Genomic DNA, 57671 nt, shown 5'->3' with positions numbered 1-57671 from the left:
GCAGCCGGTGCCGCCGGGCGTCAGCGGCGAGCTGCATATCGGCGGCGTTCAGGTCGCCCGAGGCTACCTCAATCGCCCCGAACTGAGCCGCGAACGCTTTATCCCCGATCCCTTCAGCGCCGATAGCAAAGCCAGACTTTATAAAACTGGCGATCTGGCGCGCTGGCTGGACGACGGCAGCATTGAGTATTTGGGCCGCAACGATTATCAGGTGAAAATTCACGGCCTGCGTATCGAGCTGGGCGAAATCGAACAGCAGCTTGGCGGCTGCGACGGCATCGAGGGCGCGCTGGTGCAGGCGTGCGATGACGGCGCGGGCGATAAGCGGCTGGTGGCCTGGGTGGTTGCAAAACAGGAAGCCGATCTTGCGCAACGACTTCGTAATCAGCTGAAAGAGGCGCTGCCCGACTATATGATCCCGGCTACGATAGTGCAGCTGGACGCCTTCCCGCTGTCGCCCAATGGCAAACTGGATCGGAAAGCGCTGCCGCAACCCGATTTGCAGGCGCGACAGGAGAAAAGCTTTCTGCCGCCGGTTAACGACGAGGAGCACCTGCTGGCCGCCTGCTGGGCCGATCTGCTGGGCGCGACGCAAATTGGCCGCGATGATGATTTTTTCGAGCTGGGCGGCCATTCCATTCATGCCATCCAGCTGATGATGCGGCTGAAAAAACGGGGAGTAGCCGTTGATATTAAAACGCTCTTTTCTCACTCTACGCTACGCGAACAGGCTGAAGCCATCCGTACCGGTTATCGTCCCGATGCACAGGCCGCTTCGCCGGAACCCTTGCAAAAACTGCTGCTGCAGCTGAACAAACCGCAGGAAGGCTTTCAACTGCTACGACCGCTGAACGTGCATACCGCCAGTCGCGATTTATGGATGGTGCATCCCGCCATCGTAGGCTGTGAAATCTATCAGGATTTGGCGATGAGTCTCGAAGGCAAAATGAACGTCATCGGCATTAATAACTACAACCTTTTTAATCAGCCTGTGGTATCCGCCCTGCCCGCACTGGCCGGTTACTATTTGCAGCATATGCAGCGCCGCGGCCTGCCGGAAGATCGACCGATTTATCTGCTTGGCTGGTCAATGGGCGGACTTATCGCGCTGGAGATCGCCGCACAGCTTGAACGTGCAGGTTATCAACATATTCACGTTTACGTGCTGGACAGCCTTTATCAAACCGATGTACAGCAGCGTATCGTGCCGGGCATGCTGAGATCGCTGCTAACCGCTATCGGCTTGCATGGCGAGGCGGCGGAACGCGCTATCCGTATCGAAGAGACTGAGCTGAGGTTAAATAATCAGCCGATAAGCGCCCCGCTTCAGCGCACCAGGGTAACGCTGTTCAAAGCCATGAAGTTTGTCGATCTGAGCATCACCAATGAGGATGACGGGCGAGAAGTGCTGGCGCTGGCCGATAACGGCTTAGGCAAGATCTGTCCGCATCTTAGCGTCGTGCCGCTGGCGGCAGATCATCACTCCATTATCGCCTGCCATCAGGAAATTATCGCCGCGATGACCGGCAGCAGCGCGCTGAAAATCCCTACCGCGTAACCCTCGCTTCCTCTGCCGCAAACGCTGTCGTTTGCGGCGCTTTCCCGATACGGGTAAGATAGCCTCTCCGCCTGATTCCTGGTGCAACTCGTTAAAATAACGGAACTTTATGCCAGAAGACGGTTTCCGATATTCTTATGCAGGAACAATCCGTTATGGAAAGCCGTAGCAGCGAGCGGGTAAAAAGACTGGCGCATGCGCTGAAGCGTACCGACAAGATCCATCTGAAAGAGGCGGCGGCGCTGCTGGGCGTCTCCGAAATGACTATTCGCCGCGATCTTGGCGAACAGCCCTCTTCCGTGGTGCTGCTTGGCGGCTATATCGTCAGCGACCCTAAAGCGACCCAGCGCCACTACTTTGTCTCCGATCAGCAGACGCATAACGTAGAGAAAAAGCGTCGGCTGGGCCAGCTGGCGGCCACGCTTATCCAGCCCGGCGAAACGGTGTTTTTCGACTGCGGCACCACCATGCCCTGGATTATCGAGGCTATCGACAACGAGCTGGAATTTATCGCCGTCTGCTGCGCGGTCAACACCTTTCTGGCGCTGAAGGAGAAGCCAGGCTGTAAAGTGATCCTTAACGGCGGCGAATTTCACGCCGATAACGCGATATTCACGCCGCTCGGCCAGGGATCGGCCATCGATAATCTTTGTCCCGCCAAAGCCTTTATTTCGGCGGCCGGTATCGATGTGGATCAGGGCGTGACCTGCTTTAATCTCAACGAGTTGCCGATGAAGCATCAGGCTTTGCAGCGCGCCAGCCATAAATTTCTGGTGGCGGACAGCAGCAAATTTGGCAAAGTGCTGCCGGCCCGCATTGGCGATCTTTCTTTATTTGATACGCTGATCAGCGACGACGTAGCACCGCCAAAGCTGGCCCGGCAGCTGGAACTGGCGGGCGTGACGCAATATCGCACCTCGCTCCCGGGATAATCTGCCGCCTGCGGCTGTGATTGCCGGGTGAAACCAGCTAAACTTCGCTATCTGAGCGGGCAGCGACTGCCCCGATTATTACACAGACACCAAGAGGCTCATCCTACGTGGCTCAATTCGTCTATAGCATGCATCGCGTCGGCAAAGTGGTACCGCCGAAGCGTCATATTCTGAAAAACATCTCCCTGAGCTTTTTCCCCGGCGCCAAAATCGGCGTGCTGGGCCTGAACGGCGCGGGTAAATCAACGCTGCTGCGCATTATGGCCGGCATCGATAAAGATATCGAAGGGGAAGCTCGTCCGCAGCCCGGCATTAAGATCGGCTATCTGCCGCAGGAGCCGCAGCTCAATCTGGAGCATACCGTTCGCGAATCGGTGGAAGAGGCGCTGGCCGAGGTCGTTGGCGCGCTGAAGCGTCTGGACGAAGTCTACGCGCTCTACGCGGAAGAAGACGCGGACTTCGACAAGCTGGCCGCAGAACAGGGCCGTCTGGAAGAGATTATCCAGGCGCACGATGGCCACAACCTGAACACCCAGCTGGAACGCGCCGCCGATGCGCTGCGCCTGCCGGACTGGGATGCGAAAATCGCTAATCTTTCCGGTGGTGAGCGTCGTCGCGTCGCGCTATGCCGTCTGCTGCTGGAAAAGCCGGACATGCTGCTGCTGGACGAACCGACCAACCACCTGGACGCCGAATCCGTGGCCTGGCTGGAACGCTTCCTGCACGACTTCGAAGGCACCGTGGTTGCAATTACCCACGACCGCTACTTCCTGGACAACGTAGCTGGCTGGATCCTGGAGCTGGACCGCGGCGAGGGTATTCCGTGGGAAGGCAACTACTCGTCATGGCTGGAGCAGAAAGATGCCCGCCTGGCGCAGGAAGCCTCAAGCGAAGCGGCCCGCCGTAAATCGATCGAGAAAGAGCTGGAGTGGGTGCGCGCTGGCACTAAAGGTCGTCAGTCCAAAGGCAAGGCCCGTCTGGCCCGCTTTGAAGAGCTGAACAGCACCGAATACCAGAAGCGTAATGAAACCAACGAACTCTTTATTCCGCCAGGCGCTCGCCTGGGCGATAAAGTGTTGGAAGTCAGCAACCTGCGTAAATCCTACGGCGATCGCGTACTGATTGACGACCTCTCCTTCTCCGTGCCGAAAGGCGCGATTGTCGGCATCATCGGTCCGAACGGCGCGGGTAAATCGACGCTGTTCCGCATGATGTCCGGTCAGGAGCAGCCGGATTCCGGCAGCATCGTACTGGGCGATACCGTGAAGCTGGCCTCGGTGGATCAGTTCCGCGACAGCATGGACAATTCGAAAACCGTCTGGGAAGAAGTTTCCGGCGGCCAGGATATCATGCGCATCGGTAACATTGAGATGCCAAGCCGCGCCTACGTCGGCCGTTTTAACTTTAAGGGCGTCGACCAGGGTAAACGCGTGGGCGAACTCTCCGGCGGCGAACGCGGTCGCCTGCATCTGGCCAAGCTGCTGCAGGTTGGCGGCAACATGCTGCTGCTCGATGAGCCAACCAACGACCTGGATATCGAAACCCTGCGCGCGCTGGAAAACGCCCTGCTGGAGTTCCCGGGCTGCGCGATGGTAATCTCGCATGACCGTTGGTTCCTGGACCGTATCGCCACCCATATCCTGGACTATCAGGACGAGGGCAAAATCGAATTCTTCGAAGGTAACTTCACCGAATACGAAGAGTACAAGAAGCGTACCCTGGGCGCCGAAGCGCTGGAGCCTAAGCGCATCAAGTACAAGCGTATGACCAAGTAAACCGGCTATATCGCCGCGTCCGGCTGTTTGCGGACGCGGCGTTTTTTCTAGCGATAAAACTCCTGAAAAATTTCTGACTCCAGCGCGAAATCCACAAAGCGCACCAGCGCGGGCGAATTCAGCTTGCGGCTTTGATAAACCAGCCACAGCTCGCTGCCTAACGCTTTCCACTCCTGCAACACCTCCACCAGCTTTCCTGCGGCCAGCATCTCTTTTGCCAGCATTTCCGGCAGCAGCGTAATACCGGCGCCCGCCAGCGCGCACTCTCGTGCGTAGAGCAGGTTATCGGTGGTATGTACCGGCGGCAGCTGCCAGCGGTAATACTCGTCCCCTTTTCTTAGCGCCCACTCGTTCCATACCTGATGTGCGATGCAGCGGTGTTCCGCCAGCTGCAGAGGGTGCGTTAACGCTTCATAACCCGCCAGATAACCAGGCGAAGCGACCAGCAAGCGCTGAGTGTAGCCAACCCGGCGGCCAATCAGCGAAGAGTCCTGCGGCTGTCCGGTACGCAGCGCGATATCGTAGCCTTCCTGCACAATATCGCGGACTTCATCCGACACTGATACCTCCAGCATTACATCCGGCCAGGCCTTCTGGAAGGCGGCGTTAAAGCGAGCCAGCAGCGTGGCGCCAATGCCCGCTGGCGAAGTGATACGCAGCCGTCCGCTGGGATTGTCCCGCAGGCGATCGATGGTCATGGCGGCCCTTTCGCTGGCCTGCAGCATCTCCCGGCAGTGCACCAGATAACGCTCGCCGGCGAAAGTCAGGTTGAGCTGACGCGTAGTCCGATTGATCAGACGCAGCCCCAGCGCCTGTTCAAGCTGGCTGATACGCTGGCTGACGCTTGATTTGGGCAACCCCGCGCGCTTCGCCGCCCCGGTAAAACTGCCGCACTCGGCCACCATTGCAAAGAGAGCCATATCCTGCAGCTGTTTAAACATTATTGTTCACCTGAAACGAACACTGAGTTCTTGATTGTACGACTTATCATTAGTCTGCTTAGCTTCTACACTCAATAACACAACTTAAAGGAGATGCGCTATGACAATCAGAGCAATTGCTGTTAATCCAGAAAAAACGGATCAATTTATTGAAATACAAACAGATAAGCGTGGCCCTGAAGGCTACGATCTGCTGGTTGAGGTGAAAGCCGCCTCGGTCAATCCGGTCGATACCAAGGTGCATAAAGGCGCGCAGAAAAACGGCCTTGCCGAACCTCGCATTCTGGGTTGGGACGCCAGCGGCGTCGTGCTGGAAGTGGGCGACAAGGTGAGCAACCTGAAACCAGGAGACGAAGTTTACTATGCGGGCGACCTCACTCGTCCGGGCAGCAACGCGACGCAGCAGCTGGTCGACTCCCGGATCGTCGGCCGCAAGCCCGCTTCGCTAAACTGGGCCGAAGCCGCCGCTATTCCGCTGACCGCGCTGACCGCGTGGGAAGGTCTGTTCGATCGTCTGCTGATCGATAAAGCCAAAGAAGGTAAAACGCTGCTGATTGTCGGCGGCGCGGGCGGCGTGGGCTCGCTGGCGATTCCATTCGCGAAGCTGCACAGCAAAGTCAAAATCATCGCCACCGCTTCGCGTCCCGATTCGGCGCAGTGGTGTAAAGATCGCGGCGCGGATCTGGTGATTGATTATAAAGATATGCCAGCCGAACTGGAAAAACAGGGCCTGAAGCAGGTGGATTATATTTTCTGCCTGAACGACACCGACGGCCACTGGGACACGCTGGCGCAGCTGATTGCGCCGCAGGGCCAGATCTGCACCATTGTGGAAAACGAAAAACCGCTGAATATGGATCAGCTCAAGCTGAAAAGCGCCGCGCTGCACTGGGAATTTATGTATACGCGCAGCATGTATAACACGCCGGACATCGCCCGTCAGGGAGAGATTCTGGATGCCACCGCCAAATTGCTGGATGAAGGCAAAGTGACGACCTCGCTCAGTAAAACGCTGCAGGGCTTAAGCGTGGAAACGCTCAACGAAGCGCATCGTCTGGTACTGGAAGGCCATATGCGCGGCAAAGTAGTGATGGTTTACTGATCCCCGAGACGGCTCGCAAACGCAAAAATAGAGCGGGATTATAATGGCGCCGGCGCTTGAGGCTTTTTGCCTCTGGCCGTCGGTTGTAACGCTGAGGTGTCGTGAGGCAGAAAGAAGAAAGCCCCGAAGGTAATTTTCCAATTAACCAACGAGGCCATCTGCATGCTCAAACATCATCAGAGTAGCCTCTTGCCAGCCGCAAGGCAAGGAGAAGCAGGCCATGAAACTGCCGCAAAACGCCCTTTTCTGGTGCATAGCCATCGTCTGTTTGACGCTGCTGCTGTTCACCGTCCTGATACGGAAATCGCTCTGCGAAGTTCGCTACAGGGATGAGCAAAGGGAGGTAACGGCGTTTCTGGCTTACGAATCCGGCAAGTAGCCGCGGGCGGGGATAATCCCCGCCTTTTCAGGCTGATAGTGTGAGCGTGACCGCGAGCGCCTTTTACAGGGCTGCCGGTTTTCCGGCAGCTCTTTTTTTATGGTTATCGCGGCTTCTGTGACCCATCCCGCAACCGCTTAGCCAGATGCCAAAATTTGACTTATCTTCCCCCGCCATCCTTGTGCGGCTGTACGATGCCCCAGCCTGAGCGCCTTTTTATACTGAAGCGGCAGCATGCTTATCCTGTACGGTCAGCGGCGCTCTACTCTCTAATTACAAGCCGCCGACTCTCTTACCAATGAGGTCTATGGCATGAAAATCAGTCACATTGAGGTGATTCGCCTCGCTATTCCTTTTGAAAGCGATCGTAGCGAGCTGGCGGCGGAAACTGCCTGGAACGCCGCTTCGCCCGCGTTAAAAAAGATGGAAACGCTGCTGGTGCGCGTTACGACAGACGAGGGTCGCCAGGGCTGGGGAGAAGGCTTCGGCCATCTGTGCAATCCGGTTACGGCGCAGGCGCTGCAATCGCTGGTGAGTCCGCTTTTTCTGGGCAAAGCCGTACCGCAAAGCCGCGAGGCGTTAACGGCGCTGGTCTGCGAGGCGGAGCAGGCGCTACACGCCTTTGGCCGCAGCGGGCCGGTGCGCTATGCGCTGTCGGCGATAGATATTGCGCTCTGGGATCTGCTGGGTCAGCGCCTGGAACAGCCTCTGTGGCAGCTGCTGGGAGCAAAACGTCGCGAAATCGGCCTTTACGCCAGCCTGGTCAGCTACAACAACCAGCCTGAAGAGGTCGCCCGCCAGGTGCGGCGCGCGTGGCAGGCAGGGTTCCGCACGCTCAAACTGCATGAAACCGACTACGCCGCCATCGCCGCCGCCAGAGCCGCGTTGCCGCCGGAAGCGACGCTGATGGTGGACGTCAACTGTCCGTGGACGGTAGCCGAAGCCAGCCATCGCGCGCAGCAGCTGGCGGAGCTGAAGCTGGGCTGGCTGGAAGAGCCGATCTGGCCGCCGGACGATATCGCCGGGCTGGCGGAAGTGCGCCGCGCGGGCACGCCGATAGCGGCGGGCGAAAACGCTTCCGGCGAATGGGGTTTTGAGCCTTTCTATGGCGCGCAGGCCGTCGATGTGTTGCAGCCAAGCGTGGCGAAAGTGGGCGGTATCACGGCATCGCTGCGCGTCTTCGAGCGCGCCGCTCAGCACGGCATTAGGGTCGTACCACACTGCTTTTACTATGGCGCCGGGCTGCTGGCGACGGCGCATCTGGTCGCGGCGCTGCCCGACGATATCCAGCTGGAAGTGCCCTGGATCCGCTTCTCGCCGCTGCTTTATCCCCAGTTAGATTTCAAACCCATGATGCGGTTGCCCGACGCGCCCGGCCTGGGCTTCAGACCAGATGCCGAAGTGTTGAAAAAGCATACCCTCAGCCATATCACCTTAACCGCGGAGAGCAGTCATGTTTAAAAACTATCGCAGCGTCGTGGCGCTGCTGCTGTTCTTCGCCGGTATCCTGAACTATCTGGATCGCGCTGCGCTGTCGGTGATGGCGCCACTGGTGAAAAAGGATCTGCAGATTGACGACGCGCAGATGGGCATTCTGTTCAGCTGTTTTTTTATCGGCTACTGCCTGTTCTGCTTTTTGGGCGGCTGGGCCGCGGATCGCTATGGCCCGCGTAAAGTGTTCGGCTGGGCGGCCGCGATCTGGTCGCTGTTCTGCGGCGCCACGGCGCTGGCGGGCAGCTTCGCGCATCTGCTGATTGTGCGCGTGCTGTTTGGTATCGGCGAAGGCCCGATGGGCACCACCACCAACAAATCAATCTCCAACTGGTTTCCCCGTAAGGAAGTCGGCCGCGCGGTTGGCTTCACCAACGCCGGCCAACCGCTGGGCGCCGCTATTGCTGCGCCCGTGGTTGGACTGGTCGGGCTGCATTTTGGCTGGCGCGTCTCTTTCGTCGTGATTGCCGCGCTGGGCTTTGTCTGGCTGGCCTTCTGGCTGTGGCTGTTTCGCGACCGGCCGGAACAGCATCCGCGCGTCAGCGAACCTGAAAGGCAGATGATTGCCGCCCAGCGTCCCGCCACGCGCGTAACCAAAACCGGCGATACCCGCCAGACGCCGCTCTGGCATTACGTACTGTCGCTGCCGGTACTTGGCGTCGCGGCCGCCTTTTTCTGTTTCAACTATATCCAGTTTTTCTTTTTGTCCTGGCTGCCCAGTTACCTCACTGACTTTCAGCATCTGGATATCAAAAGCATGAGCCTGATCGGCATTCTGCCGTGGCTGGGCGCTACCGTCGGCTTTATCGGCGGCGGCGTGATTTCCGATGCGCTGTTCCGCCGTACCGGTAATTTTCTGCTGTCGCGCAAGCTGGTAATTTTCTTTGGGCTGGCGGTCGCCGCGGTTTGCGTCATGCTCACGGCCTGGGCCAGCAACGTGACGATCGCCGTTTCGCTGATTACGCTGGCCAGCGTCTTCGCCTATATGACGCCGCAGGCGTGCTGGTCGCTACTGCAGGATATCGTGCCGGCAGAACGCATCGGCACCGCCGGCGGCTTCGTGCATCTGCTGGCGAATCTGGCGGGAATTTTATCACCGGGCATTACCGGCTTTCTGATCCAGTACGGCGGCGGCTACTCGTCGGCCTTTCTGCTGGCCAGCGTGCTGGCGTTGACCGGCATGGCGCTGTTGGGGCTGTTTGTACGCCAGCGTAGCGTAAACGCGCTGCGGGCGCTGGCCTGACTCGCTAAAAAGGAGCGCCGAGGCGCTCCTGTTATTCGCCAAGCATCTCCTGCACCAGCTCCACGCAGCGCAGGAAGCGCTCGTCGTAGCTGTCCTGCTCGACATGAACAAACTCAATATTGTTCGCCTTCAGCATTGAAACCAACAGCGCCTGGAACTCTTTGCGATCCACCGAGCTGCCGAGACTGCGCAAACCGTCCGCGACCCAGGGCACGTTGTTTTCCACCAGAATGACCAGGTCGAAGCGATACTCATCAATCATCGCCTGCACAAAAGGGTGCTCGCGCCCTTCGTACTTTTTGCAAAACGCCTGAGTAGTGACGAAATCCGTATCGATAAAGGCGACCTTGTTAGCGTATTTGACGGCAAAATCGATGTACTGCGCCTGGCCCAGCGCGATCTTGTCGTAGTCGGAATACTGCAGCGCCATCTCGTCGCCGCCCAGATGCGAGAAAACGTAGTCGCGGCCAAATTCCCAGGCGCTGGTGGTGTTAAAAATATTTGCCAGCTTGTTAACCAGCGTCGACTTGCCGCTGGATTCGCCGCCCAGAATCGCCACGGTGCGTACAAAGAACGGCTTCACTTCCGTCGGAATATATTCCCAGTAGCGAAAAGGATCCTGGCGGATCTGCGCGCCGCTGATATTCATAAAAGATCGTTTAGGATCGATCAGCACCGCCTCAATCCCCAGATGCTGCTGATACTGCGGCGCATCCGGCTCTTCGCTGGTGTAAACCCGGTTCGGGATAATGCCGTGGTTTTCCATAAAGTCGTTGATACCGCGGCTCCAGACGTCCCAGCCGTGCGGATAAGGCTCCATACCCTCTTCGTTAAACGAATGGATACGGATATTTTTCTGGTACTTAAAGGTTTGCAGCAGCCAGCGCAGACGATCGCTGACGGTCGGCTGCTGCGACATGGCGCTGGCCTCGAACAGCTCGCGGTCGCGCGGCTCATCATAGCCCATGATGATATGCAGTTCGTCGACCTGACTGCAGGCGCGCTGGATCAGATAAATATGGCCGGTATGCAGCGGATAGAATTTGCCGAAAACCACGCCGACGGTTTTTTCGCGGCGCGGAAATTCCAGCCCAAGATAGCGGTGCAGCGCCTCCAGCTTCTGCGCGCTGGGGCTTTTGATCTTGGCGTTGAGCAGCTGGCTGAGATAGCCTTTAGTCATGCCGCTGGCTTCCGCCACCTGCTGTAGCGTACAGCCCTGCTGGCGAATAGCCGTTTTCAGATAATCAAATGACGACACCGGGTGCCTCCTGCATAACGGGCGTGCTTTCCGCCGCTTTGAAGTGCGGAGCGCGTCACGCTCCGCTTTTAAGTTAGAGCTCGTCGAGGATCGCCAGCGCGTCGGCCAGCTTCTTCACGCCGTACACTTTCATATTCTCCGGCGTTTTCTTCGGCACGTTGGCGATGGGCACGATCGCGCGGCGGAAGCCATGCTTCGCCGCTTCGGAAATACGTTCCTGCCCGCTCGGTACCGGACGGATCTCGCCGGCCAGGCCGACCTCGCCAAACACCACCAGATCCTGCGGCAAAGGCCGGTCGCGCAGGCTGGAAACCATCGATAGCATCAGCGCCAGATCCGCGCTGGTTTCCGTGACCTTAACGCCGCCGACCACGTTGACGAACACGTCCTGATCGGCCATCTGCAGGCCGCCGTGGCGGTGCAGCACCGCCAGCAGGATCGCCAGACGGTTCTGCTCCAGGCCGACCGCCACGCGTCTGGGATTGCCCAACATCGAGTGATCCACCAGCGCCTGAATCTCTACCAGCAGCGGCCGCGTGCCTTCCCACAGCACCATTACCGAACTGCCGGAGGTGATCTCATCGCCGCGGCTAAGGAAGATAGCGGATGGATTGCTGACTTCACGCAGGCCCTGCTCGGTCATGGCGAACACGCCCAGCTCGTTAACCGCGCCGAAGCGGTTTTTATGGCTGCGCAGCGTGCGGAAACGGGAGTCCGCATCGCCGTCCAGCAGCACCGAGCAGTCGATACAGTGCTCAAGCACTTTCGGCCCCGCCAGCGAGCCATCTTTGGTGACGTGGCCGACCATCACGATCGCCACGCCGCGCGTTTTGGCGAAGCGGGTAAGATAAGCGGCGGTTTCCCTGACCTGCGCCACGCTACCGGGCGAAGACTGGATATCCGCCATATGCATCACCTGGATGGAGTCAATCACCATCAGCTTCGGCTCTTCCTGCTCGGCAATCAGACAGATCTGCTCGATGCTGGTTTCTGAAAGCATATTCAGGTTGGCGGTCGGCAGCCCGAGACGATGCGCGCGCATCGCCACCTGCTGCAAAGATTCTTCGCCGGTGACGTAGAGCGTCTTCATGTTTTCAGAGAGCTTACAAAGCGTCTGCAGCAGCAGCGTACTTTTCCCCGCGCCGGGATTACCGCCGATCAGAATGGCGCTGCCCGGCACCACGCCGCCGCCCAGCACGCGGTCAAACTCCTTAAAGCCGGTGGAGAAACGCGGCAGCGCTTCCAGGCTGATTTCCGACAGCTTTTGCACACGGCTTGGGCCGGCGCTGCCCGCGTAGCCGGTCAGACGTTCGTTGCGAGCCACCGTTGGCGACGCCGCCAGGCGCACCTCGGTGATGGTGTTCCAGGCGTGACAGGCGCTGCATTGCCCCTGCCAGCGTGGATAATCTGCGCCGCATTCGTTACAAACAAAGGCGCGTTTTACCGCTTTGGCCAAATCTACCCCTTAGCGTTCTTCGTGGATCAGGCTGCCGGTCAGGATGCAGAACACCCCCATCAGGTCAGCATGACGAATGGTCACTTCTGTTTTTTCGTTTACTTTTGGCTTGGCGTGATAGGCGATGCCCAGCGCCGAAGCCTGAATCATCAGCAGATCGTTAGCGCCGTCGCCAATCGCCACCGTTTGTTCCGGCGCGATCTCAAACCGTTTCGCCAGCTTGCGCAGCGTCTCCGCTTTATATTTCGCATCGACGATATCGCCCAGCACTTCGCCGGTCAGCTTGCCGTCGCGAATTTCCAGCTGGTTGGCGACGATGGCGGAAAGGTGCAGCGTATCGCGCAGGTATTCCGCAAAGTAAGTAAAGCCGCCGGAAGCGATAGCCACGTGCCAGCCCAACGCCTGCAGCTTATGCACCAGCGAGCTTAACCCCGGCATCAGCGGCAGTTCGTTGCGTACCTTTTGCAGAATATTGGCATCGGCATCTTTAAGTGTAGCCACACGCTGGCGCAGGCTGGCGGTAAAATCCAGCTCGCCGCGCATCGCGCGTTCGGTTACTTCCGCCACCAGCTCGCCGCTGCCCGCCAGTTTGGCGATCTCGTCGATGCACTCAATCTCGATCGCGGTGGAATCCATATCCATTACCAGCAGGCCTGGCGTTTTCAGATGCGGAATGCGGCCCAGCGGCGCGACGTCCAGCCCGGCGTCGTGCGCCAGTTTGGTCGCGCGCGGCGTCAGCGATCCCGCCAGGCGGATCACCTGATAATCCTCCACCGTCCAGGCGCTGACAATCACTATCGCCGCGCCCAGCTTATGCTGCAGCGCCGTCAGCCGATCCTTATTCAGATTGCGCCCATACAGAAGCCAGCCGGTACGGCCAGCGCGATAATCCAGCGGCATCACTTCATCGCCGCTAAGGGAAAGAGGCAAACCCGGCCAGAGAGAGACATCGGAAGGCAGGTCGCACCAGGTCAGACTATTTGGCATTACAGCTCCTGTAGGGGACAGATTAATCACGCAAGAGGCTACCCTGTCTCGCCCGCTTCTGGCAACATAAATGCGGTTCCGTTTCCGGACAAAGCGTGAAGGGTAAAAATGGCTAAAGCCAAACTAACATTCCGGCTGCACCGCACGGCGATCGTCCTGATTTGCCTGGCGCTGCTGGTGGTGCTGATGCAGGGCGCGTCCTGGTTCAGCATGGGCCATCAGGTGGCCCGCTCGGAGCAGGTTGAGGAGCTGGCGCGCACGCTGACCCGCCAGGTCGCCTTCAGCCTGACGCCGCTGATGGAGAGCAGCGATGACAACCATCAGAAAATCGTCGATATCCTGTCGCAGCTGACCAAAGAGAGCCGTGTTCTGGACGCGTCGGTGTATGACGACAGCGGCGCGCTGCTGGCGCGCAGCGGCGAAGCCATTAACGTGCGCGATCGGCTGGCGCTGGACGGCCAGCGGGCCGGCAGCTACTTCAACCATCAGCTGGTCGAGCCGCTAATCAGTGAGGACGGGCCGCGCGGCTTTCTGCGCGTCACTCTGGATACGCACGTGCTGGTAACAGATTCGCGCCAGGTCGACAACACCACCAATATCCTGCGGCTGATGATGCTGCTGGCGCTGGCTATCGGCATTATTCTGACGCGGACGCTGCTCAGAGATCGCCGCACGCGCTGGCAGCAGTCGCCGTTTTTGCTGACGGCCAATCGTCCGGTAAAAGAGTTTACCGAACAGCCGGAAAAAAAGGATACGGAGTAGCGAAACAGGCGAGCTGCATAGCGCAGCTCGCCAGTCGAGTATAAAGTTTCGCCTGAAAAATTCAGACGAGAGAGTTATTTACGGTTTTTAGATTGCTCTGATAATAAGACTTAGCCGCTTATATTTATAAAACCATACGTTTTAATCACTCTGACTGACAAATATCACCCTATTTTTAATCTGTAATAAAATACAGAGAGGTGAGAAAAACGCGGCGATTTATGAAGAGATACTTTAAAACGCTGACCGCGCGAGGCGGCCAGCGGGATTTACCCTTTTGTCATGGCTGATGAAAGGATCAGGCCTTATCGCCCAGCAGCACGGATTCCAGCGCGATTTCGACCATGTCGTTGAACGTGGTCTGACGCTCTGCCGCCGTGGTCTGCTCGTGCGTGCGGATATGGTCGGAAACGGTGCAGATCGCCAGCGCTTTCGCGCCGAATTCCGCCGCCACGCCGTAGATACCGGCCGCTTCCATTTCCACGCCCAGGATGCCGTACTTTTCCATTACGTCAAACATCTGCGGATCAGGGGTATAGAACAGATCGGCAGAGAAGATGTTGCCGACGCGTGCTTCCACGCCCAGGTTTTTCGCCGCATCTACCGCGTCACGCACCATATCGAAATCCGCAATCGCTGCGAAATCATGGTCTTTAAAACGCATACGGTTCACTTTGGAGTCGGTGCTCGCGCCCATACCGATCACGATGTCGCGCAGCTTAACATCCGCGCGAACCGCGCCGCAGGAACCGACGCGGATAATCTTCTTCACGCCGAACTCGGTGATCAGCTCTTTAGCGTAAATTGAGCAGGACGGAATGCCCATACCGTGGCCCATCACGGAGATTTTGCGGCCTTTGTAGGTGCCGGTATAGCCCAGCATCCCGCGCACGTTGTTGACTTCCACGGCATCCTGCAAAAAGTTTTCCGCAATATGCTTCGCGCGCAGCGGATCGCCCGGCATCAGCACTACGTCAGCGAAATCGCCCATTTCTGCGTTAATATGAGGGGTAGCCATCTTTTATCCTTATTGCTTAGCCGACCTGCGTCGGCATGTTACGTTGCGCTGATTACAGCATACTCTTGCCATATTCCATTGCGGACAGGCCAAAATAGGTCGCGACAGTCTGACCGATATCGGCGAAGGTGTCACGATATCCCAGCGAGCCGGGCTTAACGTTCGGGCCGTAAATCAGAATCGGGATATGCTCGCGCGTGTGTTCCGTGCCTTGCCAGGTCGGATCGCAGCCGTGATCGGCGGTGAGGATCAGAATATCGCCCTCTTCCACCAGCGCCATCAGCTCCGGCAAACGACGGTCGAACAGCTCCAGACCGCCAGCATAGCCAGCCACATCGCGTCGATGACCCCAGGTAGAGTCGAAATCCACAAAGTTGGTAAAAACGATACTGTTGTCCGGCGCCGTTTTCATCTCCTGCACGGTAGCGTCAAACAGCGCGTCCAGCCCGGTCGCCTTCACTTTTTTGGTGATGCCGACGTGCGCGTAGATATCCGCAATCTTGCCTACGGAAACCACTTCGCCGCCCTTCTCCTCCACCAGCTTTTTCAGGATGGTCGGCGATGGCGGCTCAACGGCCAGATCGTGACGGTTGCCGGTACGCTCGAAGTGGCCCGCTTTATCGCCAACAAAAGGACGCGCGATCACGCGGCCGATGTTGTAGCCGCCTTCGGTCAGCGCTTCACGGGCGATTTCGCACAGGTCGTACAGGCGCTGCAGCCCGAACGTTTCCTCGTGGCAGGCAATCTGGAACACTGAGTCGGCCGAGGTATAAAAAATCGGCTTGCCGGTTTTCATATGCTCTTCGCCCAGCTGGTCGAGGATTACCGTGCCGGATGAGTGACAGTTGCCCAGATAGCCCGGCAGGCCGGCTTTTTCCACCAGCTCGTCCAGCAGCGCCTGCGGGAAGCTGTTTTCTTTCTCGGTGAAGTAGCCCCAGTCGAACAGTACCGGCACGCCGGCGATCTCCCAGTGACCGGAAGGCGTATCCTTGCCGGAAGAGAGTTCACTGGCGTAAGCGTAAGCGCCAATGATTTCCGCGTCTTTATCCAGCCCCAACGGGAATTTGCCGGTGGATGCTTCCGCCGCTTTCCCCAGACCCAGCGCGGTAAGGTTAGGCAGGTGCAGCGGCCCTTTACGGCCGATATCCGCTTCGCCTTTAAAACAGGCTTCGGCGATATGCCCCAGCGTATCGGAACCTTCATCGCCAAACTTGTGAGCGTCTTTGCTTGACCCAATGCCGAAAGAGTCGAGCACCATAATAAATGCACGTTTCATCGTGGTCTCCTGCGTTGTTAACGCGATGAGCTAAATTTTATCGATCAGAACAGTATGCCGCTTATCCGGCGATTCTGCGATAAATAACTGGCGTCGGCGGCGGCGATTTTTCCGTCAGCGTAATCGCCTCTCTTACCGCTGCGGCGGCTTCCTGCCAGCCCGCTTCGCTGGCGGCGTGGATCACAGCAAGCGGCCGCTGGTTGTCCACACTGTCGCCCAGCTGCGCCATATCGCTCAGCCCTACGCTGTAGTCAATGGTATCGCTGGCGCGACGGCGGCCGCCGCCCATCGCCACCACGGCCATGCCCAACGCGCGGGTATCCATGGCGCTGACGATGCCGGGTTTATCCGCGTAAACCGCTTTACTGAGCATCGGCGCGGGCAGATAGCGATCCAGATTTTCGATAAAGTCCGTCGGGCCTTTTTGCGCGGCCACCATATGCGAGAACACTTCCGCCGCGCGACCGTTGTCCAGCACCGCCTGCAGCTTGCCCATCGCCTCGTCGCTGTCGGCCGCCAGCCCGCCGGAAATCAGCATTTCGGCGCTCAGCGCCATCGTCACTTCCAGCAGGCGCGGATTGCGATACTCGCCCGTCAGGAAACGCACCGCCTCACGAACTTCCAGCGCGTTGCCTGCGCTGGAGGCGAGTACCTGATTCATATCGGTCAGCAGCGCGGTGGTTTTGCAGCCCGCGCCGTTCGCTACGCCAACAATGGCCTGCGCCAGCAGATCGGACTGCTCGAAAGTCGGCATAAAGGCGCCGGAGCCAACTTTCACATCCATCACCAGCGCGTCCAGGCCTTCAGCCAGCTTTTTCGCCAGGATAGAAGCGGTGATCAGCGGAATGGAATCCACCGTCGCCGTAATATCGCGCGTAGCGTAGAAACGCTTGTCGGCGGGCGCCAGCGAGTTGGTCTGGCCAATAATTGCCACGCCGACCTCTTTAATAATGTTGCGGAAAATCTGGTCGTCCGGAAAAATATCGAAGCCGGGGATCGCCTCCAGCTTATCCAGCGTGCCGCCGGTATGACCAAGCCCGCGCCCGGAGATCATCGGCACATAGCCGCCGCAGGCAGCTACCATAGGGCCAAGCATTAGCGACGTTACGTCGCCCACGCCGCCGGTGGAGTGCTTATCCACGACCGGCCCGTTCAGCCCCAGGCTTTGCCAGTTCAGCACCGAACCGGAATCGCGCATCGCCATCGTCAGCGCCACGCGCTCCGGCAGCGTCATATCGTGAAACCAGATGGTCATCGCCAGCGCGGCGATCTGCCCTTCCGACACCGCGTTATCGCGTATGCCGTTAATAAAAAAGCGGATCTCCTCTTCGCTCAGCGCCTGGCCATCTCTTTTTTTACGGATAATTTCCTGTGGCAGAAACACGTTACCCCCTGGTGAGGTTAGCTGGCCCGGGCATCGCATCCGGGCGAATGGATCAGGTGCCCGCTTTTTAGCTGCGGGCTGGCCTGGTCATAAAGCGGTATTAGTAAGCGGAATCACTTTTAGCGGATGAGTGACCTGCCGCGTTCAGCAAGCTGGCGAGCAGGCTGGAAGCGCCAAAGCGGAAGTGGCGCGCGTCGGCCCACTCTTCACCCAGAATATCGTCCGCCAGCTTCAGATAAAGCGCCGCGTCTTCCGCGGTTTTCACGCCGCCCGCCGGTTTAAAGCCGACCTGATGTTTAACGCCTTTTTCGGCGATCGTCCGCAGCATAATCTCCGCCGATTCCGGCGTGGCGTTAACCGCGACTTTGCCGGTCGAGGTTTTGATAAAGTCCGCGCCGGCATCGATAGCGATTTCCGAAGCTTTACGGATCAGCTCCTCGGTTTTCAGCTCGCCGGTTTCGATAATGACTTTCAGCAGCACGCCCGCATCCGCGCACGCCTCTTTGCAGGCGTACACCATGTCGTAGCCGACTTCCTCATTACCGGCCATCAGCGCGCGGTACGGGAACACCACGTCCACTTCGTCAGCGCCGTAGGCGATAGCCGCATGGGTTTCCGCCAGCGCGATTTCAATATCATCGTTACCGTGCGGGAAGTTGGTGACGGTAGCGATGCGAATATCCGGCGTTTCCTGCTCGCGCAGCGTTTTGCGGGCGATCGGAATAAAGCGCGGATAGATGCAGATGGCCGCCGTGTTGCCAACCGGCGATTTGGCCTGCTGGCACAGCGCGATCACTTTCGCTTCCGTATCGTCATCATTTAGCGTGGTTAAATCCATCAGCTTTAGCGCACGAACGGCAGCTGCGGTTAAATCGGTCATAGTCTTCTCCGGAAAAGAGGCTGGTTTTGCCCAAACGTGAGCAGGCAAAGACGAATGTTAAAATAATAACATCCATCACGGCGGTTATCCGTGATGGTTTTCACACTGATCTAGATTCTGTTGCAGCAATTGTATAAAAATAGTGAGATGAGTCACTTATTTCAGCGCTGAAACCCGCCACAGGCGAAGCTGGCGTCATGTTATGATAATCACATTTGCTGACGGCGTAACCTGTTCATACTGATAGTATGGACAGGAGCGGTAACAGAAGAAGCGGCGGAAAGATTTTTCAGGATTTTGCCTGGCTAAGCCTTTGGCAAAACATGGACGGGGTTAAATACCAAACAGCCTGCGGGTATTTTCCCGAATGGTTTCGGCGATCTCCTGCGGCGACTCCTCGCGGATTTCACACAGGCTTCGCCAGACGTTTGCGATTCTTTCAGGACGGTTCGGCTGGCCCTGAAATCCCTGCACCGGCATATCCGGCGAGTCGGTTTCCAGCAGCAGCGAAGTCAGCGGCAGACGAGCGATAGCGTTACGCGTTTTACTGGCCCGCTCGTAGGTAATGGTGCCGCCGACGCCAATCGCGAACCCTTCGCGGATAAAAGCCAGCGCCTGCTGCTCGCTACCGGCAAAGCCGTGCACTACGCCGCGAGCGGGCAAATCGAGTTTGCGTAAATGCATCGCCAGCTTATCGTGGGTACGGCGCGAATGCAGAATAACCGGCAGATCGTAATCGCGAGCCAGCCGCAGCTGCGCATCCAGCACCGCCTGTTGCTTATCGAACTGCGGATCCTCAATAAAAAGATCCAGACCGATCTCGCCGATCGCTACCAGTTTTGGCGAGCGCTGGCGCAGATGCGCTTCCAGCTGCTGCAGATGTGCTTCCTGATGTTGACCAATCGCCATCGGATGCGTGCCCAGCGCCGCGTATAAAGGCGCGTGCTTTTCCGCCAGCGCCATTACGCCAGCAAAACGATCCGCTGAAACGCCGACAACAATGATCTTCTCCACGCCAGCTTCCGCCGCCCGTTGCAGGCTTTCCGCTTCGTTACCGCAGAAAGGCTCGAAATCAAAGTGACAGTGCGTGTCGACAAAACGGGTCATGCCAGCGATCCTTCCGGAAAATCATCATTGCCTGCCGCCGGAACGACAGACGGTTCGTTGGCGGCTGGCGCTGCCAGTGCTTCGCCATGCAGCCACTGCCCTATTGTAGCCAGGAAATAGCGGCCGCAGCGGCGACCCAGATGATAATCCTGATTCAGCGAGGCGATGCGGCTACCCAGCGCCATACTTGCCAGCGCGTGCGGTGGAAAGATCTCAATAACAGTGAGATCGCCCGGCGGCTCGTTAATAAACTCCTGCGTCTGGCGATAGCTTTCTTCATGCAGGTGCATGATATTTACCAGCGGCTGCAGCGCGCCCTTATCCAACCAGCGTTCGATACGCTTTAACCACTGCGGCGTATAGGTCATCTGCGACGGCACGGTACGGATCACCACAATGGTGTCGGCGCCGCGACGCGCCGCTTCACGAACAGGAATAGCATCGCTGATACCGCCATCAAGATAGCTGACGCCATCCAGATCGACGCCGGGTCGATACATGCCCGGAATGGCGCTGGAAGCTTTGATAATGTTCAGCCAGTTAGCCGCCGTAGGCGCGAAGTAGCCGGGCGAGTAGTCATCGCTGCGGCAGGCGCACATATAAAACTCTCGTCCTTCCGCAAACGCCTGCTCGCCCGCCGCCATCGCCAGTGGAAACTCTTGCGCGGTAATACCCGTCAGCCAGTCCAAATCGATAAGGTGGCCGCCGCGCACGAAACGCAGCGGATCAAAAAAGAGTTTGCTGGTGGTGTAACGCGTAATGACGCGTCGCGCGTAGCCTTGCTGTCCGCAGATAAAAGCGGAAAGGTTTTGCGCACCGGCGGAAGTGCCAATCAGTAAATTGAAAGGGTTATATCCGGCTCGCTGGAACTCATCCAGCACGCCAGCGGTAAAGATGCCGCGCTGACCGCCGCCTTCACAAACCAGAGCAAGCCTGCCGGGATGGAAAGGCTTCAGCGCCAGCGGCGCGATATTGCCGAGCGTAATCGGAATGCGTTGGCCCACCGTTCTCTTCTCCCGCATTTATCGTGCAGTGAGCATACGTCTACGCTGTCGCCAGCATTTGGCGCTAATTGCTATGAATGCTAATACAGAGGGGAAAAAGAGTGACGAAATGTGGCGAAAAGAGATGCAGGTAATAAAGAGGAAATAAGAGGGTGATTGCAGGCGGGCTTTTCAGCCCGCTGCGGCCTTCCAACGGCAGCACGTACGCTGCCGGGAGAGCATCAAACTAAAGTTTCTTCCGACCGGTAAACAGGCTGATCAGGAAGATAATGATACCCACTACGAAGACGATTTTCGCCGCCCATGCAGCTGTACCAGCCAGACCACCGAAGCCTAAGGCAGCGGCGATCAGTGCGATAACCAGAAAGATAATACCCCAACGAAACATAAGCTTCTCCTTACCCTATATTAAAATCGAACATCATCTGTTATTGATTTCTGCCTGAATTCAGCATGACTACGCTGTTACTGCGCTAGCGCTGTCACGGGCCAGCTGGCCCGCGCCGGTATTACGATTTCACCGCCAGATCGTTTTTGACGCTCTTCACGCCTTCAATCGCTTTGGCGATGCCCTCAGCACGCTCGGACTGTGCTTTGGTTTTTACCGTACCGGAGAGCTGAACCACGCCATTGGTGGTTTCAACCTTCACGTTACGAGACGGCACAATGTCGTCCGCTAACAGTTTAGCTTTGATTTCGCTGGTTGTTGCCGCATCACCGGCATAGCCGCTGACGCTACTTTTGGTGCTGTCTTTTACGTGCAGTTTATCGCTGACGGATTTTACGCCCTCAATTTTTTTCGCTTCGGCCACGGCCAGTTCAGCCTGATCCTGTGAAGCGACAAAACCACTCAGCGTTACCACGCCTTCGTGAGTTTTTACTGAGATATCCGTACTTTTAATAGCGTCGTTATCAACCAGGGCTGCTTTAACCTTGGCGGTCACGCCGCTGTCATCCATGTATCCACCGACTTTTTTCATAGAGCTATCGATCTTAGAACTCGCGCTGTCAGTAGTAGACTGTACTTTCGGCGTCGTGGTGTCTTCTGCCATCGCAGCGCCACTAACCAGTGCAGAACCTACCAGAGCAGCCATCAGAGTTTTAGCAATCTTAGTCTTGTTCATCGATCTCTTCCTTCTTAGGTTGATGCACCCACAACTGTGAGTTTTCAGTCACAAACGGCGTGACTGCAGTAATCAGGCTTTGTAGCAACCGCGCCACATATTTTGCGTCCTGTTGAAATAAATATAGACGCTGATCTGAATTTTGCTGCCCTTTGTGGTTGATATGGCGGATAAATGGGCAAAAGCGGAATTTTTTAAGATGAGTCTGTAGGAAAGGATTACGGCGATAGCGGGCGCCGAAACGACAAAAAAAAGCGGCGCCCGAAGCGCCGCCTTAGCGAGAGCAGCGCGCGTACGGCAGCGCTGCGGCTTATTACAATCAGTGCTCGCGCGTTTTGCGGAACACGACATCAGGATAACGTTCCTGAGTAATGTTCAGGTTCACCATAGTCGGCGCGATATAGGTCAGGTTATCACCGCCATCCAGCGCCAGGTTTACCTCGTTCTTACGCTGAAATTCATCGAACTTCTTCACGTCGCTGCATTCTACCCAGCGCGCGGTAGCAACGTTGACCGATTCATAGATAGCTTCGACGTTGTATTCGCTTTTCAGGCGAGCGACCACCACGTCAAACTGCAGCACGCCGACCGCGCCCACAATCAGATCGTTGTTGTGAACGGGACGAAACACCTGTACCGCGCCCTCTTCCGACAGCTGCACCAGCCCTTTCAGCAGCTGCTTCTGCTTGAGCGGATCGCGCAGGCGAATACGACGGAACAGCTCCGGCGCGAAGTTCGGAATGCCGGTGAACTTCATGTTTTCGCCCTGGGTAAAAGTATCGCCAATCTGAATGGTGCCGTGGTTATGCAGGCCGATGATATCGCCCGGATAAGCTTCTTCCACATGGGAGCGGTCGCCGGCCATAAAGGTTAGCGCGTCGGCAATCACCACGTCTTTGCCCAGGCGAACCTGACGCAGCTTCATGCCTTTCTCGTACTTACCGGAAACCACACGCAGAAACGCCACGCGGTCGCGGTGTTTCGGATCCATGTTCGCCTGAATTTTAAACACGAAGCCGGTAAATTTCTCGTCCGCGGCGGTAACGGTGCGGGTATCGGTTTCACGCGGCATCGGCGACGGCGCCCATTCCACTAACCCATCCAGCATATGATCCACGCCGAAGTTGCCCAGCGCCGTACCGAAGAAGACCGGGGAAAGCTGACCGGACAGGAAAGCTTCTTTATCGAACTCGTGAGACGCGCCCTGCACCAGCTCCAGCTCTTCGCGCAGCTGACCTGCCAGCTCTTCGCCGATGGCCGCATCCAGATCCGGATTATCCAGCCCTTTCACCACGCGTACTTCCTGGATGGTGTGGCCTTTACCGGACTGATAAAGATAGGTTTCGTTTTTATAAAGGTGATAGACGCCTTTAAACAGCTTGCCGCAGCCGATTGGCCAGGTGATCGGCGCGCAGGCGATTTTCAGCTCGCTTTCGACTTCGTCCAGCACTTCCATCGGATCGCGGATATCGCGATCCAGCTTGTTCATAAAGGTCAGGATCGGCGTATCGCGCAGACGCGTTACTTCCATCAGCTTGCGGGTACGATCCTCAACGCCTTTTGCGGCGTCGATCACCATCAGGCAGCAGTCGACCGCCGTCAGCGTGCGGTAGGTATCTTCCGAGAAGTCTTCGTGTCCCGGCGTATCCAGCAGGTTAACCAGGCTGTCACGATAGGGAAACTGCATCACGGAAGTGGTAATGGAGATCCCACGCTGCTTTTCCATCTCCATCCAGTCGGATTTCGCGTGCTGGCTGGAACCACGACCTTTAACCGTACCGGCGGTCTGAATCGCCTGTCCGAACAGCAGTACCTTTTCGGTGATGGTTGTTTTACCGGCATCCGGGTGCGAGATAATGGCAAAAGTGCGGCGACGAGCCACCTCTTGCATAAAAGGTGCATTTGACATGAAAAAACTCTGTTTGGTGCTGTGCCGCCGCTGCGCGATTTGCTCAGGAAGACACTGGCGATTAATCATCAATGGCCGGCATTTTCGCCGATTCGGACGCTATACACAATCCACAACGGCGCTTGCCTGACGGAAATGGCAGAAAGGCCGCAAAGCATGACACATCACGACCATTTTTTGCAGACGGTATGCGGCGCGGATTCCATTTCTCCGCCAGCCAGGGGGAAAGCGACGTTGCTACAGAGCAAACGTCAGAGACAAAAAAACCGCCGTAATGGCGGTTCTTTTGTGCTGGTCAGGTTAGCGGCCTTTCCAGCAGGCTTCGTTATAAATCTAACGCAAGCGCATCCCGAGGCTCATATTTTGAGCGGCTCATCATGACGTGTCAAGTAGCCATTCAGTTTATATAGTGTACAATTTCGGCGGACCTTTTCGCCGTATAGCAGCGGGCACCGGATTCAGAAAGGGATTTCCAACGGCCGTAAACGCAAGCGCATCCCGGTGCTTGCATTCACGGCAATATCTCCGGTGGTGTCGCCGTGAAGCGGTCTGTGCAAGGACCGCACAATGAAGCGGTATTGTTGTCGTTGTTACTGGTGCATTGTTCTCCACCGTAAGCGGGAAATGGAATATCTCCCATAACTCAATTGCGGTGACCATCAATGTAGCAGGCAAGTAAGCTCAAAACCGTCCCGCAAGGGGCGGTTTTCTTCAGGCGTTTCTCTCTTCTTCCCGCTTCTCACGACACTCACAGCCGGTAAGATGATCGTTGACCAGACCCAGCGCCTGCATCAGCGAATAAGCGGTGACCGGCCCAACCCATGTCCAGCCGCGCTTTTTCAGCGCCTTCGACATTTTTATCGCCTCTGGCGAGGTTTTGGTCTGCTGCCAGTACGTCAGATCGATGACGGCCGGGCGATCTTCCGCTGATGGCGCGAACTGCCAAAACCATTCCGCCAGCGAGCCTGTCTCTTCAGTCAGCTCGATAGCCCGCTGCGCGTTATTGATAGTGGAAAGGATTTTTGCCCGATTGCGCACAATGCTTTTATCAGCCATCAGCCTGGCTATCTCTTCTTCCCCAAACGTCGCGACCTTATAGAAATCGAAATCAGCGAAGGCGCGCCGAAAGTTCTCGCGCTTGTTATAGATAAGCTGCCACGACATGCCGGAATGAAAACCTTCAAGACAGACTTTTTCAAACAGACGACGATCGTCAAACACCGGTTTGCCCCATTCATTATCGTGATAGTCCGGCATCGTGGGCTGCCAGTAGCAGCAAACGCGGCCGTCAGCCGTTAAGGTCAATCCGGCCTGTTGCAGCGCGGCTTTATCATGCTTATCCATTGTTTTTCTCCTGCGGAACTCTCTGAATTAGCGACGGGATAGCTCTTTCCAGATAAACGCTCGTGCGGTGGCAGTGCTATATCTGACATCAGATGTAACATCCGCTTTTGGTGACAGGCGGCAATCGACGCTATTTTTAGTCCATTAACGGCGAAAAGTCAGTTCCGCTACGCCATCCAACCGTGAAAAGGGAAAATTCTATGAGCAACGATTACCAGCCAGCTAAAGTCTGGTCAGAGAACAAAAACGCCGGCGGCACCTGGGGCAGCATCAACCGCCCGACCGCCGGCGCGCGCCATGAAGCGATCCTGCCGGTCGGCAAACACCCTTTGCAGCTCTATTCAATGGGCACGCCTAACGGCCAGAAAGTCACCATTTTACTGGAAGAACTGCTGGCGCTAAACGTCAACGATGCCGAATATGATGCGCACCTGATCCGTATTGGCGACAGCGATCAGTTCTCTTCCGGCTTTGTGGAAGTGAACCCGAACTCTAAAATTCCTGCGCTGCTGGACACTTCCACCACGCCGCCGACCCGCGTGTTTGAGTCCGGCGCCATCCTGCTTTACCTGGCGGAGAAGTATGGTCATTTCCTGCCGAAAGATCCGGCAGGCCGCACAGAAACGCTGAACTGGCTGTTCTGGCTGCAGGGTTCCGCGCCTTACCTGGGCGGCGGCTTCGGCCACTTCTATAACTATGCGCCGGTAAAAATCGAGTACGCTATCGACCGCTTTACCATGGAAGCCAAGCGCCAGCTTGATCTGCTGGATCGTCAGCTGGCGGACAACCGCTATATTGCTGGCGATGATTACACCATTGCCGATATCGCCATCTGGCCGTGGTACGGCGCGCTGGTTAAAGGGCAGCTGTATAACGCCGCCGAGTTCCTGGACGCTGGCTCCTACAAAAACCTGCAGCGTTGGGCCGATGAGATCGCGCAGCGTCCTGCCGTAAAGCGCGGCCGTATCGTCAACCGCACCTGGGGCGAACCCGCCGAACAGCTGCACGAGCGTCACGACGCCTCTGACTTTGAGCTGCGCACCGAAGACAAGCTGGCGAAGTAAGACTGGCGGTTTTGAACGGCATAGCGGGCAGCGCGTTAAAGGCTGCCCGCTATGCACGATACGTCATACTCTGTCTTTACGTTACGAACTGCTATCTTCGCATCCAATACAATTTCTCTGTCCAGATACTGGCCCTGCGTTCTGCTGTACGATCTGGAAACCGGTTGCGCTTTCGCGCTCCGTCTCGCTCCATGTAGAGAAGCGTCCACGCCACACCACTTCGCCATGCTCGTCGAGCATGCGTTCTGGCAGGCCGTTCAGCTCGGTGTGATACCAGAAAACATCCGACTGCCGCTAATGCTGTCCACCCGCGCCAGCGGTTTCCAGCTGTTTTCGCTGTAGATGTACTGCGTGTTACGCGCAGGCTGAAGGCTGCTGCTCTCACCCACCATCCGTAATCCGCTCCAGATAAAGGTGACCGTTTCGGCTTCTTTACTGTGTCGGTGCAGGATTTTCTGGATGCGACGCCCGACAGCATCGTAACGGTATTCCGCGCAACTGAATTCTTTATGACCATCAAAGCGTACTTCACTGATGCGATGTTCATCGTCATAGCTGAAATGTTTTTTTAATGGCACAAAATCATTTATTTATGCTGCCAAATTTTCAAAGCATTAAAGCTTAAGTATCAACGAGAAGCATTAAACATAAAAAACTTTAGCATTGACAAAAATTAACCGCCCCTGAGTTTTTCCCTGGTTTCCATAAGAATCAAGCCCAGCATGTTTTTTCCACTGCCATCACCCCCGTCACCCCAGTAACTATCATTTCTTGTGTGCTCAATTATTATTGCATCCCCTGTCGATAAAAGGATTTCTTTTATATCATCATTCTGCGAGAATTTTTCAAAAACAGCCACTCTCATCACATCATCTTTAATAGACTCCCAGTTTTGTACGAGGGTGTAATTTCTGTTTCTACCAAGCAAAGCAGCATCCATGGGAGATGCGACCGCACGAATTTTTTCCTTGATATTTTCGTCAAGAAACTTTCTGGATTGAAAATAATGCTCGGCGGTTAACCACGTTTCATCATCCAGATTAAATGAATGTTTTGAAAAGTTAGAAAAGCAACCGAATGGATCATTAACTTTATAAAATTTAATATAGCAACTCATTAAAAAATACGCCCAACAACTGGTTTACTATCATCGATTGTTTTACCTGACAATAATAAATTAAATCTTAATAGTATTTCTTCCGCCATCAAGTTTAAGTCATGACCTTTAATATTCGAAGCCTCTGAGGAAACGCCTTCTGCAGTTAAACAGATTTCACTCAACAACTCCTTGGAAATCATGTCGTCGCATTTAAAAATCCGTGTAATTTCATCTAAAGTCAACAACAGTTCTTTATAGGCGTTCATGTCGACATTCCCACCCATTTTTATCGGATAAAGAAAATTGCTGACGTTATTTTTAAAAAAATCTAAAGCGTTATCTCTATTTATTAACATTTTATAATACCTTTATAGCTGATGATGGAATTTCATGGAGTACAGTAACTTCCTGAGCCCAAACAGAGCGATGATAAGGCAGTCCCTCAATGCCGCTTGTTCTTGGAACATGCTCCCATACCTGCACCTTTAGAGAATTTATTTTATCTAAATCTATCTTAACAATTCCGAAGCCACTATCGTATGCTTTGGCTATCTCAATATTTTTTGTTGTTGAAATCCATGGGCTATTTTTCCACGGTCCACCAGCGGCTACTGAATCTTTAGAAGGGGGCTGGTTCGCTACATGTTCTGCTGCGGTCCAGGTACCGTTCATCGCTTTACCCTGAATAGATTTACCTGCAGCAACTCTGGCTGCATCCTCTCGCGTCAGAGCACGATAGACTATATTACTTTCTTCTGCATGGTTACTTGTACAAGGACTCAGCCCCAGCGGATCAACCTAATTCAACGCATTAGGGACTCTTCTTTATAAGCCCGCATCTCACGCGTGACCTGGCGTGCTAAATCGTAGCGGGTTTTCTGATGCAACGTGTCTTAGATAAGATTGATTTTTATTACGGCAGATGCGCGTACTGCAGCTTGTCTATAACACGGCTTACATAATAAAGGCGGAAAATGAGGTAGATCTTTCAGTAAGCTCTGGCTGTTTTATCTAAAATAGGCAGATAAAATAACAGCGAGATAAGTTCAACCATCGTAACCAGTTTTACTAAAAATAATCAATTTATATCTTATTATTAAGTTATAACCAACTTGAGTTTAATGATATAAAACTATTGCTTCAGCATCCTATTTCACCAATCACCTCCTCCTTTTTGGGCACCTTAGAAAAAAACTAATATTCGCATGTAAAATGCTAGTTGAAGCTTTATTAACATGAAAACTATAAATTATTTAATAAATAATTTCCCACTAATAAAAAGAATCTCATTAAAAATGATGGCTTTGTCGAAACCATCGTTTTGATATTTTTATACGCAAATACACCCCACCTCCTATGGGGATGGTAAGCAAAGAACTGGCTCTGCCAGTAATGCTACTCATGGGAAAATCCGAATTTGTTATCCCTATAACTAATAAGGATTTAACCATGAGTAGATTCCAGAAAGCATCTCATGTGCTGTGGTGTTGTCAATATCATATCGTATGGACACCCAAGTACCGATTCCGCATCCTGAGGAATAATGTGGGCAGGGAGGTTTACAGACAGATAAGGATTTCGAGTGAACAGCTCGGGATAGAAGTGGTGGAGCTGAATGTACAGCTGGACCATGTCCACCTGTTAGTAAAAGTCCCGCCGCGACTTTCAATTTCGCATGTGATTGGTCATCTGAAAGGTAAAACGGCTCTTCGACTGTTCAGTAAATTCCCGTACCTGAGAAAGAATAAATTATGGGGAGATCAATTCTGGGCACGAGGCTACTGCGTGGATACCGTAGGTATAAACGAAGAGATGATCAGTAAATATGTGAAGTGTCAGAAAAAGCATGAACAGGGAGAGAACCAGCTTCGCTTAAGAGATGTATGAAGCGTGGCTCTCAGAGTCAGAGCTAAGTACGCCCCTATGGGGCACAATCAATACCACCTGCTACGCAGGTGGATTTTTATCCTCTGGTACACGATTTACTACCAGAAAAACACTAAGTATTAGCGGCAACGATAGCTTAGCCAGCAGCAAATTTAATTTTAAACCCTAATAAACCGATGCGGCTCAGTCTGCTTAACGTCTGGATATAACTATTAGATAATATAATTACTATTTATATCCAGCGGAAATAACCACCCACGTATGACATCAATTAACTTAACCTTATATAATTAACCAACCTCATAAGTGTTGCATAAATCAACAACTACTTATTGCCATCATATATCACTTGAGAACTTCCATTTTTATATTTGTTAATTATAACGTCCAGCTCATTTTTTTCATTATAACAAAAAACCACTTCCCTCTCTTGAAAATCATCATTTACAGATTGTCGTTCATTTACTAAAATAGAAATTAGTTGGTTGTTTGACAAGTTAAAATCCCAATACGATTCACCCATAACTGCCTTGTTTACTAACTTACAACCCTCTTGTGAATTATAATATCTCGCCAGAGACTTAATTTTAAAGGAACCAATTTTCTGGAAGGAAACTCTTTCTAAAAAACCTTCCCTGTAATAATAAAAATCCCTGCTAGTAACTCGTTCATCAGCTAAAATACCTTCGACCATAATTAATCTTCCATTAGAGTCAAAATAATTTTTCCTTAATGACTTCTTCGTTTTATTTATTTCTTTTAATTCTTTGCCTTTTTTTAAACCGTAAATTTCACTTTCAAATGGGTAAAAATTTATTAAAATCCTATCTGAGTATTTGCATTCGCTTATTTTACCTTGAGAATCATTCAAAAGCTCATCATGCTTATCTTTCTGATTATTTTGTATAGTGCAGAATTCTTTCTCTAAACTTTCGAGTTCTTTCATAGCGTAACCTTAATAATTAAAATGACCATTTAGAATTTAATTTCTTATGCTATCTAAACCATCTACAAATTCATCAGCATTATTGGCTTTAATTAACCTATCATAAACATTTTGTTTGTAAATATTAATATGTATTTTACTGTGCGCCGGGCTTATTGCATTAGATAAAAGCTTTTCTTTAGAACTGGTTGGTAAAAATACTCCGTTATAGAAATCATTAAAATGCAAATCAAATTCATCCATTTTTAAGCGCAACTCAACCATTCTTGGGTCACTAGAATTAGACATAACGATATGATGAGCAGCATTTTTATAACCCGGAGTAATCATACCGGCCTCTGTCATATTTTTTCTTAAGGTTGCCGCATCTGTCGAGCAGCTCATCCATCCCAGTGGATCAACCCAGGTCAGAGGATCGCCCACATAACCATAAGTATTAACCCCACCGTTTTCACCGTCAGGCGGTTCGCTACGTCGTATTCAAATGGGTGCGGAGGGAAATTTAAAAAATCCGAATAGATTGGTTGATGGTGAAATAACTTCTGGAACTAATTGTAAATTTACATAACTCTTTATTAATTTACGCTAGCCCTAAGTAACTACATCCATTCACCCTAATTATGGAGGATGGATGTTCTAAGTCATTATTTAATTTTAAGAAACGTAAATAAAATAACACTCAAATCAATTACAAATATTCGAGTTCTAAACTTTTATCCTTAACACCGCCCCAGGGGTCATCAATAATATATCTAGGATGAGATTTAACTGAAGGACTTACAAAAGTTAATCGATAATAAATTTCGTCACCCTCGCAAACTTCATAATAAAGATCATACTTACCAGGGGAATAACTCAAATCTACAGTAAACTTTTCACTAGCAGATGCAACGACAAGGCTACCTTTCGATTTAATAAGAAATGGAACCATAATACATCTTTGAACGTTTTTATCAATTTCAAATATACTTTTAAAACAAATATCAATATAGGCGCCAAAAGTATCATCAGGCAAAGGATCAAAAACCACATAGTCATCATGAATTACCGCGCCTTGTCCCAGGTTTTTATTACCCCACTTACATGATGCCTCATCAAACTCCCTGGAACGCACCTGGATTTGATTATGTGAAATCAATAAATTATATGATTGTGTACCTGAACTCATTTTATAACCTCTACCTTTATTTTTGTTCTTTCAGGCAAGTCTGATAATGCTTTACCTGTCACAAATCCGGCTCCACGGTTATCGTTTGGATTAATATATCTTACACTTACTCCAGTACATCCCTTACTAAAATCGCTATAGGCTATTCATCTGTATCAAACTGTTTTCTTATTATTATACCTTTCAGTCTTAACTTACGATTTTTTTAGCTAAATCTCGTTAAATAGTTACTATTTGTGGATGACCAATTGAAATGGCATCATCTATATGGCCAAATTTTTGCGGATAATTTTGATAAGATAAAGTTAAAAGATAATCATGGTTTAGTGCATCAACTTTTTTCAGACTACACTTACTCAGCCCTAGCGAATCCATCCAGTTCAACGCATTAGGCGCATACGCATAAATATTAACCCCACCCGCCAGCCCAATAGGGTCAACCTGCGTAAACCGTCCGCCAACCGGATCGTAATACCGGAACAAATTGTAGTGCAGTCCGCTTTCACGATCCAGGTACTGTCCCTGGAACCGCAGGTTCTGCTGCACGGCCTGAAAACCGGTTGCGCTTTCGCGCTCCGTCTCACTCCATGTAGAGAAGCGTCCACGCCACACCACTTCGCCATGCTCGTCGAGCATGCGTTCTGGCAGGCCGTTCAGCTCGGTGTGATACCAGAAAACATCCGACTGCCCGCTAATGCTGTCCACCCGCGCCAGCGGTTCCCGGCTGTTTTCGCTGTAGATGTACTGCGTGTTACGCGCAGGCCGAAGGCTGCTGCTCTTGCCCACCATCCGTAATCCGCTCCAGATAAAGGTGACCGTTTCGGCTTCTGCCGACAGCAGGCGCTGCTGGCCAAAGTTGTCAGTTAAAATAAAATCGGAAGGATCCCGGGGATCGCTTCCGGCTTATCTTATTTATATATCCCTTTATCTTCAACTTTTTCTATAAATAGGTCTTGCAGACTACCCTGTATTTCATCATCTTTATAAGTAACAATAAAATCACCGTCAATATTATCTGGATAGTGAGAACCATCAAGTGTCCCTAAAATTACTGAAGCACTATCGGCAATAGCAACATCAATAAATTTTAAAACACAATCTCTATCAGCATCACTTAACTTAGCCAGAGCATTTCTTGCTTTAGCATAAACATCGACATCATTATTTTCCGTTTTTTTTAAAGATTCTTTATAACGCGCAGAGATATCTTCAAACAACTCATTGAAAATTGCATTAACTACTTGTTCATCAAGATTCATATAATCCTCATTACCTTAGTTCAGGGTACATTTCTTTGTTTAAATCGATAAGATCCTGTAGTTTATTGTTCGGTATTTCAGGGTAAACTCTTCTTAATTCTTTGATGTCTCTTGCAATAACATCTCTGGCATTCGTAAAAGGCACCCCAGTATTAGCATTTATTTTGCTTCTGGATACAATTCCGACCCCTTCTTTCGATACGGTATGGCCAACACGGGGAACTAACATTGCTGGAGCAGTCATGGGATCATATCCTTCGACCAAATCTTTCATAAGGTTTTTCTGCCCTACGTGATGAGAGTCTAAACCAAGATTTAGCCCTTTCACTGCATTCTTGTTGGCCTGATGAGAATTTACATCCCATTTTTCAGGCTTACACCGACTCAGCCCCAGCGGATCCACCCAATTCAACGCATTAGGCGCATACGCATAAGTATTAACCCCACCCGCCAGCCCAATAGGGTCAACCTGGGTAAACCGTCCGCCAACCGGATCGTAATACCGGAACAGATTGTAGTGCAGCCCGCTTTCACGATCCAGGTACTGTCCCTGGAACCGCAGGTTCTGCTGCACGGCCTGGAAACCGGTTGCGCTTTCGCGCTCCGTCTCGCCCCACGTAGAAAAGCGGCCACGCCACACCACTTCGCCATGCTCGTCGGTCATACGTTCCGGCAGGCCGTTCAGCTTGGTGTTGTTACACTAAAAATGGTCTATTTATAGTCTGAGGATGAGCAACGGCTTTGCAAAATAAATATCATTATCTGTTTACTTTTCAGCACCTTCACTATATTGACATTCTAAATCAGCTAACTACCCACCTGCTTTAGCACATACTAATTCAAACTGAGGATGTTTAGGGAAATGTAATACAATTAGAGTTGTGTAGCTTCCCTAAGCATGTAATCTAAGATAAATTATCGACTCCATTCCCTTTAACTAACAGGTCATAAAGGGAAGAGGATATGTAAACAGCATCATCTATATCTAAATTTCCAAATCCGACTTTGTAAAGACCGTATCCGTTATCTCCATCCGCATAAAATATTACCTGTCCGCCTTCATCATCGCCTATGGCTATAGCTTCAGGAATATGATTTTGAATATGATAGGATTGATTCATTTCAATACAGCCTTCAGCGCCCCATATTCTTATATATGAATCACCCTGCACTAAAATTTCGACCTCTGAAAACTCCGAGATAAAATCTACATATTCATCTGGGGTTTTCTTATCTGAAAAAAATCTTGCATTCTTTTTATTTGCTCGATTGAAGAACCTTGGTTTTTTACGTCCATTCTAAAATCACTATGCAACTTTGACACATTAATTTTCATATTCTCTATATCCTATTGTAAGGGACATTTAATTTATCTAAAATTCTATACTGCTGCTCAAGAACTTGACTAATCGTTTTATTATCAAAATCAGAAAATTCTAGATTATCTCGTATATACATCAATTTTTCTTGCAAAGAAAATGACCACTTTCCTTTACCTTGGGCTACTCTAAAGTCTCTTCTAATATTTTGCCCATTCGAAATAATAGTGTGCGGCATTCCTTTAGCTGTTTCTAAGGTTATTGTTAGAGCTAGCTTAGGATTATAGCCATATTGTGATAGTTTATTTACAGCCCATTCCTACTGAAGACCGTGATGTGATTGTAACTTTCCACCATTTGGGCCAACCCTTTAGGCTTGGGTAATGAATCTTTATGCGTTTTATTAAAATATACGTAAGGTTTACAAGGACCCAGCCCCAGTGGGTCAACCCAGGTTAACGGATCTCCCACATAACCATAAATATTAACCCTACCCGCCAGCCCAATAGGGTCAACCTGCGTAAACCGTCCGCCAACCGGATCGTAATACCGGAACAAATTGTAATGAAGGCCCGTCCCTCTGCCCAGGTACTGTCCCTGGAACCGGAGATTCTGCTGCACGGCCTGAAAACCGGTTGCGCTTTCGCGCTTCGTCTCGCCCCACGTAGAGAAGCTTCCACGCCACACCACTTCGCCATGCTCGTCGGTCATGCGTTCCAGCAGACCGTTCAGCTCGGTGTGTCACCAATGTTATCCACCCGCGCCACCGGCTCACAATTGTATGCCGCTCAAAGACGATATTGATTAGATCCTGGATAACTAGCTCAAGCGGGATTTGAGATTGAAGCAGAGTAAATCTGAAGGTGATAAGTGGCTTTCTGGTCTGGCTCCCAGACAGTTGTAAAAAAATACGGCTGCACCAACTGTAGGTGCGCTCTTGCATAAGAAGCCGAAGATTGAGCAGCCCCGACAAAAGGGCAGGCTTTACCAATATAAGTTGACAGCTAAAAATAAAGCCGGAAGATGTGTTATTCTCATTTCCAGCTTACTATATAAAAATTACACTTTTATTCAATTCTCGTTATAAACCATTCAAACTTAAAAATAAATAATAAACTTAACAGGGTCATAACATATTAAAATATCGACTAAAGAAAGAAAGCCCCATCACACTTTATTAATCCCCACACTCAACTTTACTTATAAGCATCATGCGTTTTAGATTTATAAACAATCAAACACACTCTTAAAATCACACATATATAAAATTTAACTTAATTTAAACCTCCCCAACCTCTATAAAAACCACCCCTTTAAATTTCTTTCCAAATTTTGAAATAAATTTTTCAGTGACAAAGTATGTTGAAGATAAAATTTTATCTCTAAATATATATTGCTGTTCAATTACTTCTTTATCAAAAATATATTTACCTGTCTGATACATCTCTTTAAGTTCATCTTTACTATGATATTTTAGTGAGGGCAATACATTTATTACATTTATATATTTAAAATCAATTTTATTATTAGTATGAATTGGCAAAATTTCAACTTCATTTAATTCATTAAACACATTAAAAGCTACATCTTCAGATACGTATAGCAAACCATCATCAAAACATGAAGAATTTATATCCTCTCTCAATTCCTTTTCTTTTTTTGTTTTACCTTCAAATAAAAACACATTAAATGGAACCCAATCATTAGACAGTTTAACACCATAATTGGAGAATGCCTTAACTGCTAATGGATCTTTATCATCCTGCAGATAAAACTTATATTTTGAATGGTCATGCTTGATTTTATATACTTTCATAATATCACTAATATATATTCCTGTTAAATAATAGATCATCTCTAATAGCATTCAACTCATCGATAACACCTTGTTTCCCATCTATCATATCTGCACTCTGTATACGTGAAACTACATTATCATAGTACTTATTCGTATGAATTACTCGATGATAAGCTCCAGGTTGAATTGAATTAGGATCAATGTGCTTTAAGAATATTCCATTCTCGGCTGAATCTATGTGGATATCATGTTTTTCGAGTATTACTCGAGCTCTTAAAGCTCTTGGGTCATCCCAAGCAACAATATGGTGTGCAGCAGATCCCCGAACCTTGTTCCATGCCCTCATCATATGGCCTTCAACGCTTGCTAATGTTTTATTAGCCTTTCTCATTGCCCGGTTCAATGCTCTGGCACAGCCTGCAAGCCCCAGTGGATCAACCCAGGTCAGAGGATCGCCCACATAACCATAAGTATTAACCCCGCCCGCCAGCCCAATAGGGTCAACCTGCGTAAACCGTCCGCCAACCGGATCGTAATACCGGAACAAATTGTAATGAAGGCCCGTCTCTCTGTCCAGGTACTGTCCCTGGAACCGGAGATTCTGCTGCACGGCCTGGAAACCGGTTGCGCTTTCGCGCTCCGTCTCGCCCCACGTAGAAAAGCGGCCACGCCACACCACTTCGCCATGCTCGTCGGTCATACGTTCCGGCAGGCCGTTCAGTTCGGTGTGGTACCAGAAAACATCCGACTGTTCACCGATGCTGTCCACCCGCGCCAGCGGTTCCCAGCTGTTTTCGCTGTAGATGTACTGCGTGTTACGCGCAGGCTGAAGGCTGCTGCTCTCGCCCACCATCCGTAATCCGCTCCACAGGAACGAGATAACCTCCGGCTCTTTGCCATGTCGGTGCAGGATTTTCTGGATGCGACGCCCGACAGCATCGTAACGGTATTCCGCGCGGCTGAATTCTTTGTGCCCGTCAAAGCGTACTTCACTGATGCGATGTTCATCGTCATAGCTGAAGTGTTGCTCTACGGCTTGAGAAGAGGCTTTCCGCCACGTCATGCGGCCAAAGCCGTCGTAGCGCCAGCGCGCGCCCTTCAGCCTGAGCAGCAGGTTGCGCCATACGGTTTCGCCCGGCTTTTCGGTCTGGTTTCCGGCTGCGTCCCAGCTGAAATGTTCTTCTTTATCAGCCCGCACCTCACGCGTGACCTGGCCTGCCGCATCATAGCCGAAACGCTGCTGCTGGTTCGCCCACTCGTTCTGCCGCGTTGCGCTGTCCAATACCATTTGCTGCATGACCTGATCCAGAGAATCCCAGCGGTAACGCCGTTCAAAAACCACGCCTGAACGATCGATAAAGCCGCTGCGGCGCATTACGATCCGTCCGGCCGGATCGTAGCGTGTTTCCTGATGCAACGCGCCCTGGGTACGATCGATTTCACGGTGCAGTTTGTCGCGCTGGTAGCCTGCGATTTCAGTCTGCTTTCCATGCTGCTTCAGGTTCATCTGCAGCAGATGGCCGGTGCCGTAACGCAGACAACTTAGTTCGCGGCCGTCCGGCAGCGTAGTACTGCTCAGATTACCCAACGCATCGTACTGATGCCAGAACAGGCCGCCGCTGTTTTCTTCGCTAAGCAGATTACCCAGCGCGTCGCTGGTTAAGGCCAGCACCTCGGCTTCGGCTTCACGGCCCTCAGACCGGGCCTTCTGCCACTCCGCCAGCGCTATCTTTCTGACCTCTACGCTGTCCGGGCCATAGTGATATTCGGTACGGTGATGCTGTGTGGTTTTCACCGTCAGGCGACTAACTTCGTCATATTCAAACCGCGTGCGGTAAGGCTGCAAGTTTTCGCCTTCAACAGGCAGCGGATGCTGTACCACTTCCGTAACCTGGCCCAGCTCGTCATAACCATAGCTTTTGCGCCGGCCCGCATAGTCAACCTGCGCCAGCAGGCGCTGGCTATTGTCATACTCAAACTGCCAGCGATCGCCGTTTGGATTAATTAACGCAGTCATTCGCCCAAAGCGATCGTATTGATAGCGGGTAATATGCCCTGCCGGATCGGTTTGGCTGACGATCTGCCCGCGCACGTTACGGGTTACGTGCCGCTCTGAAAAACTGTCGACGTTCTCCCCGACCAGCATTCCGGCACGATCGTACTCATATTCCGTCTCACGCCCATCAGCACGCGTCAGACACTGTAAACGGCCCGCTTTGCTCCAGCGATAGCGCGTGGTATTGCCTTCCGCATCCGTGCTACTCACTAGCATGCCGGCATCGTCGTAACGGCGGTGACTCTGATGGCCGGAGCAGTCTTCGTCGCGCTGTAGCTGACCGCGTTCGTTCCACCAGAAGCGATGCGTGTTTTCCAGCGCGTCGGTACGCGTGGTTAAATCGCCCTGCTCATTCCATGTAAAACGACTGGTGCCGCCGAGCGGATCGGTGACGGCCACCACATCTCCGGCATCGTTGTACTGGTATTGCCATACAGCGCCGTCGGGCTGGACTTCTTTCAGCGGAAACGCATAGGAAGGATGCCAGATAGTGGTCGACGTGCGGCCTGCAGGATCGCGCACCATCGCCAGATTAGCGCGTTCATCGTAGTCATATTCCCAGACCCGATCGCCCACACGTGTCGCCATCAGCAACTCGCCCTGTTCCGCCCAGCGATACGACCAGTGCGCGCCATAGCTGTCGATATAGTCGGTAATACGGCAAAGGTTATCCCAGCGATGCTGCGTGGTGCCGCCGGAGAAACAGGTCACCGTGGCGCTACGCGCTTCTTCATCAGCATCGATCAACCAGTGTTCAAGGCAATTTTTATGCTCGTCCACTACCTGGTATTCATAAACGCGCCAGTAGCGTGAATCGGTAGCTGGCTGCCACTGATACTCAACGCTCATGCCGGTGGCATAGCTGTGCGACGCCATCAAATCGCTAGCACGATCCCAACTGAAGCGGCGCGTTTCAACGTCATCCGCATCCTGTACGGCAATCAGCTGTCCCTGCGAATTGTAGCTGTAGCGCATCAGCGGACGCAGTTCATCGCCCACAACCTGATCGATTGCAGTCACTCTTCCGTGTAACGGTTCATAGCTAAGACGAACGTCCAGCGCTTCGTTATCGCCAGCGATGACAACCAGCTGTCCGGCTTCATTCCAGGTAAGATGCTGGCAATTTTCATGGCGATCGTAAATGCGACCGATACGCCATTCACCTTCGCGCAGCGGATCCGGCTCGTAAAGATGAAATTCACCCTGCGCGGTTTGCATGACGATCACGCCCTGCAGCGAGCAGAACAGCGTAAAGCCATCTTCATCAAAACGCACCACGTCGCCTGGCGCGATCTCGCCCAATCCCAGCTCCTGGCCGGTTACGTCCCGCCAGGCAAATTGAAAAGAACCATCCTCATCACGAAAGCGGATCAGGCGCGTTTCGAACGGCATCATCCAGCCCGTACCGAACATGCCTGTGTTCAGATTGCGGCTGTGGTAGATACGCTGCCAGTAAAGCGGGATGCGATCTTCCAGCACAAAATCAAGATCGTCCTGACCAGCCAGGATCTTGGCGCCGGTAGCATAGTTAACCGGGTGAAAACTCTGCATCGCCGCAGAGGAAATAGCGCCTGCAGCAACCGTTCCTCCGGCTTCGGAAACAATGGTACAGGTGATTTGACGCAGTGCGCGTCGTGCGGCGATGCGTGAGAAAAGCTGTTCCAGCAGCTTAGCGCCTTCTTTACCAATCCCGCCGCTCAGCAGACCGCCGACAAAATAAGCCAGCATATTTTTGCCGCTGCGGATATCGCGCACTACGACGCTGTCGCCGCCAATCCGCACGCGAGGATTTTCACTAACCTGAATGGTCGCTTCGCAGGTGCTGCGATGGCCATTGCGCACGGCTGGATGACCGTTGATAAAAACTTTTTTCGAGCCTTCCGCCAGGAAATTGGCGTTTTCGGCAAGGTGCCCTTTGGTACAGGCCACGGTATCTTTATTGGCTGGCGTGGCGTAGGGGCTGGCGCTGGCTACGGTTGGCTGAACCAAATCGTCCCAGAGATTGCCAAACCAGCTGCCCACAGATGCCGCGCTAAGATGGCTGATCTTATCCATTGCGGAACTGATAGCGGCTCCCGGATGACGTACGGTCGAGGCGATGCCTCCGGCCACGGCCATCGCAATATCCTTCAGGCCTGGCGCTTCTTCGCTGTCGTCAGAGGATGTGGCCAGCCAGTCGCGATTTACCGTACCTGCCGCGCGAGCCGCCGGTTTGCCCATAATATTCACGTTATCGGAACCGCTGGTTATCACCGCATCCGGCGGCCCACGCATGCCCAACGTATCAAGCAGGCCATCTACGGCGTCGCTGGCCTGGTTGCCGAGTTTTTCAGGATAGCCGGACGCCATTGCACCGATCATTAATCCGGCGCCGACAGCGACGCCAGCCACGGGATTAACGGCAAACAGCATGCCGGCACCGACTAAAATGCCGGTATAAATAGCCCCTTCTACCAGTCCGCTGACAAGATCGGCCAGCGCCGAGCTGTGAACTAAAGGATCGTCTAAACGGGCAGCGGTCAGTTCAGACATAACTCAGGCCTCCGATCCCACAGCAGGAATAAATCCCTGTTTGATATCCTGCCAGACGGTCAGCGAATCAGCATCAAAAGCGCCTGCACGGCTATAGGTTAGCGTCATCAGATGCGTGTCGGTTCTGACTACCAGCAATTTTTGAACCACCGCTACACCCTGATTTTCGAAACGCATTGCCACTTCCCGTGCAGGTAAATTGCCAAAGCGCGTTTCCTGAACCTCTTCGGCAGCGAATTTTTTCATATCGCGCTTCACTTTCATCAGCTGCTGTTTCAGATAGCTTTCTTCTTCGCCTTCTTTCACATCCCAGGCGCGAGTTACTACCAGCGTGGCGCGCGCTTTCGGCAGCTTGAGGATAGTAATGCTTTGTTCCTGACAAATTTCCGGCAGATGCAGTTTGCCTTCCGTTAACCAATATTCCTTTTTCTGGCTCATGCATCGCTCCCTTTATCGTTTAATTCTTTCTCTAATTCGCTGGCAATATCTTTTGGCGTTGGTGAAGGCGACGGCGCGGTTTCCGGCTGTTTGATATTCAGATCGAGCGTACCGCCCGTATTGATTTGCCCCTGTTCTGAAGCGTTGATCTGAAAATTTTTACACTGGATGGAAACGGTGCCGTTGGCGTCAAGCGTCAGCATGCTATCGCCGCTTACCAGGCTAATGCTTTTGCTGGAAGCCAGCTGCATCCTGCCGTCCGATCTGACCGTATACTCCCAGCCAACCAGCTCATAGTGTTCGCACTGCGTGGTATTAAAACAGGAGCCAAAAATTTTCGTGCTGTAGTCTCTCTCAACCTGCAAAGCCGAGTAGCCACCCACCGTGCGGGTTTCGTCATTTTTAATATTGGTATCCATATTCTTCTGCGCCTGGATCCACACCTGCTCTTCGCCCGCCTTGTCTTCAAAGCGCAGCGCGTTGGCGTTGTCCGGCGTGCCGTCTTTCGAGCGGCTTAAAAAGCCCATCTGCGTTGCCGCGCCCGGCAGCGCCCACGGCGGCATGCTCGCCTCGTTGTAAACGCGGCCCGTCACGATCGGCCTGTCCGGATCGCCGTTGATAAAGTCGATCACCACCTCGTCGTTGACGCGCGGGATCTGCACGCCGCCGAAGCCCTGGCCCGCCCAGGCGCTCGACACGCGCACCCAGCACGAGCTGGTGTCGTCGCCTTTCGCCAGCCTGTCCCAGTGGAACTTCACCTTGATGCGGCCATATTTGTCCGTCCAGATGGATTCGCCCTTCGGCCCCACCACCTTCGCCGTCTGCGGCCCGTGCGTGCGCGGCCACGGCGTTTTCGGCGCGCTGCGGAACGTCACGTCCGACGGGATAACCCGGATGGCGATGTTGTGCTTCGTGCTGCCGTCGCCGCCGCTGGCGTAGCGGTTCTCTTCAAAGTCGTAGTACGCGCTTACCGTCAGGTACTCGCCGTTGTCGCTGAAGAACGGCGCGTTCAGCAGCCCGAAGGTATAACCCGGCGCCAGGCCCAGCGCCGTGCCCACCGCGCTGATTTGCTGGTGCTCCACCTGCCATACTTCCTGGCGGATTTTCGCGTAGAACTCGCCGTGGTCGTGGTCGACAAAGTGGCCCGGCCAGTCGTAGACGTCTATCTGGCCCGGCGCCGGTGAGGCCGGGTTCTGCCGCGCCTGCAGCATCCACGCGTTCGGCTTGCGGAAGTCATAGTCGTCGATGCTGTAAATGCCCGGCGTCACGCGGTCTTCCATCTCCCACACGCTCACGCCTTCCTCGCCCGTGCTGCCGCCCGACGGCGTCTGGTGATACGGGATAATTTCGTAGTCCGGGTACGGCGCGTGCTGCTGCGCGCTGTCGGTCAGCACCAGCGTGTGCCTGTCCGCCTCGTGGCGGAAGAAGTAGTAAATCCCCTCCAGCTCCATCAGGCGGCTGATAAAGTCGAAGCTGCTTTCCTGATACTGCACGCAGTATTCCCACACGCGGTAGCTGCCGGTGAGCCTGTCCTCCACCGTCACGCCGTACTCGCCCAGCAGCGTTTTGATAATCGCCACCGCCGTCTGGCTCTGGAAGATGCGCAGGTTGCGGTCGCGCTTCATCGGCCACAGATCCGGCTCCATGGTCAGGCGGTAGACCGCGTAGCGCGTGCCGTTCAGCTCCTGGCTGTAGACGCCCGCCTGGGTGATTTTGCCGTTGAGGTAGCGCGTGGCCATCAGCCCCTGCGTCGGGATGCAGACGGTTATCGGCTGGCCCAGCAGCGTTTTGCGGTCGATACGCGCGGAGGTCGCCAGCAGCTCAACGGTGAGTTCAAAGGATTCGGAAAGGGATTCCCGGCCATTGAGTTTCCAGAACAGCAGGCCCTCGACCGGCAGAAGGACGGTGATACGATCAAACATGGTGGTTTCCCGGACTGGCCCGGCTACGCCGGGCTGATGATAATGTTATAAGTTGGGTAACAAGTTATTGAGCCAGAGGTTGCGCCAGCCACACGCCATATAACATGAGCGCGCCACCCGCGGTGGCAAGGCATTTTGCAAGAGAAAGGAGTGGCGTTCCCGTTTGTTCGGATAGCCAGACTATTTTAGAATAGTTCGCCTGATTATATTTTTCATGGAATCCGGTGATAGTTGAAAATATTCTACAAATCATTACGACCATAAACTTTACGCTAAGAACGCATATAAATGACATGCTGGACTTTTTAATTGCATCTGTTGCGACGTCTGTATTAATCAGCGGCCAGACTATAAGTATGTTTTTTAATATCACAGAGGAAATAGCGATACCCGCGAAAACCCCAATAAACTTCAGGCCAAAAAGCAACCACTCTTTTTTATTGAAGAAATCCTTACCGTTCCAGATAAAGGATACGGCGAGGCCCAGAAAAAGAAAATACCCAATCCAATTCATAACTGAGATCTTACCATGCTAATAATTAATTTAATCCACACCTTAAATAACGCGTTGAACGATGATCTTTCAGGATCGCCAGCCGCAGGTTTCAAAGACTAAAACGGTTTCCCTGACTGACAGACCCGGCACCATGTCGGCCGGGTAAAGATTTACTCATTCGCGCTTTTCGTTTTTGCGGAAGGCCGGGTCTGCACCTTCCGCCAGCTCACTCAGCTTTGCGGATTAAGCAGCCAGACGCCTTCGCGATCCACAGTGATGCTCTGGCTGCGCGTCTGGCCGCCGTTGCTGATGCTGAAGCGGTAGTCGCCCGGCGGCAGCTGCAGCATGGCGAAGCCGTTCGGCGACGGCACCAGCGCCTGAGCGCTGCCGTTCATCGCTACTTTGTCGCCCGGCAGCAGCTTGATATAAACCTGAGCAACCGGTTCCGGCTCGGCGGCAGGCGGCACGGCTTCAGGTTCCGCTTTAGCGGTTGCCGCTGGCGGCTGCGCAGCGACGGCTGGCGCAGAGGTTGCCGCTGGCGCAGAAGGCGCGGCCGCTGGCGGATTCGTGGCAGCGGTCTGCGGCGCGTCGCTGCCGCCACCGGCGAGCAGCGCGCCGACGCCAATACCTACCAGCACGCCAGCGGCAATCAGGCCTGGCACCATAAAACGCTTCAGCCCGGCGGCTTTCGACGCTGGCGCTTTCTCCTCAACCGGTACCAGCATGGTGCCCGGCCCGCTGACCTTCACTTCGAGGATTTCGTTGATATCGCTGGCGGAAAGCTCCATCAGCGCGGCAAACTCATCCACCGTCTGCGGACGATCCTCCGGCTGCAGCGCCAGCGCGCGGTCAATCGCGTGCAGCAGCGGCAGCGAGTAGCCTTCCGGCTTTTGCTGCATCAGCGGCTTATAGTTATCCTCGATGCTGCGCACCACGCTGACCGGCGGCGGCGAGCCAACGATCAGCGTATGCAGCACCGCGCCCAGCGCGTAGATATCGGTCCAGCTGCCCTGCTCGCTTTCGTTGTCGTCGCTGTATTGCTCAATCGGCGCAAAGCCCGGCTTGAGCATGGTTTCGGTCTCGTCGGAGAGGTTGCCGATCGCCTTACGCGCCGAGCCGAAGTCCAGCAGCACCGGCACGCCGTTCTCCTGAATCTGGATATTATCCAGTGAGATATCGCGATGCAGATAGCCTTCGCGGTGGATAGTATTAATCGCGCCGAACAGCGGCGGCAGCAGGCAGCGGATCCAGGCTTCGCTGATCATCTCCGGGCGGCGGCTGTGCAGCTGCGACAGCGTGGTGCCGGTATAGAACGCCGTGCCCATATAAGCGGTATCGTTCTGCACCCAGAAGCGCAGCACGTGCAGCAGATTCGGATGGTTAAAGCGGGCCAGCAGCCGCGCCTCCTGAATAAAGCTGTTCAGCCCGGCGTGAAAACTTTTGCTGAAGCGCTCGCTGCGCAGCACCAGCGTCAGGTCATCATTGCGCACCGCAAGCGAGGCGGGCATAAACTCTTTGATGGCGATGGTACGTTCGAGCTGGTGGTCCCAGGCGCGATAGACGATGCCAAAGCCGCCGCCGCCAATCACCTCTTTAATTTCAAACTCGTTAAAGCGGTAGCCCACCGGCAGAGCGTTAGGAATAGCTCGCGGAATATCTTGTTCTGACATATTGGACAACTCTCTTAATTGCGGCTTACGCCTCAAACTGACACTGGAACTCGCCCTCGTGCAGGGTTACTCGCAGGCGTTGGTACTGTTCTTCACGCCGGTGCGCATCCAGCAGGAGCTGGCTCATCTGCGGCAGCAGCGTGTTGGTAAGGATGGCATCGACCATACGGCCGCCGGATTCTACCTCAGTACAGCGCTGAACGATGCGTTCAATCACGCTGTCGTCCACTTCAGAGACGATGCCGTGGTTCTGCTCCAGACGCAGCTGGATACGTTTAAGCTGCAAACGCACGATGCTGGCGAGCATCTCGTCGCTCAGCGGATAGTAAGGCACCACCAGCAGACGCCCCAGCAGCGCTGGCGGGAAGACTTCCAGCAGCGGCCCACGCAGCGCGCCTGCCAGCGCATCCGGTTCCGGCATCAGCTCCGGATCGGCGCACATGGCGCTGATAAGCTGGGTGCCGACGTTAGAAGTCAAAATAATCAGCGTGTTGCGGAAATCGATATGGCGGCCTTCGCCATCCTCCATCCAGCCTTTATCAAAGACCTGGAAGAAGATCTCATGCACGTCGGGATGCGCTTTTTCGATTTCGTCCAGCAGCACCACGCTGTAAGGACGGCGGCGCACCGCTTCAGTCAATACGCCGCCTTCGCCGTAGCCGACATAGCCCGGAGGCGCCCCCTTCAGCGTCGAGACGGTGTGCGCTTCCTGGAACTCGCTCATATTGATGGTGATGATGTTCTGCTCGCCGCCGTAAAGGGTTTCCGCCAGCGCCAGCGCGGTTTCGGTCTTACCGACGCCGGACGGGCCGCAGAGCATAAAGACGCCTACCGGCTTGTTGGGATCGTCCAGCCGCGCGCGGGAAGTGCGGACGCGTTTAGCGATCAGATCCAGGCCGTGGCGCTGACCAATCACGCGCTCGTTCAGCGTGTCGGCCAGCTTCAGCACCGCGTCGATCTCGTTTTTCACCATGCGGCCCAGCGGAATGCCCGTCCAGTCGGAAACCACGGCGGCCACCACGTTAGCATCGACGGCGGCAAACAGCAGCGGCGCCTCGCCCTGAAGCGTTTTCAGCTGCTGCTGCTGGTCGGCAAGCTGCTGGTGCAGGGCGGCGACATCTTCCGCTTTGTCTTCGTGCAGCTGCGCGCGTAAAGCGATAATGCTATCCACCAGTTCGCGCTCGTTCTGCCAGCGTGCGGCTAATTCATCGCGCTGCATGGCCAGTTCGCCAAGCTGCTCGCTGATTTTAACCACGCGAGCCGGATCGCCAATCGTCACTTTCGCTTCGCGTTCCGCTATCTCTTTTTCGATCTCCAGCGCGTGGATGCGCTGCAGGCAATCTTCCAGCTGCGGCGGCTGCGCGCTCTGGCTGACGGCGACGCGGGCGCAGGCGGTATCCAGCAGCGCTACGGCTTTATCGGGCAGCTGGCGAGCCGGAATATAGCGATGGGAGAGTTTTACGGCAGCGACGACCGCTTCATCTAGCAACAGCACACGGTGATGCTTCTCCAGCGGCGCGACAACGCTACGCAGCATCAGCAGCGCCTTTTCCTCATCCGGCTCCTGAACCTGCACGGTTTGAAAACGACGGGTCAGCGCCGGATCTTTCTCGATATATTTTTTGTATTCCGCCCACGTGGTCGCGCCGATGGTGCGCAGCTGACCGCGAGCCAGCGCAGGCTTGAGCAGGTTGGCCGCGTCGCCCGTGCCCTGCTGGCCGCCCGCGCCAATCAGCGTGTGGATCTCGTCGATAAACAGGATAATCGGCGTGGTGCTGGATTGTACCTCGTTGATCAACGCCTGAAGCCGCGCTTCAAATTCGCCCTTCATGCCCGCACCGGCCTGCAGCATGCCGATATCCAGCAGCCACAGCTGGACGTTCTGCAAAGGCGCCGGCACGTCGCCCGCCGCCATGCGCAGCGCCAGGCCTTCCACTACCGCCGTTTTACCCACGCCCGCTTCGCCGGTCAGCAGCGGATTGTTCTGGCGGCGACGCATCAGGATATCCACCATCTGGCGGATCTCTTCGTCGCGTCCGGCGATCGGGTCGATCTTGCCTTCGCGTGCGCGCGCCGTCAGATCCTGCGCGTACTGCGCCAGCGTGCTTTTCTGCTGCGGCACGGTGCCGTCCTGCGCAGGCGCGGCGGCAATGCTGGTTTCTTTACTGTTGGCGAACACGCTGTCGAACTGCTCCAGCAGCGTGTCGGCGCTGACGCGACCGAACTGCGGCGAGATGCCTTTCAGCACGTTTGCCAGGTTAAAGGTTTTCAGCAGGCCGATCAGCAGATGACCGCCGCGGATCTGCTGCACGCCGAACTTCAGCGAACCATATACCCAGGCGCGTTCCACCGCGCTATCGATATGTTCCGACAGATCCGATACCGCGCTGGCGCCGCGAGGCAGACGATCCAGCGCGGCAACGATATCGCGCGTTAACGCCTCTTCATCCAGAGAAAAGTAGCGAATAAGCTGTTGCAGATCGCCATCCTGCTGCTGCATCAGCTGATGCAGCCAGTGCACCAGCTCCACATAGGGATTGCCGCGCAGCTTGCAAAAGGCGGTGGCGCTTTCCAGCGAGGTAAATAACAGCGTATCCAGTTTGCCGAACAGTACGGCGCGGCTGATTTCTGACATGGTTGATCTCAGTGAGTTGAAGTCTTTATAAAAGAGGAAGGGACAAAATTTGCTGCTGCGACAACAGGCTGCACAATCAAAATATTGTAATAAGAAGAGAAGGCTTATTTTTTATAACGTCTTGCGGCTTAAACCTATTGCGATTCCGGACTGAAGGTTAAATCGCGTAACGGCCGCTCGCGGTTTAACTGGCCCAGCCAGCTGTTAAAGCCCAGTCTGGCCTGGCCGCCCAGCGTAACGCCTTTCGCCTCTTCGGCCGCCAGAATCAGCCGCAGCTCCCAGACATATTCAATGCCCAGATACTGCCGTACCCAGTCGCGCAGCTGCTGCGTCCAGGCTTCGCCCGGCAAAAAGCGGTTATAGGTGTCCAGCGGCATCGGCCCCAGCTCGATGCGAAACTTATGCTGCACGTCGCGCACCGCCACGCCCAAAAACATCGATTCGCCCAGCTTCGGCGCGTGTCTGCCCGCGCCCAGCTTTGCCCGCTCACGGCTGTCGATCGGCAGCCAGTGCGGCACGTTTTCCACCAGTTTTACCGGCACGTTAAAGTAGTGGCTGAGGATTTTTTGCAGGCCTTCTACGTCGCGCGCCTGCCGGGTTAAGTGGCCCGCCACCGCATAGCGCGCATGATCGCTCAGGGTTCCTTTTTCCCTTTGCGCCGGCAGCCCCATGCCGATCAGGCTGGCCAGATAGCGCTCGAAACGCCGATCGTCTTGTCGATCCAGCGATACCGTCGGCTGCGCGTCGGCCCAGGCGCGATAGAAAAGCAGCGTCAGGCGGTGATGAAACAGATCGGCAAAGGCCGACAGGCTGCGATCCTGATGATGGGTAATGCGCTCGCGGGCATACTCCGTCAGATGCGTCGGCAGCGGGCCGTTAGGGCCGAAGAGGCCGAAGCTGAGGATCGAAACATCGTGCAGCGGCGTATTGTCGCGCGGGCTGGCTTTAGACAGCGTGGCGGGCGCGAAGGCCAGCGACGGTTCCTGGCCGATACGCAGCGGTTCATGGCGCGGCTGCGGCGCCCGACCCAGCGGATAACGCTCGCCGCTCTGGGCGTCCAGCCTGCGCAGCAGCTGGAACAGATCGTAACGCCACGGCGCCTGTGTTACGCCGGGCCAAAAGTCCTGCGGCAGCCGCGGCGCTTGAGGGATGCGCAACACTTTCATACCAGCGCCCTTTTGCCCATGCGCGCGGGCCAGTAGCCGATTTCGCCGCGCTGCTGGCTGGTTAGCGTCAGCTCGGTAAAGCTGTTGATGGCGACCAGCCTGGCGAATACCTGCTCCAGCACGCTGCCCAGCAGCCACGGACTGGCACCGGAGAACGCCTGTTCGTCAACGCTCAGCTCAATGCCGATACCGCGCGCGAACACGATAGGGCCGGGTTCCGGCACGCGACGGTTCACCGGCTTCAGCTGACAGTGGCGAATGCCCTCGATCTGCCGCGCGACCGGCGCTTCCGCCAGGTTGGCGTACAGTCCCAGCAGCTCGCGCAGCGCCGAAGCGCCTTCGCCGTCGTCGCTATCCATCAGGCTTAAATAGTTCATCTGCAAATGCCCGATCAGCCGCCAGGCCGCCATGCCTTCCGCCAGCGCCTTACGCGGCGGCGTCGGGCCTTTACGCAGCGTGAGCTGACCTACAGGCAGCGAGTCCGCCATCATAAAATTGCCCTGATCCTGCGCCAGCAGCATCAGCGGCAGGTCGCGGCTGGTACACATCACTTCTGCCGTCAGGTAGCGTAAATCATCGCGCCACGGCGACTGGCGCTCATCCACCAGCGAGAGAAAGACCTCCGAGCCGATATAGCCGGTACGCGTGCCGTAGCGCTGCGCACGTTCCGACAGGGTACGCTGCTCGCGTCGCAGCGAGAAATAAGCGCCGTAATCGCCTTCGTCCCGGCTGAAGGTGCTCCAGAAAGGGCGAAAGATCTGTTCGCCCTGCTGGCGATCGCCCGAGGCATAGAGCTTCTGTACCGAATAGATCTCATAATCCAGCGGCCGAATATTATCGACCACCAGATGATACTCATGCGCGCCGTCGCTGACCTTCTGCCGCTCCGCCGTTTTCGGGAACAGATTGATAACCGGCGTGCAGTGCAGCGCCAGATGGCTTTTGTCGATCACCCTTTCCAGCGCCGCGTCTGCCTTGTCCAGCAGCAGCACGATTTCAAAGGCTTTTACCTCTGGCCCACAACGCGCGGGCAGTTCGCCCAGCCCGCTGACGCTGACGAACTGGAAGCGCGCCGGGAAAGCGAAATATTCCTGCAGCAGTCGATAACCGTCGAAGTTGCGCAGATCCTGCGGTAGCAGCGCCTGATCGGCGGCGAAACCTTCCTGCTTCAGCGCATCGTCGCTCAGCGCCACGCGCTGCGGCTGCGCTTCCACCGTCTGGCACAAGGCGCCGACCGTGTGCTGCATAATCAGCTCCAGCAGCTGCTGCGCCTGAATATCGGGGCCGCTGAGATAGAACATCAGGTTATCGAGCGTCAGATGACTCAGCGCTACTTCGCTAAAGCACTGCAGGCGGATACGCAGCGCGCTGACCGCGCCGCGCTGGCTCAGTCCCAGGCTACCCAGCGGAATATCCGCCGGCACGCCGCCCAGCTCCACCTGGTCAATGCGCAACGGCTGCAGCATGACGTCGTGCGCCGTGGCGTAGCTACAGGTTACGCCGTTCTTTTTCAGCGTCTGGCTGTCCATCATGGTGCCGCGCGGCACCAGAAAACCGCCGCTGATATCGCCTTTTTTGCCGTCCGGATGCAGCTCGGCAATCGCCATTGAAGGCATCGGCGAAAGGTAGTTGGGCGCAATCATCTCCAGCATACGCTGGGAAAAACGCGGGAACTCGGCGTCCATCTTCAGCTGCACGCGCGAGGTCAAAAAGGCAAAGCCTTCCATCAGCCGCTCAACGTAGGGGTCGGCCACTTCGATGCCGCTCATGCCCAGCCGTCCGGCGACTTTGGGGTAGCGTGCGGCGAACTCCGCTCCCATTTCGCGCAGATATGCCAGTTCACGGTTGTAATAATCGAGCAGTTTGCTGTCCATGATTACCCTACGTCTTTCAGTTCAAAATGGCCGTTTTCTAAATCAAGATCGGTACGGAACAGAAACTCCAGCGGATAAGGCACGCACCAGAGCCGCCCTTTGATTTCGATCGACAGCACGTTATGCAGACTCAGCGAGCTGGTATCGGAAATGCAGCGCACCTGTAAGCCTGCCGGCAGAATGCGCGGCTCGAAATGCAAAATGGAGTTGGTCAGCTTGCGCTGAATATCCTGCCATTCGATATCGGACATCCGCTGTCCCGCCAGCGGCGCGACGCCAAAGTTCCAGGCGGAACGCCGCACGTGCGGAAACGGCGATAGATCCTGTTGCGCTTCGTTATTGATGCTGTTGAACAGCCACTGCAGGTCGCGCAGCACGTTGCGTTTCAGCGCGGTGTGAGAAATCACGCGGCTGCTGGCCGCTTCCTGCTGCTTGTCGGGCGCGTTATCGGTCAGCCTGTCCAACAGCGACGGCTGCATTTTGTCGCGAGCCGTCGTTGCCTCTTTGCCGCGCTGACGATAGCCGCCATGCAGCAGTTCTCTGCCATCACTCATCGTCGGTCGCCGCTCCGGCGAAAACGAGACGCGTCAGGCTCAGCAGCGGGAAATCGCGCTCTTCACTCAGCCAGGTTTTCTGGCCGTGACCGATAAACTGCTGGTCATCCAGCGGCGACCACTCGGTCACGGCGCCAAGACGCAGATTGTCGCTGGCAGTATCGGCGAACGGATAGCGTACCGGCAGCTGGCAAACCTGCTCGCTGCCGTCGATCAGCGTGACGGCGGTGTGCCGCCAGACCAGATCGGTGACGCTGGCCGGCGCCTGAAAACGCATTTCGCGAATGGCGGCGAACGGCAGCCAGGTGTAGTGGCCATTGACGATCAGTTCGCAGATCGGGCCAAGGCGGCCATCGCCATCAATCAGCCATGCCACGCTGTGCGCCTGCTCATCCTGCGTGATGACCTGCGCCGGATTGAGCGGCGCCGCCTCAAAAGCCGCCGCGCGCAGTTCGTCCGCCTCGCTTGCGTGCTCCTTGCGTAGCGCTTTCAGTAGATCTTCTGCCCAGGCGAAAGCCTCGCCGGGCATTCTCGGCATCGCCAGCCCTTCGAAGACCGCCGCACGCTGGATCTCTGCGGTAATGGTCTGCTCCAGTAGCGTCACCGTCGGCCGCGCCTGCGGTTTTAACGCCAGCCAGGACTTCAGCTGGGTTTTGGCGCGCGGCCAGTGGCCCGCCAGACAAAGCAGCTGCACAAAGGCCGCACGCAGATCGGCATCCGCCGGGCGGCTTTTAATGTCGTTTTCAACGCGCGCCAGCGTTTCCGCAAGGGTCGCGCCGGACATCAGTTCAGTGAGAGATTTCATAGCGTTCCTTTGGCGGGCAAGGGATTAGTTAAGCGTTCGGTAAGCGCCGGCGGCCGGATCTTTCAGCTCAGGATGAATCTCCTCCACCAGCTTAATGGTCAGCTTGCCGTCGACCAGATAAGGCGACCAGACTTTGCGAACTTCCTCCAGTCGCGCTTTCAGCGTGCTGGCGTCGCTGGCTTCCTGCTGGCTCATCGCCACCACCACGGCGCCGTCGGCCTGCCAGCCGTTCAGTGTGGGCGCGTAAGGCACAATCATCCAGCTCTGCGGCGACTTTTCATCGCTGAGCACCATGCGTTCGTTGTTGACGGTGGTGATCTGCATATCGCGGCTTACCGCTTTGCCATTCAGGTTGAACACCGGAAAGCCCTGTAAAAAGCTGACCTGCTGCTTTCTGGCCGCGCCGTTGCCCAGCCGCGTAATCTGGCCGTCGCCGCTGAGCCAGCCGTCGCCGCCGCAGGTCACGCCGCCTTTGGCCGGCACGAACAGCGCGCTGGTCTGGCTGCCGTTGTTCCACCAGGTGCGGAAATGACAGCCGTCGAGCAGGCTGAACTGGATCCACGGCGTGGTATCCGCTGGCGGAGAGAGATCTTCCGGTTTAATCGGCGCGGCGGCTTCAGCGGCGGGCGCTATGGCTTCCGCAGGCGTTTCCACTTCGATCTTACTCTGCCATTGTTTCGTCTTCGCGGCGCTGCCGTGCGCCAGCGCTTTACCGCTGCTGTCGGTGAGCTGCCACTGAAACGACGCTATTTTCGCGCAGCTGTGAGACATCAGATTTGCCACCTGCGGCAGCAGGGCGTTGACGTTTGCCGGATCCTTATCGCCGTTCGCCACGATGCGTAGCGGAATATCGCGCTTACACCAGCTGGCAGGCTTCTGATCCTTGACGTTATCGATCCAGACATCCATCTGCAGCGTTTTCGCGGTAACAACGTGGTAATCCTGCGCCCAGGCGGTGGACGCAATCAGCAGGGTAAAACCCGTTAGCCAATGTTTCATGAGTGTTTCTGAAAACCTTATGTTAATCACGAAGAGGAAAAAATCGGGCTGCGGCTTCCAGTGAATGCAGCAGCGTAGTGTCCTGCGGATTGCCGACCCAAACGGCGACGGCGCTGTAGTTGTCCTGACTGGCCGACGAGTGCAGCTCGTTTTTGCGGATGGCCTGCTGCATCAGCGTCAGCCATTCGTCCGGCGTATTAACCATATGCAGCGACTCCTGCATATTTTCCTGCGACAGCCCGTGCCAGAAGCCGTCGGTGCAGAGCAGGAAAGCGTCGCCGTCTTCAATTTCCACCACGTCGCTGTAGCTGGCGTCGCGCTCCTCATCGCCCATGCCAAGCGCGAAATAGAGCAGGTTGCTGTTGATGCCTTCGGTCTGATGTCCGGCATCTTTCATCTGCTGCACCAGGCTGTGGTCGGTGGTGACGTGGTAAAGATAGCCGCGACGAAAAAGATAAAGGCGGCTGTCGCCCGCGTGCGCCCACCAGGCCAGATCGAAATCCCGATCGATAAACAGACTGACCAGCGTCGTGCCCATGCGCTTGTAGTCGCTGAGCGCCTGCTGCTGGCGAATAGCGCTGTTGGCGTCGTTGACGTACTGGCGAATACTCTGCGCGTCCAGATGCCGCTCGCCGTCAAAGCGCTGCAGAATCGTGTCCCGCGCCAGTTCCGCCGCAACGTCGCCGCCCGGCAGGCCTGCCACGCCGTCGCAGACTACGAAGCAGGCCGAGCGCTTACCGATATGCTCACCGGTCTGATCCTGGTTGCTTTCGCGCGCGCCCTGGTGCGACATAGAGGCAATGGTGATATTCATCATTCTTCCGATCTGATTTGTGAGTCTTTGTACTGATTGACTTCCATGTCGTAGGCGTGCAGGAAGGCTTCGCCGAACAGCGTATGAAAGTCATCCTCGATTTCACCCGCCGTTTCGCCGTAGCGTTTGGTGAAATGCTCCCACAGCGCGGCTTTACGGCTGTTGGGCAGCGCCAGACGAGAGATGGCGCCTTCTTCGCGCGCCTCTTCCTCCAGCTGCTGCGGATTAAAGGATTGCAGCATGGAAGCGATAATCGCGCGGATGCCGGCGATCATTCCCAGCTGGTGCGCCTGAAGATCTACCAGCGCATCGCGTACCGACTGCTTTGGCGGCATAAAGCCGGGCATACGGCTGCCGAACATCTGCATCAGCACTGACTGGCCGGAAGGCAGCAGCTTGAACGGGTTATTGGCCTCGTCGAGGATCACCGTCATTTCCGCTTTTACGCCGCGTTTGAGGATCGAACGGGACGAAAGTAAAGCGACGGTGCCCTGCGAGAACATGCTCAGCATCTGACCCAGCTCCTGCATCGAGTCACGATCGAAGCGCGGCGTCGGCTGCAGATCTTTCAGCCCCATGCCGCCTATCAGCGCCTCCAGCAGCTCGCCGTTCAGACGTTCGCCATCGGCGGCGCCGCTATGGCTCTGCTGTGCGCCTGAGCTGGCGACCGGATCGATACGCAAACGCCCTTTCGGCGGCGGCGTGGTATTGCGCGGCACGGCCTGCGGCGTCGGCAGCGTGATGCCGCCGTAATCCTGCTGCTGCCGCGGCGGTTGCACTGGCGCAGCTGGCTGCTGCGCGCTTTCGTTAAAGTCGGCATCGATCTGCGGCACTTCTTCGGATGGCGTGCCGCTGGCCGAAACGCTTTCATTGAACAGCGGCGACTTCTTTAGCTCATCCGCAGCTTGCGGATCCTCGTCAAACAGCGGCGACTTATTCAGATCTGCTTCATCGCCAAACAGTGACGATGGGCTCAGCTCTGCACGCTCCTCAAACTGCGGCTCTGGCTGCGGCCTGCTGTCCAGCGCTTTTGGCGAAGGCGGTACAAAAGCGTCCTGCTTGCGCGGCGCTTCTTCCGGCGGCGTCAGCGGCACGGCGTTACCCATCATCAGGCCCAGCGGATCGTCGCTGTCCGCAGGCGCGCCGCTGCTGTTGCCGAACAGCGCCATCGGATCCAGACTCTGCTTTTTATCCTGTGAGGCCAGCGTACCCGGCGTGCTGTCGTCAAAGATGCTCTTTTGATCGAACAAAGATTCATTGTGGAACAGCGAATCGGGCGTTTGATCCCGACGATCCAGGTTAAGCGGATCTTTGCTGTCAGCAAACTGCGCCAGCGGATCGACCGGATTGCGCTCCTGGGCTTTTTCCATCAGCGGATTATCGTGGCCGGCAGGCGCGGGCTTACTGCGGCTGGACAGGTTGTCGCTGATAGAAAATTCCTGCGCCAGGCTGTCCCAGATTTCGCTGGGGATCGCGGCCGGCGCGCTCTCCTGTTTCGGTGCAGCAGGACGAGCAATCGGTGCAGGCCTGACCACAGGCTGCGCGGCGGCGTGCAGATCGGTTACCTGTAAACGGTAATCGTCGATACCAAGAATATCGCCATCCTGAAGTTCGACCTGACGGCCACGCTCCAGCGGGATATCGTTCAGATGAACCAGCGTTACGTTGCCGCGATTGGTAATGCGGCATTCGCCGTCGGCGGTGATATGCACAATCGCCTGTAAGCGGGATATCGTGCGGTCATCGTCCGGCAGTACCAGATTGTTATCGGCGCCGCGGCCGATGGTGCCGCCCGGCGGCAAAAAGTCGCAGCTGCTCTGCGGCGGCTGCTGACCCGCTTTGGTCGCTACTATCGTAAATCGCATCACGTTTTCCTGCGTTGGATGTCGGGCCGCGCCGGCGGTTCACCGGCGGGAGTTGAAACGGGCTGCTGACGACTGCTCAGCTTCGCAATGTCGACAGTTTTTAAATAAGGTTATGGCTTAAGCGTGCCATCTACGCTGGCAAAACTGCCTGGCGCGGCGTAAAAGCGGCGGATTTTCGGCACGCTGTCCAGCTCTGCATCGTTAACTCTTTTGGTTAGCGCTTTATCCACTACCAGTGAGCGAGTCTGCGGATCGTAAGCCAGCACCACCGCCACCAGCGAAGTTTCTACCAGCGTGGTGGCGGTATAAATCATGGCAATTTTGAGTTCGCTGTCATCCGGCCGCGAAATAACGCCGACGCTGGTGACATCTTCACAGGCTTCGCCGTCAAACTGCGCAAAACCGATGGTCGGCGTCAGGCTGGCTACGGTTTTGCCGTCGCGCGACCAGCCAATAAAGCAGGCGTTCATATCGGCTCTGAGCAGACCTTTGCCCGGCACCAGCACGCCCAGCAGCTGGCCACTGTCCCGCACGGCAAAGGTCTGCTGGCCGGAAGGCTCTGCGCCAGCGATATCCAGCGACAAGGCTTTTTCCGCAAGCGAAGGCGCAAAGGCATCCGCATCTACCGCCGCCAGATGCGGGCTGGCCGCGGCAAGTGGGGTCAATAAAGCGAGAGAGAGTACAACGCGTTTCATGCTGTGTTTCCGGTAGTGGCAATCATAAAAGATCGCTGCCTGCCAAAGAATTAATAGTATTGGCTGAGAAAATTAATACGGTCGGACATGCTTTTATAAAGACACTGGCTGTTTGTTTGGCAGGCTGCCCGCTCTTTTATCCATAGTCGCTGGGCACTGATAACCTGTTTAAGTTCGTGCTTATTATCATTCTGTTTTAATTGCTGTATGGCGGCGCTATAAGCTTCTTTAACGCTTTTATCCCATGCGGCCAAATCATAAGAGCGGCAAATAGCCTGTTCGTCTTCCTGTTGCGCTTTGCGGCAGTCAAAAGCAGGTAAAGGCAGATCGTCGGTAACTCTTTTAAGCGTCAGGATGCTGCTCATATTGCCAGAGACCAGTAGAGTATTTTGGTCGGCCAGTACCAGCCAGGGCTTAATATTGGCACCTTCGTCAGCAAAACTGCCCTGTTTGCAATTTAACATCAGCGGCATGACCCGCTGAATGCCCGGAAAAGCCAGGCCGTAATCTTTAGCTACAGGTTTGACAGGCTCTGTTTGACGATCGCCTTCGGTCAGCGCAACCAGTTCATCCAGACTTAAATTCGGCCCGCTGCTGACTTCTGGCGCTTTACACGTCGACAGATTGCTCATAGGCGTACTAATCTCTGTCTGGCTTATGACCACACGGCGGCCAACAAGATAAGGATCGTCCGGTACGCCGTAATGACTACTTTGAATCCACTCATCAATGCCGACATGCGTAACCTGCCAACTGCCGTTAAGCGTTGGCGGCAGCGGCGCGGCCAGAGAGCGGCCGACAGTGAAGGCCGTAAGAAGCATCATTATGCGGCGCATTCTGTTTCCTTACTGACTGAGAAAATTAACCAGCCTTACCCGGCAGTAAGAGCGTAAAATTTCCCTCTACCGGATCGTCTTTATCGCTGATCATCTGTTTGCTTTTTTGATCGACATAGACGCTGAATAAGCGGGGTTGCGTTTCCGGATCGCCAGGGCAATCGCCGCCGTGCTTTTCCACTATATCAACCAGATCCACACCGGGTTCGGCATTCTTAGTTAGCAGGTAATTAACGCACGCCGCGTTGGGAACTAGCTTATGCGCCTTAATCACCTCTTCTACCTGTAACAGTGAGCTATCTTCTGTTGGTAGCTGCTCTACGCTATTGCTCGCGTACTGCTGATAAAGTCGCCTGAGGCTGCCAAGCGTGCTCGCACCCTGCGAGCCAATTTTTTCCGTTAGCGTTTGGTCAAGAGTCAGCTTTTGCTGCTGTTTGTCTATGGCGAAAATCACGGATTCCATTAATGAAGTGTTGGGTGACTGCGCCTTATAGATAACCCCGATAATGACTTGTTCCGCTCCCTCTGGCGACAAAACGCCAACGGTTACCGTTCCGTTACAAGCTTCAGCCTCCCAACGATCTTTTCCTATGGTCGGAATTGTTACATCGATATTATCTGCTGCTGTCGCCCAACTGATAAGGCAGATACCGCTATTCTGCTCGCTAAAGCCCTGCCCGCTAATAAAAGTGCCGATTTTCTTTTCGTCTGTATAGAGACCAAAGCTTTGCTTAGCCACCGGAGCCGCATTATTAATGCCTGATTTTTCTCCGGCTTCGTAAAGAGATTTTTGGTAAGGGCTAATATCAACGGGTTTTAATGCAGTATCAGCATAGGTAAAAAA

General features: G+C 54.5%; 53 protein-coding genes and 3 pseudogenes (2 of these 56 only partly in view). 11 read left to right on the top strand and 45 right to left on the bottom strand.

All coding sequences use genetic code 11. From position 1 onward, the window contains the following. The 3 genes from MKZ79_RS13200 to ettA form a co-directional block, all read left to right on the top strand. Window positions 1–1558, top strand: partial view of a non-ribosomal peptide synthetase gene (locus MKZ79_RS13200; protein ID WP_336142780.1) — the 3' portion only. Its footprint begins 2375 nt before the window's first position; the window shows 1558 of its 3933 coding nt (coding positions 2376–3933); its start codon lies beyond the left edge, outside the window; the stop codon is at window positions 1556–1558. A 155-nt stretch (window positions 1559–1713) separates the two neighbouring features. Beyond that, window positions 1714–2490 carry a DNA-binding transcriptional repressor DeoR gene (gene deoR / locus MKZ79_RS13195; protein WP_336142777.1) on the top strand — a complete coding sequence of 259 codons (777 nt, stop codon included), beginning with the start codon at window positions 1714–1716 and terminating at the stop codon, window positions 2488–2490. Window positions 2491–2597: 107 nt separating this feature from the next. Next, window positions 2598–4265, top strand: coding sequence for an energy-dependent translational throttle protein EttA (gene ettA / locus MKZ79_RS13190; RefSeq protein WP_336142775.1), 1668 nt, complete (start codon window positions 2598–2600; stop codon window positions 4263–4265). Window positions 4266–4312: 47 nt separating this feature from the next. Here the strand turns inward: ettA and MKZ79_RS13185 are convergent, their stop codons facing one another. Then, window positions 4313–5209, bottom strand: a complete 897-nt coding sequence (locus MKZ79_RS13185) for a LysR family transcriptional regulator (RefSeq protein ID WP_336142874.1) — start codon at window positions 5207–5209, stop codon at window positions 4313–4315. A gap of 97 nt (window positions 5210–5306) precedes the next feature. On the opposite strand from MKZ79_RS13185, the gene MKZ79_RS13180 reads away from it, so the two are divergent. The 5 genes and pseudogenes from MKZ79_RS13180 (at window position 5307) to MKZ79_RS13160 (ending at window position 9421) form a co-directional block, all read left to right on the top strand. After that, the gene (locus MKZ79_RS13180) at window positions 5307–6308 is read left to right on the top strand and encodes a zinc-binding alcohol dehydrogenase family protein (RefSeq protein WP_336142773.1); all 1002 of its coding nucleotides are present in this window, start codon (window positions 5307–5309) and stop codon (window positions 6306–6308) included. Between the two features lie 162 nt (window positions 6309–6470). Beyond that, a pseudogene (locus MKZ79_RS13175) lies at window positions 6471–6578 on the top strand (DUF5431 family protein); the annotation flags it as partial. Next, window positions 6529–6687 (top strand): type I toxin-antitoxin system Hok family toxin, encoded by a 159-nt coding sequence (locus MKZ79_RS13170; protein WP_442897151.1) that lies wholly within the window; start codon window positions 6529–6531, stop codon window positions 6685–6687. The pseudogene MKZ79_RS13175 and the gene MKZ79_RS13170, both read left to right, overlap by 50 nt. 312 nt (window positions 6688–6999) lie before the next feature. After that, window positions 7000–8148 carry a mandelate racemase/muconate lactonizing enzyme family protein gene (locus MKZ79_RS13165; protein ID WP_336142772.1) on the top strand — a complete coding sequence of 383 codons (1149 nt, stop codon included), beginning with the start codon at window positions 7000–7002 and terminating at the stop codon, window positions 8146–8148. After that, window positions 8141–9421, top strand: a complete 1281-nt coding sequence (locus MKZ79_RS13160; protein ID WP_336142771.1) for an MFS transporter — start codon at window positions 8141–8143, stop codon at window positions 9419–9421. Before MKZ79_RS13165 ends, MKZ79_RS13160 begins: the two co-directional genes overlap by 8 nt. A gap of 31 nt (window positions 9422–9452) precedes the next feature. Here the strand turns inward: MKZ79_RS13160 and nadR are convergent, their stop codons facing one another. The 3 genes from nadR to serB form a co-directional block, all read right to left on the bottom strand. Next, a complete protein-coding gene (nadR, locus tag MKZ79_RS13155) occupies window positions 9453–10679 on the bottom strand; it encodes a multifunctional transcriptional regulator/nicotinamide-nucleotide adenylyltransferase/ribosylnicotinamide kinase NadR (RefSeq protein WP_336142769.1) in 1227 nt (408 codons plus the stop codon). A 73-nt stretch (window positions 10680–10752) separates the two neighbouring features. Then, window positions 10753–12135 (bottom strand): DNA repair protein RadA, encoded by a 1383-nt coding sequence (gene radA / locus MKZ79_RS13150; protein WP_336142767.1) that lies wholly within the window; start codon window positions 12133–12135, stop codon window positions 10753–10755. Between the two features lie 9 nt (window positions 12136–12144). Continuing rightward, window positions 12145–13122 carry a phosphoserine phosphatase gene (gene serB, locus MKZ79_RS13145; RefSeq protein ID WP_336142765.1) on the bottom strand — a complete coding sequence of 326 codons (978 nt, stop codon included), beginning with the start codon at window positions 13120–13122 and terminating at the stop codon, window positions 12145–12147. Between the two features lie 108 nt (window positions 13123–13230). On the opposite strand from serB, the gene MKZ79_RS13140 reads away from it, so the two are divergent. Next, window positions 13231–13884 (top strand): YtjB family periplasmic protein, encoded by a 654-nt coding sequence (locus MKZ79_RS13140; protein ID WP_336142762.1) that lies wholly within the window; start codon window positions 13231–13233, stop codon window positions 13882–13884. Between the two features lie 298 nt (window positions 13885–14182). Here MKZ79_RS13140 and deoD read toward each other — a convergent pair whose 3' ends face one another. The 10 genes from deoD to MKZ79_RS13090 form a co-directional block, all read right to left on the bottom strand. Further along, window positions 14183–14902, bottom strand: a complete 720-nt coding sequence (deoD, locus tag MKZ79_RS13135) for a purine-nucleoside phosphorylase (protein WP_336142760.1) — start codon at window positions 14900–14902, stop codon at window positions 14183–14185. Window positions 14903–14954: 52 nt separating this feature from the next. After that, window positions 14955–16178 (bottom strand): phosphopentomutase, encoded by a 1224-nt coding sequence (gene deoB, locus MKZ79_RS13130; protein WP_336142759.1) that lies wholly within the window; start codon window positions 16176–16178, stop codon window positions 14955–14957. Between the two features lie 61 nt (window positions 16179–16239). Beyond that, complete coding sequence (deoA, locus tag MKZ79_RS13125; RefSeq protein ID WP_336142758.1) at window positions 16240–17562, bottom strand: thymidine phosphorylase; 1323 nt, start codon at window positions 17560–17562, stop codon at window positions 16240–16242. A gap of 100 nt (window positions 17563–17662) precedes the next feature. After that, window positions 17663–18442 carry a deoxyribose-phosphate aldolase gene (gene deoC / locus MKZ79_RS13120; protein ID WP_336142757.1) on the bottom strand — a complete coding sequence of 260 codons (780 nt, stop codon included), beginning with the start codon at window positions 18440–18442 and terminating at the stop codon, window positions 17663–17665. 333 nt (window positions 18443–18775) lie between these two features. After that, window positions 18776–19549 (bottom strand): TatD family hydrolase, encoded by a 774-nt coding sequence (locus tag MKZ79_RS13115; protein WP_336142756.1) that lies wholly within the window; start codon window positions 19547–19549, stop codon window positions 18776–18778. Further along, on the bottom strand, window positions 19546–20553 hold the full coding sequence (locus tag MKZ79_RS13110) for a patatin-like phospholipase family protein (protein WP_336142755.1): 1008 nt from the start codon (window positions 20551–20553) through the stop codon (window positions 19546–19548). The genes MKZ79_RS13115 and MKZ79_RS13110 overlap by 4 nt, the downstream gene beginning before the upstream one ends. 226 nt (window positions 20554–20779) lie before the next feature. Beyond that, window positions 20780–20941: a DUF1328 domain-containing protein gene (locus MKZ79_RS13105; RefSeq protein WP_071995405.1), complete on the bottom strand. Its 162-nt coding sequence runs from the start codon at window positions 20939–20941 to the stop codon at window positions 20780–20782. A 121-nt stretch (window positions 20942–21062) separates the two neighbouring features. After that, entirely contained in the window at window positions 21063–21677 is a 615-nt protein-coding gene (gene osmY, locus MKZ79_RS13100; protein ID WP_336142754.1) for a molecular chaperone OsmY, read from the bottom strand. A 319-nt stretch (window positions 21678–21996) separates the two neighbouring features. Then, complete coding sequence (gene prfC, locus MKZ79_RS13095; RefSeq protein WP_336142753.1) at window positions 21997–23586, bottom strand: peptide chain release factor 3; 1590 nt, start codon at window positions 23584–23586, stop codon at window positions 21997–21999. A gap of 711 nt (window positions 23587–24297) precedes the next feature. Then, entirely contained in the window at window positions 24298–24930 is a 633-nt protein-coding gene (locus MKZ79_RS13090) for a DNA-3-methyladenine glycosylase I (RefSeq protein ID WP_336142752.1), read from the bottom strand. Between the two features lie 200 nt (window positions 24931–25130). Here MKZ79_RS13090 and yghU point away from each other — a divergent pair, with 200 nt between their 5' ends. Further along, a complete protein-coding gene (gene yghU, locus MKZ79_RS13085) occupies window positions 25131–25994 on the top strand; it encodes a glutathione-dependent disulfide-bond oxidoreductase (protein ID WP_336142751.1) in 864 nt (287 codons plus the stop codon). A gap of 81 nt (window positions 25995–26075) precedes the next feature. Here the strand turns inward: yghU and MKZ79_RS13080 are convergent, their stop codons facing one another. From MKZ79_RS13080 to MKZ79_RS13060, 5 genes are all read right to left on the bottom strand, one after another. After that, entirely contained in the window at window positions 26076–26234 is a 159-nt protein-coding gene (locus MKZ79_RS13080) for a hypothetical protein (protein ID WP_336142750.1), read from the bottom strand. Window positions 26235–26251: 17 nt separating this feature from the next. After that, window positions 26252–26572 (bottom strand): hypothetical protein, encoded by a 321-nt coding sequence (locus MKZ79_RS13075; RefSeq protein WP_336142749.1) that lies wholly within the window; start codon window positions 26570–26572, stop codon window positions 26252–26254. 95 nt (window positions 26573–26667) lie between these two features. Next, the gene (locus MKZ79_RS13070; RefSeq protein WP_336142748.1) at window positions 26668–27111 is read right to left on the bottom strand and encodes an NADAR family protein; all 444 of its coding nucleotides are present in this window, start codon (window positions 27109–27111) and stop codon (window positions 26668–26670) included. Beyond that, window positions 27111–27449, bottom strand: coding sequence for a hypothetical protein (locus MKZ79_RS13065; protein ID WP_336142747.1), 339 nt, complete (start codon window positions 27447–27449; stop codon window positions 27111–27113). Before MKZ79_RS13065 ends, MKZ79_RS13070 begins: the two co-directional genes overlap by 1 nt. Window position 27450: 1 nt before the next feature. After that, window positions 27451–27765 carry a DUF7587 domain-containing protein gene (locus MKZ79_RS13060; RefSeq protein WP_336142746.1) on the bottom strand — a complete coding sequence of 105 codons (315 nt, stop codon included), beginning with the start codon at window positions 27763–27765 and terminating at the stop codon, window positions 27451–27453. Between the two features lie 777 nt (window positions 27766–28542). Between MKZ79_RS13060 and tnpA the strand changes: the two genes are divergently transcribed. Beyond that, window positions 28543–28980 carry an IS200/IS605 family transposase gene (tnpA, locus tag MKZ79_RS13055; protein WP_336142745.1) on the top strand — a complete coding sequence of 146 codons (438 nt, stop codon included), beginning with the start codon at window positions 28543–28545 and terminating at the stop codon, window positions 28978–28980. A 325-nt stretch (window positions 28981–29305) separates the two neighbouring features. Here tnpA and MKZ79_RS13050 read toward each other — a convergent pair whose 3' ends face one another. The 26 genes and pseudogenes from MKZ79_RS13050 to MKZ79_RS12925 all read right to left on the bottom strand — a co-directional run. After that, window positions 29306–29926: a hypothetical protein gene (locus MKZ79_RS13050; RefSeq protein WP_336142744.1), complete on the bottom strand. Its 621-nt coding sequence runs from the start codon at window positions 29924–29926 to the stop codon at window positions 29306–29308. Between the two features lie 36 nt (window positions 29927–29962). Continuing rightward, window positions 29963–30349, bottom strand: coding sequence for an AHH domain-containing protein (locus tag MKZ79_RS13045; protein WP_336142743.1), 387 nt, complete (start codon window positions 30347–30349; stop codon window positions 29963–29965). Between the two features lie 265 nt (window positions 30350–30614). Next, window positions 30615–31094 carry a competence protein ComJ gene (comJ, locus tag MKZ79_RS13040; protein WP_336142742.1) on the bottom strand — a complete coding sequence of 160 codons (480 nt, stop codon included), beginning with the start codon at window positions 31092–31094 and terminating at the stop codon, window positions 30615–30617. 219 nt (window positions 31095–31313) lie between these two features. Then, a complete protein-coding gene (locus MKZ79_RS13035) occupies window positions 31314–31883 on the bottom strand; it encodes an RHS repeat domain-containing protein (protein WP_442897150.1) in 570 nt (189 codons plus the stop codon). A gap of 119 nt (window positions 31884–32002) precedes the next feature. Continuing rightward, window positions 32003–32353, bottom strand: coding sequence for a hypothetical protein (locus MKZ79_RS13030; protein WP_336142741.1), 351 nt, complete (start codon window positions 32351–32353; stop codon window positions 32003–32005). Between the two features lie 10 nt (window positions 32354–32363). After that, window positions 32364–33047: pseudogene (locus tag MKZ79_RS13025) on the bottom strand (RHS repeat domain-containing protein); the annotation flags it as partial. A gap of 211 nt (window positions 33048–33258) precedes the next feature. Next, window positions 33259–33474 carry a hypothetical protein gene (locus MKZ79_RS13020; protein ID WP_336142740.1) on the bottom strand — a complete coding sequence of 72 codons (216 nt, stop codon included), beginning with the start codon at window positions 33472–33474 and terminating at the stop codon, window positions 33259–33261. A 220-nt stretch (window positions 33475–33694) separates the two neighbouring features. Next, entirely contained in the window at window positions 33695–33934 is a 240-nt protein-coding gene (locus MKZ79_RS13015) for a hypothetical protein (RefSeq protein WP_336142871.1), read from the bottom strand. Window positions 33935–34094: 160 nt separating this feature from the next. Continuing rightward, a pseudogene (locus MKZ79_RS13010) lies at window positions 34095–34413 on the bottom strand (RHS repeat-associated core domain-containing protein); the annotation flags it as partial. Window positions 34414–34951: 538 nt separating this feature from the next. Further along, window positions 34952–35488 carry a hypothetical protein gene (locus MKZ79_RS13005; RefSeq protein WP_336142738.1) on the bottom strand — a complete coding sequence of 179 codons (537 nt, stop codon included), beginning with the start codon at window positions 35486–35488 and terminating at the stop codon, window positions 34952–34954. Window positions 35489–35495: 7 nt separating this feature from the next. Then, window positions 35496–40058: an RHS repeat-associated core domain-containing protein gene (locus tag MKZ79_RS13000; RefSeq protein WP_336142737.1), complete on the bottom strand. Its 4563-nt coding sequence runs from the start codon at window positions 40056–40058 to the stop codon at window positions 35496–35498. A 3-nt stretch (window positions 40059–40061) separates the two neighbouring features. Beyond that, window positions 40062–40496, bottom strand: coding sequence for a DcrB-related protein (locus MKZ79_RS12995; RefSeq protein ID WP_336142736.1), 435 nt, complete (start codon window positions 40494–40496; stop codon window positions 40062–40064). Then, window positions 40493–42418 carry a type VI secretion system Vgr family protein gene (locus MKZ79_RS12990; RefSeq protein WP_336142735.1) on the bottom strand — a complete coding sequence of 642 codons (1926 nt, stop codon included), beginning with the start codon at window positions 42416–42418 and terminating at the stop codon, window positions 40493–40495. Before MKZ79_RS12990 ends, MKZ79_RS12995 begins: the two co-directional genes overlap by 4 nt. A 64-nt stretch (window positions 42419–42482) precedes the next feature. Continuing rightward, window positions 42483–42932: a hypothetical protein gene (locus MKZ79_RS12985; RefSeq protein ID WP_336142734.1), complete on the bottom strand. Its 450-nt coding sequence runs from the start codon at window positions 42930–42932 to the stop codon at window positions 42483–42485. Between the two features lie 212 nt (window positions 42933–43144). Then, complete coding sequence (locus tag MKZ79_RS12980) at window positions 43145–44584, bottom strand: serine/threonine protein kinase (protein ID WP_336142733.1); 1440 nt, start codon at window positions 44582–44584, stop codon at window positions 43145–43147. A 25-nt stretch (window positions 44585–44609) separates the two neighbouring features. After that, window positions 44610–47219 carry a type VI secretion system ATPase TssH gene (tssH, locus tag MKZ79_RS12975; RefSeq protein WP_336142732.1) on the bottom strand — a complete coding sequence of 870 codons (2610 nt, stop codon included), beginning with the start codon at window positions 47217–47219 and terminating at the stop codon, window positions 44610–44612. Between the two features lie 134 nt (window positions 47220–47353). Further along, a complete protein-coding gene (gene tssG, locus MKZ79_RS12970) occupies window positions 47354–48385 on the bottom strand; it encodes a type VI secretion system baseplate subunit TssG (RefSeq protein WP_336142731.1) in 1032 nt (343 codons plus the stop codon). Continuing rightward, window positions 48382–50259 carry a type VI secretion system baseplate subunit TssF gene (gene tssF, locus MKZ79_RS12965; protein WP_336142729.1) on the bottom strand — a complete coding sequence of 626 codons (1878 nt, stop codon included), beginning with the start codon at window positions 50257–50259 and terminating at the stop codon, window positions 48382–48384. The genes tssG and tssF overlap by 4 nt, the downstream gene beginning before the upstream one ends. Window positions 50260–50261: 2 nt before the next feature. Continuing rightward, window positions 50262–50813, bottom strand: coding sequence for a type VI secretion system baseplate subunit TssE (tssE, locus tag MKZ79_RS12960; RefSeq protein ID WP_336142728.1), 552 nt, complete (start codon window positions 50811–50813; stop codon window positions 50262–50264). Beyond that, the gene (locus MKZ79_RS12955; protein WP_336142726.1) at window positions 50806–51618 is read right to left on the bottom strand and encodes a type VI secretion system accessory protein TagJ; all 813 of its coding nucleotides are present in this window, start codon (window positions 51616–51618) and stop codon (window positions 50806–50808) included. The genes tssE and MKZ79_RS12955 overlap by 8 nt, the downstream gene beginning before the upstream one ends. 24 nt (window positions 51619–51642) lie before the next feature. Further along, window positions 51643–52617: a hypothetical protein gene (locus MKZ79_RS12950; RefSeq protein ID WP_336142725.1), complete on the bottom strand. Its 975-nt coding sequence runs from the start codon at window positions 52615–52617 to the stop codon at window positions 51643–51645. Between the two features lie 22 nt (window positions 52618–52639). Continuing rightward, window positions 52640–53431 carry a PP2C family protein-serine/threonine phosphatase gene (locus MKZ79_RS12945; RefSeq protein ID WP_336142723.1) on the bottom strand — a complete coding sequence of 264 codons (792 nt, stop codon included), beginning with the start codon at window positions 53429–53431 and terminating at the stop codon, window positions 52640–52642. Further along, on the bottom strand, window positions 53431–55296 hold the full coding sequence (gene tagH, locus MKZ79_RS12940; protein ID WP_336142722.1) for a type VI secretion system-associated FHA domain protein TagH: 1866 nt from the start codon (window positions 55294–55296) through the stop codon (window positions 53431–53433). Before tagH ends, MKZ79_RS12945 begins: the two co-directional genes overlap by 1 nt. A gap of 110 nt (window positions 55297–55406) precedes the next feature. Then, a complete protein-coding gene (locus tag MKZ79_RS12935) occupies window positions 55407–55991 on the bottom strand; it encodes a hypothetical protein (RefSeq protein ID WP_336142721.1) in 585 nt (194 codons plus the stop codon). A gap of 50 nt (window positions 55992–56041) precedes the next feature. Continuing rightward, window positions 56042–56827 carry a lysozyme inhibitor LprI family protein gene (locus tag MKZ79_RS12930; protein ID WP_336142720.1) on the bottom strand — a complete coding sequence of 262 codons (786 nt, stop codon included), beginning with the start codon at window positions 56825–56827 and terminating at the stop codon, window positions 56042–56044. Window positions 56828–56852: 25 nt separating this feature from the next. Further along, window positions 56853–57671, bottom strand: partial view of a hypothetical protein gene (locus tag MKZ79_RS12925; RefSeq protein ID WP_336142719.1) — the 3' portion only. It continues 39 nt past the right edge of the window; only the last 819 of its 858 coding nucleotides appear in the window; its start codon lies beyond the right edge, outside the window — the gene reads right to left on this strand; it ends in the stop codon at window positions 56853–56855.

It is taken from the genome of Erwinia sp. CGal63 (assembly GCF_037026505.1).
GTDB lineage: Bacteria > Pseudomonadota > Gammaproteobacteria > Enterobacterales > Enterobacteriaceae > Erwinia.
Note: the sequence above shows the minus strand (reverse complement) of the source record. Positions and strands in the feature narration are given on the sequence as shown.

Bases quoted from the DNA above. Each gene is read 5' to 3' on its own strand.
- MKZ79_RS13070 (WP_336142748.1), bottom strand. From the start codon at position 27,111: ATGAGTTGCTATATTAAATTTTATAAAGTTAATGATCCATTCGGTTGC.
- MKZ79_RS13030 (WP_336142741.1), bottom strand. From the start codon at position 32,353: ATGAATCTTGATGAACAAGTAGTTAATGCAATTTTCAATGAGTTGTTT.
- MKZ79_RS13090 (WP_336142752.1), bottom strand. From the start codon at position 24,930: ATGGATAAGCATGATAAAGCCGCGCTGCAACAGGCCGGATTGACCTTA.
- serB (WP_336142765.1), bottom strand. From the start codon at position 13,122: ATGCCAAATAGTCTGACCTGGTGCGACCTGCCTTCCGATGTCTCTCTC.
- MKZ79_RS13050 (WP_336142744.1), bottom strand. From the start codon at position 29,926: ATGAAAGAACTCGAAAGTTTAGAGAAAGAATTCTGCACTATACAAAAT.
- MKZ79_RS13035 (WP_442897150.1), bottom strand. From the start codon at position 31,883: ATGGTGGGCAAGAGCAGCAGCCTTCGGCCTGCGCGTAACACGCAGTAC.
- comJ (WP_336142742.1), bottom strand. From the start codon at position 31,094: ATGAGTTCAGGTACACAATCATATAATTTATTGATTTCACATAATCAA.
- MKZ79_RS13065 (WP_336142747.1), bottom strand. From the start codon at position 27,449: ATGTTAATAAATAGAGATAACGCTTTAGATTTTTTTAAAAATAACGTC.
- MKZ79_RS13020 (WP_336142740.1), bottom strand. From the start codon at position 33,474: ATGAATCAATCCTATCATATTCAAAATCATATTCCTGAAGCTATAGCC.
- MKZ79_RS12990 (WP_336142735.1), bottom strand. From the start codon at position 42,418: ATGTTTGATCGTATCACCGTCCTTCTGCCGGTCGAGGGCCTGCTGTTC.
- MKZ79_RS12945 (WP_336142723.1), bottom strand. From the start codon at position 53,431: ATGAATATCACCATTGCCTCTATGTCGCACCAGGGCGCGCGCGAAAGC.
- MKZ79_RS13170 (WP_442897151.1), top strand. From the start codon at position 6,529: ATGAAACTGCCGCAAAACGCCCTTTTCTGGTGCATAGCCATCGTCTGT.
- deoB (WP_336142759.1), bottom strand. From the start codon at position 16,178: ATGAAACGTGCATTTATTATGGTGCTCGACTCTTTCGGCATTGGGTCA.
- tssE (WP_336142728.1), bottom strand. From the start codon at position 50,813: ATGAGTGATGGCAGAGAACTGCTGCATGGCGGCTATCGTCAGCGCGGC.
- MKZ79_RS12995 (WP_336142736.1), bottom strand. From the start codon at position 40,496: ATGAGCCAGAAAAAGGAATATTGGTTAACGGAAGGCAAACTGCATCTG.
- MKZ79_RS12955 (WP_336142726.1), bottom strand. From the start codon at position 51,618: ATGAAATCTCTCACTGAACTGATGTCCGGCGCGACCCTTGCGGAAACG.
- MKZ79_RS13160 (WP_336142771.1), top strand. From the start codon at position 8,141: ATGTTTAAAAACTATCGCAGCGTCGTGGCGCTGCTGCTGTTCTTCGCC.
- tssG (WP_336142731.1), bottom strand. From the start codon at position 48,385: ATGAAAGTGTTGCGCATCCCTCAAGCGCCGCGGCTGCCGCAGGACTTT.
- MKZ79_RS13060 (WP_336142746.1), bottom strand. From the start codon at position 27,765: ATGAACGGTACCTGGACCGCAGCAGAACATGTAGCGAACCAGCCCCCT.
- MKZ79_RS13080 (WP_336142750.1), bottom strand. From the start codon at position 26,234: ATGCTCGACGAGCATGGCGAAGTGGTGTGGCGTGGACGCTTCTCTACA.
- deoC (WP_336142757.1), bottom strand. From the start codon at position 18,442: ATGACCGATTTAACCGCAGCTGCCGTTCGTGCGCTAAAGCTGATGGAT.
- MKZ79_RS13105 (WP_071995405.1), bottom strand. From the start codon at position 20,941: ATGTTTCGTTGGGGTATTATCTTTCTGGTTATCGCACTGATCGCCGCT.
- tagH (WP_336142722.1), bottom strand. From the start codon at position 55,296: ATGCGATTTACGATAGTAGCGACCAAAGCGGGTCAGCAGCCGCCGCAG.
- deoD (WP_336142760.1), bottom strand. From the start codon at position 14,902: ATGGCTACCCCTCATATTAACGCAGAAATGGGCGATTTCGCTGACGTA.
- tssF (WP_336142729.1), bottom strand. From the start codon at position 50,259: ATGGACAGCAAACTGCTCGATTATTACAACCGTGAACTGGCATATCTG.
- MKZ79_RS13115 (WP_336142756.1), bottom strand. From the start codon at position 19,549: ATGACCCGTTTTGTCGACACGCACTGTCACTTTGATTTCGAGCCTTTC.
- MKZ79_RS12950 (WP_336142725.1), bottom strand. From the start codon at position 52,617: ATGAAACATTGGCTAACGGGTTTTACCCTGCTGATTGCGTCCACCGCC.
- MKZ79_RS13000 (WP_336142737.1), bottom strand. From the start codon at position 40,058: ATGTCTGAACTGACCGCTGCCCGTTTAGACGATCCTTTAGTTCACAGC.
- tnpA (WP_336142745.1), top strand. From the start codon at position 28,543: ATGAGTAGATTCCAGAAAGCATCTCATGTGCTGTGGTGTTGTCAATAT.
- MKZ79_RS12985 (WP_336142734.1), bottom strand. From the start codon at position 42,932: ATGAATTGGATTGGGTATTTTCTTTTTCTGGGCCTCGCCGTATCCTTT.
- MKZ79_RS12930 (WP_336142720.1), bottom strand. From the start codon at position 56,827: ATGCGCCGCATAATGATGCTTCTTACGGCCTTCACTGTCGGCCGCTCT.
- MKZ79_RS13180 (WP_336142773.1), top strand. From the start codon at position 5,307: ATGACAATCAGAGCAATTGCTGTTAATCCAGAAAAAACGGATCAATTT.
- MKZ79_RS12980 (WP_336142733.1), bottom strand. From the start codon at position 44,584: ATGTCAGAACAAGATATTCCGCGAGCTATTCCTAACGCTCTGCCGGTG.
- prfC (WP_336142753.1), bottom strand. From the start codon at position 23,586: ATGTCAAATGCACCTTTTATGCAAGAGGTGGCTCGTCGCCGCACTTTT.
- MKZ79_RS13140 (WP_336142762.1), top strand. From the start codon at position 13,231: ATGGCTAAAGCCAAACTAACATTCCGGCTGCACCGCACGGCGATCGTC.
- osmY (WP_336142754.1), bottom strand. From the start codon at position 21,677: ATGAACAAGACTAAGATTGCTAAAACTCTGATGGCTGCTCTGGTAGGT.
- deoR (WP_336142777.1), top strand. From the start codon at position 1,714: ATGGAAAGCCGTAGCAGCGAGCGGGTAAAAAGACTGGCGCATGCGCTG.
- MKZ79_RS13005 (WP_336142738.1), bottom strand. From the start codon at position 35,488: ATGAAAGTATATAAAATCAAGCATGACCATTCAAAATATAAGTTTTAT.
- tssH (WP_336142732.1), bottom strand. From the start codon at position 47,219: ATGTCAGAAATCAGCCGCGCCGTACTGTTCGGCAAACTGGATACGCTG.
- MKZ79_RS13165 (WP_336142772.1), top strand. From the start codon at position 7,000: ATGAAAATCAGTCACATTGAGGTGATTCGCCTCGCTATTCCTTTTGAA.
- yghU (WP_336142751.1), top strand. From the start codon at position 25,131: ATGAGCAACGATTACCAGCCAGCTAAAGTCTGGTCAGAGAACAAAAAC.
- MKZ79_RS12935 (WP_336142721.1), bottom strand. From the start codon at position 55,991: ATGAAACGCGTTGTACTCTCTCTCGCTTTATTGACCCCACTTGCCGCG.